Origin of the sequence: Shewanella sp. 10N.286.54.B9, from assembly GCF_041468565.1 — a bacterium.
Classification (GTDB): Bacteria; Pseudomonadota; Gammaproteobacteria; order Enterobacterales; family Shewanellaceae; genus Shewanella.
The window spans coordinates 1-42097 of record NZ_JBFRIY010000056.1 but is presented as its reverse complement, the minus strand read 5'-3'; the positions used below and the strand labels follow the sequence as shown (position 1 = coordinate 42097).

Genomic DNA, 42097 nt, shown 5'->3' with positions numbered 1-42097 from the left:
TGCCAACTCATCTCTAGCCTACGCCTCATATGATGTTCTTGTTCATCAGCTCGCACTCTTTACGGTTAGAAGGCTAGCGGCTTGACCACCAAGGACGGTGGAAATGCAGATATTGCAGGAGCAAAATATCTGCCCTCCAGACCAATCCTCGCGGATAAGCCCTTGCCATTCGCTAGTAGTTAACGTTTAATAACAGCATGTTAATAAACGGTGACCTTCCTACAGAGGACTTTCACCTCATTAGTTCATGCCCATGCTGGGCGTACACAAGTCATTAAAGCAGGACAAAAAACAGTTGGTTTTTGCTCGTGCCTCGCTTATTTTAACCAACTATTTTATTGCCTCTTAATGAGGCGTTAGCTACCCATGGAAGAGTATGTGCTTTTTAAAAATTCACAGTAAAAATCACACTTTCAAGAAGTTTTGTGAAACAACAAAAGTTCCTGTTTATAGTGTCTTTGATAAAGATGAATATAGAAACAAAAGTAAAACTAGGAAAAGCGATTCTTTTGTTGTTTCCTTTGACGTTTCTGATGCTGAATGGGACGATTTCCCTTCTCAAGTTAATGACGCTATAAAATTCTTAACTGCAAACTTTTCCGAATTGGATAAGCTAATTGGTGAAATCCCAGACGCTGATGGTTATTTGGATTTCCCTTTATATTCTAGGTTAAACGAGGAAGTGGTTAATCAAAATGATCACCTTCCCAAAGAACTAATTCGCCTAGCTGGAAAGTTAGGTTTAGGTATAGAAATGGCTATCTATTCTCAAGAGGCATTTGAGTAAAGGGTAGCTAACAAGTTACTCAAAAGGACGCAAAACGCTTGGCTTGTGCTCCTTCGTCGCTAATTTTAGCCAAGCATTTGTGCGCCCATTAGTAAGGCGTTATAACTCACTATGAAATTACACATAACTTTATTTATTTTAGCAACATTGGGATGTTCTTTTGGTTCATACTTTTTTGGATATAAAGTTGGTGCCGAAGACGGGGCTAAGCATACAGTTCAGACGTTTGCCAGTGACTCTATATCTCAAATGAACAAACACACACTAATTTTGGAAGCTTTTAAGCAGAATCGGTTGGACTTAGCTAGGGAAGGTGTTGAGTTACTTGTCAAAAATGATAATGAACACAGGAAAAACATTGAGTCAATCGTAGCTAAGGAGTCATTTGACTTTTGCAAGTTATAACAAGCTGCCAAATCAAGATTCACCAAGGCTGTCATGCCATTTTCTGTGCAAATCGCCCGCCAGTACTTGGTTCACTTATTAGCAGGGCGATATATTTTCGGAGTGACCATGAAGTATGTTCTTATCTTGCTAGGAGCGCTTACTGCCATTTTGCTTCATAGCTCACTGATGATATTGCAGGCACCATTTTGGATAGATGCGGCAAGTACATTTGAAAAAATCACTTAAATTCTGTAGATGAATTTCACAAATTGTTTTTCATTGTGTGGTTTACCACGCCGAAAGTTGCTCTTCTAGCAACAGTATGTGGTGTGATGTTGAGCTATACATCAAAGGTAAGGTTTTTTATGTACCCAGTGGTCATAACCACCATATTTACTTTTTATGTGCTTCCAAAGTTACCTATATTGTCCACTCTGTTCTCAAATGCACCAAGTGAGCTAGGACACTACTTGAGAAGTGTCGCCTTCGTTTATTCAAATGCTCACAGTAGTAACTAAACTCTTGCAATGTGCCTACAGGACCATGAAACAGTTGGCCAAATTCAGTGGCCATTAACCATGGCTGTCTCAATGTTTTTTGTTGCTAGCACGTGGCCTAAAAAGCTAGCTGTTAATCCGAAGGTGAACACAAAAAAGCTCCGTAAAAACGGAGCTTTATTTTTGAATATATGAAGGGATCAGTCTATTAGGTCCAGCAGCTCAAGTCTTTCTTTCGCTAGAATATATCTTGCGCGAACATCATCAATTTGCTGTTGAGTTAATGCCTTACCAAAGGTACGAAGACCTCCAGTAGCATCATTATGGTGAATACCAAAAGCAAACTTAAGGTATTCCATAAGCAACGGCTGTGCATCAAGATATGATATGGAATTCATAGCCTGAGAAATTTTATTTGCCTCAGCCCATTCGCCATTATTAACATACTCCTGCATAGTGACACTCGCTTTCGGGAATATACAACCTACACCTGTAATTCCACCGCATGCTCCAGCAAGTCCGGCATGTACAGTTACAGTGTCAACACCTGCTAAGATTTTTAACTCTTTGTTCTCTAACATCAGCGTTTCAATAGTAGAAACATCTGTAGTCGAAATTTTGAGAGCCGTTACTTCAGGTAGAGCAGAAAGTCTTCTAAGAATATCTGTTGAAAGTGCGTGATATCCGGCGGCATCAGGGTTGTTATAAGGCATAATGGTTACGCCAGCCTCTTTTGCTGCTATGGCAGAAAGCTCATAGTACGCATACATCTCTTCGTCAGAAGGAACGTCCTTAGTTTTTGGTGGCATCACCATTACGGTATCCACTCCAACCGTCGCTAGTTCTCTAACGATAACAGCAAGCTCTTCTTTAGTTTCTGCCGCTGCGCCACTGATCAACGGGACATTGTATTCTTTAGCAACTTCAGAAAGGGCTTTAAGTGCAGAAAGACGCTGCTCTGAGCTTAGGTAGCTATTCTCACCTAGCGTACCAGAGCCAACAAGTCCACCCATTCGGCTTCCGCCTTTACCTTGAACTTTTAAAATATCTGCAGCGTATTTTTTTGTTGTATCAAAGTCAATTTCAAGAGCACCGGATTCTGACTCTTTTAGCCATGTAAACACGGCCGGCATAACGGTGTATCGCCAATCTGAACTATTCGTTTCCATCATATTACCTTTTACTTAAAAATTATTTTGCATACATTATACATGACGTATTATACCAGTTAAATAACTTTGGGAAAAGCGGGAGATTTATTGGGTTGCGCCGCCAAAGACTAAAGTTAACGCTCTAAGCGGATTACACGGCAAACTTCAGTTGTTCTCTGAACTCAGAGGCCTACACATTAGCCTCCGATTATTAATCAACAAAGCGATTTCAGCTGTAAATTCACATTTAGCTGCTATGCTTTATCTCGATGGAATAGAGCGCTACTCTACATTGTTAGCTAAACATACAGGAGTTAATTTTATGCTGAATATTGAGATTGATGTACCAAACGCTATTGCCACACTTTCCCCAGATTCAAGCCTATCAGAAGCTGACTTTAAAAGGGTAACTGCAGTCATTGACCCCTTCATTGAGCAACACGGTAAGCTAAACGGGTTAATCATCTCTGTAGAGAGCTTTCCTGGTTGGGACTCTTTTGGCGGCCTTTTATCCCACTTAACTTTTGTAAAAAATCACCATAAAGAGATCAAAAATATCGCCCTAGTGACCGACTCTTCCCTTAGCTCATTTGCTGAAGATATCGCGAGTCATTTCATATCTGCAAAGGTAAAAGCTTTTAAGTGCCATGAGTTCGATTTAGCCAAAACTTGGATCGTTTCAAATAACGATGAGTAACGTATTGCTTTATCGCGTATACGAGTTAGATAAGCCTGTTGTCATTGAGAGCCTAAGAAAAGCTATCGCTGACGACTGACAATAATGGATCACAATGGGTAGGCGCCCTCTCCCTGCCCGTTTTTACTCAACGCCCCCATATTTCATAACAAATAATGACCGAAAAACATGCAGCTTCTCGGCAATTTTATAACCCGAATGTAGCCTAACTGAACAGCAGTTTACCGAAGCGCTCAAGTTAGGCTGTTGCGCTTTTTCCTGCTTAGCTTGCATGCTACACTCAGCCTCACTTTTATGAATTTATAATTGATATTATCCTATGAAACAGTTGCTCGACTTTTTGCCTCTGGTTATCTTTTTTGCCGTCTATAAATTTTTCGACATCTACATCGCCAGCGGCGCCTTAATTGCCGCCACCGCATTGCAGCTAATGATTAGCTACATGCTGTATAAAAAATTAGAAAAGATGCACCTCATTACCTTTGCAATGGTCACTGTATTTGGCTCATTAACCCTTATTTTGCATGATGATTCCTTTATCAAGTGGAAGGTCACTATCGTTTACGCCTTGTTTGCTATTGCATTAGCTGTCAGTCAGTTTATGAACAAGCCGATTTTAAAAAGCATGCTGGGCAAAGAGCTGGTTGTAGAGGACAAAATTTGGGCGCATGTCACTTGGTATTGGGTACTGTTTTTTGTCGTCTGTGGCTTAGTTAATATCTATGTAGCCTTTAGCCTGTCGCAAGAGACTTGGGTTAACTTTAAAGTATTTGGCCTAACCGCCCTAACCCTCATCAATACCGTGCTCACTGTATTTTATCTATTTAAAAACATGTCTGAAGAAGATAAGAAGGAACTCAAATAATGTGGTACATGATTTCGTCACAAGATATTGAAAATAGCTTAGAAAAACGCCTATCTGTTCGTGCAGATCACCTTGCTCGTCTACAGTTATTAGCCGATGAAGGCAAGTTGTTGATTGCTGGCCCACACCCAGCGATTGATAGCGAGAACCCAGGCGAAGCAGGCTTTACTGGCTCTTTGGTAGTTGCTGATTTCCCATCTCTTGAAGATGCGCAGCGCTGGGCTGATGCCGACCCTTATATTGCCGCTGGCGTTTACCAAAGTGTTATCGTAAAACCATACAAGTTAGTGTTGCCGTAAATAAAAGGACTCAATAGTGAAGATTGTTTCATTTAATATCAATGGATTACGTGCAAGATTGCATCAACTGCAAGCCTTAATCGATAGCCAACAGCCAGATGTGATTGGTTTACAGGAAACTAAAGTACACGATGAGGCTTTTCCGCTCGCCGATGTAGAAGCCATGGGCTATAAAGTGCATTACCACGGCGGTAAAGCGCATTATGGTGTGGCAATGCTGTCTAAAGCGGAACCATTAAAGGTTCAAAAGGGCTTTCCGACGGATGAAGAAGATGCTCAACGCCGGATGATTATGGGCACCTTTATGCAGGAAAATGGCCGTCCACTAACTGTGCTAAATGGCTACTTCCCTCAAGGTGACAATATAAGCCATGAAACAAAGTACCCGGCTAAGCGTAAGTTCTATAAAGACCTAATGGTTTATTTGAATGAACATCATAGCGCTGATGAAGATATTGCCATTATTGGTGATATCAATATCTCTCCAGTCGATTTAGACATTGGCATTGGTGAACCTAATGCTAAACGCTGGTTGAAAACGGGGAAATGTAGCTTTCAACCTGAAGAACGTGAATGGCTTAAAACACTGATGGATTGGGGCTTGATTGACACCTTCCGTCAGCTGCATCCAACTCGCAGTGAGCGCTATTCGTGGTTTGATTACCGCAGTAAGGGTTTTGTTGATAACCGTGGCCTACGTATTGATGTGGTTTTAGCAACCAAATCATTGGCTGAGCGTCTTGTCGAGTCAGATGTCGATTACGATCTACGTGGCATTGAAAAGCCATCAGATCATGCGCCGATTTGGAGCAGTTTCAGCTAGCTGAAATATGGTTTAAACTAACAATGCCAGCGTTACTGCTGGCATTTTTGTATCTGTTGTTAAGCCAACTAAAAATAGTAGCGGCTAGCCAGTTGCCACTGCTGCTCTAGCAACTCGGCACTCGCCCCCTGCGCCGCCCGTGCTGGACGATCTGAATCGATAAGGTTGTATTCCCCCTGCAAGAACCAGCCTTTCCGTAGCTGATAAGCATATGAAACGCTATAAGCTTGACCATTTTCACTGTTGTTATCATCAAGGGTACTATCGTTATCTTTTACTGCGAAATCTTCTAACCTCACAGTTAATCGATGGGCTTGCCAGCGCTTGCTAAACAGCAAATAAGCACTGTGGTAGTCATTATCAACCACAACCATGCCATATGGAGACCGCATCATGGTATCGCCCTGCAGGTATTGGCCGATAAAATCAATCCCGTTCGGTAAGCGCCACTTGGAGCCCACATAGGCAAAGCGGGTTAACCATGCATATTGCCCCTGCTTTACCACGCGGGTATCGGCATTATTGTTGTAGTAACCGGCGTTGACTTTTCCTTTGCCTCGCCACTGCCAATTGCCACTGATGTGATACCCTAGCCGGTTATCGAGTTCAATAAACGGATCAGACTCTGCAGCTTGTCCTGCTAACATACCGCCGTTGTTACGCGCAGGGATAGCGCTTAACGGGATCTGTTCTTGCCAGAGCGTCTGCCTAGAACTTAGCGTCCAGCCATGCCACGCTAGCATTGCTCCAGTGGTGTCGTTATTGATAAAAGTCTCAACATTGAAACCAAAGTCATGCTCTGATTGGGAGAATTTACCAAGGTGTTGCAAACCGATATTTGCGCCGATATGCCGAACCTCTTCGGCAAACCAACTATTGATAGATGAGTAACTCAAGGTATAGGGAGATGACCACGCCGTGGCGACGTTTTCCAGCGAAATGTGCGGGTAAATAATGCCCGTTTTTGCGGTCACTCTAAAGCCATTGTCCCAAGGTAAACTTTTATAACTGATGTACGCCTCAGTGATCCCTACATTGTTTTTCACCCCATCCCAATAGGCATTAGCAACAACATGTGCCCCGATGCCATTTTCCCAAGTGGCTCGATAACTTAATCCACCTTGAGCGAGTGAAAAATGAGCATCAGGATTAAACCTGAATTTTCCAAGGCCGCCGTCAACAAAGGAACGCAGCCCATCGGTATAAGTGGCGCGTACATCTACGACGCCTGATACCTTTTGCTCAACGGCGTAAACGTCTTGAGTTAAACATAAGCTTAATACTACGAGTATCCTTACTGTTGTATTCATCTGTTCTTCTTATTAGTGAGTTGGAAATTCAACAAGCCACTGGCTGAGTGCGTCAGCATCTATTGGCCGTGATAAATAATAACCTTGTGCCATTTCGCAACCTCGCTGTTTCAACCAAGATAAAGTCGCCTTATCCTCTATTCCTTCAGCGACAACCGTTAAGCCTAAGCTGTGGGCTAGCTGCAAAGTAGAATTGACGATGGTTCTATCATCACCATTGATCATCAGCTGCTGAATAAAAGAGCGATCTATTTTGAGTTCGTCGACCGGCAACTGTTTAAGCTGCGCAAGTGATGAATAGCCAGTGCCATAATCATCAATTGATAACTTAAGGCCGTATTGGCGCAATACACTTAACTGTTTGATGGCTGTTGCAGGATCGGCGACCACTGCATCTTCAGTGATCTCTAACGTCAACGCTTCAATAGGCATATTCTGGTCGGATATAATGTCTAGCACCCATTGGCAGAAAGTCTCATCTTTTAGGTTTTCAGCGGAAATATTTATCGCGATTGACAGTTCAATCCCTTGACGTTTCCAGCGATGATATTGCGCTATCGCTTCGACCATAACCCAGCGAGTTAAGGCATTCATTTGACCTGTTTTCTCCGCGATGGGAATAAATGTATCGGGCGGAATTAAACCTCTAACGGGATGCAACCAACGTACAAGGGCTTCAACGTGAGTGACTTTATCTAAAGCGAGATCGAGCTTAGGTTGGTAGAAAAGAACCAACTCATCATGCTCAATGGCCGATTTTAACTCATTGATCAGCTGTAAGCGCTCTAAGGTATTAATGTCAATTCGTGAGTCATAAACTTGGTCGTCAAGCTTGTGCTTTTTAGCATGATGTAATGCAGTATCTGCTTGTCTAAGTAGGGTGACTAAATCCGCTGGCGGGTAATAAAATGCGGTGCCAACGGTGACTTGCAGATGCAAGTTGATATCTTGATAAAGGTACTCTCGCTCAATATTGGTTTGTAGCTGCGCAAGGACGTCTTTAAGCGACTTGGCATCAAGATTTTTAAAAGCTAACACATATTCATCAGCCGATAAGCGACACACTAAATCGATACCAGTCATGGCAGTTAGTCGGCGCCCTACCTCTTTAATCACTTCATCACCAACGACATGGCCTAAGGTGACATTGACTTCGGTAATACGGCGAATATTTATCAGGCAGATAGCCACGTTCTGCTGCGACTCAAACCAGCCCGCGGTGACCCGCTCCAGTTCATTACGATTGGCAAGATTTGTTAAAGGGTCATGGTAGGCTTGAAAAGCAATTTTGCTTTCTCGACTCAGGATCGCTTGCTGCATCACGGTAAACTCTTCGGCGAGTTGCATCATCTCGACACTCGTGCCGACTGAGACTTTGCTATGATAATTACCTTTAGCAATATACCTCGCCTGCTCCACCAGTTTTTTTATCGGTTTAGTGACGCTGCCGGAGATCATAAAGGCCAGTAACATCGATAAAGGCAGCATCAATAGAATGAGTCCAAGCTGCCATAACCACTGTTTTTGAAAGGATTGTAAAAGATCAGACCTAGGTTGATACATGTAAGCATGTAGATGCTGCTCAGCCATGCTACCAAGGTATTGCTGCCACAACAGGTATTCAGTATTGTCTAAGTCGCTTTCGACAAACCGTAACACTGCAGCGCTATCTTTTGCTGCCATAGTCGACTCACCACTGACTAAGAATCGGCTTGGTGTACCTTCCTCAGTCAATAAGAAACCCGTATGGAGTCCAGTCAATTGCTGCAAGGTACCCGCAAGGGCTTCATCAATGACAAAACCAAAGCCGACCCAACCAATCACAGTGTTACCACCACTGGTTAGCGGTGCAAACTTAATTTGGTAAACTCTGTTATCTAACGCGTACAGCGAGTCTATTTGCTGAAAAGCACTGTCTAGCGCATAACGAAAGGTTTGGTTTTGCTCTGGACCTAAGCGCACCTTTTTCACACCCGCTTTGTTGTATTGGTTTATCAACTGTCCAATAACTTTGCCATCAGCCGAAACCGCTATGGCCAAGTCAGCGTTAATGCGTTTGCGGTGGTTATTGAGTGCGACTAGAAAACTACGACTATCGCCATCAATAAATATATCTTTTAAGCCAAAGTCTTTGGCCGCGGTTTCAGCGAAAGCTGATAAATAGTAGTTACGATTGTCGTATTCTGACTTAAAGACTAATTGCGCCACTTCTAGCTGGTTTGTAAGCTGCTGTGCGGCTAGACGTTGATTATTGTTGTAGGTGATCACAAACGAAATCATTTGCACCGCGAATAACAGCAACATAAAAAAAGCGAAAATACGGATCTGCAATCGATTCATTTGCCTAAAGAATCCGTTTTTCATTCGTAGCCTTCCAAAAACTCAAAGTCATCAAGGCTTTTTTGCTCCGGGATTTGCCCCATTTCAGCATTGAGCGTTGCAGTAAAAACTAACGGCTTATCATTTTTGTGGATCGTAAAGACTTGACGATGATTTGGACTATTGAGCTGCGGGTGCCACACAATCAGTTCGTACTCTCCAGCAGGAATACCATTAAGCTCTGTAGTGCCGTCTACGCCTGTTGCGGAGAAATATGGCGTATCGACCACCAAGATATGACCGCTCATCCAATCGTGGATATTACACCCCATCGAGATCTGGCCTATTTTGTCAAAAACCATGGTTTTAGTGGCATCATCTTGGCGTAGTTTAAACGAAAAGCGCTTGGGGCCAATTGCAGAATAAATATGGTGGGTTATATCATCATCGTTAACAAACTGTAGCTCGTGGCCTTTTTGAACCACGGTAATGTATGGGGTGAACTGTTTATCTTTTTGATGGACTTCAACTGGAATTGCCAATTCTTGTGCAGCTTTCTGTGTCTTATCAGCGCTACTGGCATCATCTATGCTTTTTGCTTGCAGATAAACAACCATGTTATCCATAGCGCGCGCGTTGGCATCGACTACCTTGATATGCACTTTTGTGCTTAACGCCACATCGGCAGGTTCTGCAGCAAATACCCGTGTTGAAGTTTGCATTAACAGCGCACCTAAAGAGCACAATGCAAACAGCGCTACTGCGAAAATTCTAGTGATGACATCCATATTGTTTCTATTCCATTTCAAGCGATAGTGATAAATAAGCTGATCTGGAAAAGAGAAAGGCAAAGCAACAAAAATATTACAAATTATTTTAGAAAAAGAATAGCTTGAACAAATTTCTACCACAAAAAAGCAGAGCCTTATACCAATCAGTATAAGAAGTTGATCTACTCAGAGCGGCTTTGATGCAGCGTTAATGAAATTGAACGTAGAATAACTATGTCCTTCATTCATTATAAACCACATGGCCTAGCATGTTCCTGACATGCTTAAGGCATTCCCTCCATCCTTGGAGGTCAGATGTGGTGAATGTCATTAATGCACGACTATATGGATATAGGAGGTACGAGACCAAGGATGGTCGAAGGTAGAATAATGCAGGAGCAATTATCGAGAGTAACGCAGGAGCAGTTACCGAGGAGCATTTAATGACCTTACCTCAAAGCCGCTAAACTCTCGCTGAGCGATCAAATCTTTATACTGATTGGTATAACTTTATGCTGAATTTTAGACATAAAAAAACCGAGGTCGTTAACTTAACTACCTCGGCTATTTGAACGCTTATCACTAATCTGCTTTTTTATACTCAGTGTAAGCTTCACCCGCTTTAAGCCACTCAGGTGCTGGTTTACCTTTTAAGTAGTGATCAAAATATTCCATCATACGAATACTGTAATCTAGCTTATTAGGGTACTTTTTAAGGTGATGAGGTTCATCCTGATATTGCAGGAACACCACATCTTTACCAGTACGGCGCATCGCCAAATACAGTTCAACCCCTTGCTCCCACGGCACTGCGTCATCTTTGTCACCAAACATGATCATCATTGGCGTGTTAATTCTTTCAACATAGAATACTGGCGAGTTCTCGATATATTTTTGCGGTGATTTGAATAAGCTTTCACCTATGCGGCTTTGACCAGTTTCATACTGAAACTGCCTTGCTAAACCACTGCCATGACGTATGCCACTGTATGCACTTGTCATATTAGACACTGGTGCACCTGTCACTGCGGCTTTAAATATATTGGTTTTAGTCACCGCAAAAGCAGTTTGGTAACCCGCCCATGAATGTCCTTGGATCCCAACGCCTTGTGGGTCGGCAATACCGATATCAATTAGATGTTGCACCCCAGAAGTTAACGCTTGAACAGAGCTATCTCCAGGGTAACCGACTTCAAAGCGGATATCTGGTAGAAAGACCGCGTAACCATTGTCAGCGAACCAAGCAAAGTTCGGACGATGATTAAGTTTCATTTGCGGGAACGAATGTAACCTGTCACTCATAAAGCGATAGTAATAAACGAGCACAGGGTAACGCTGACCCTCAACGTAGTTAGTCGGCTTAATCAGTACACCATCAAGCGGCTTACCATCGCCATTGGTCCATTGTACTAACTCAGACTTACCCCAGTTAAATGCCCGTCTTTGTTTATCAAAGTCTGTCTGACGGGTTGCGTTCTGTGGTGATAAATAGTCCGCGGTATACAGATCAGGGAAGAGATCATATTGCTCTTTAGAGAACACCACTGTTTCCGCGTCTTTACTGCGAGCTAGAAGCTTTAACTTGTAGTCACCGCCTACAAGTTTAGTCACGCCTGCAGTGCCTATTTGCGCTTGATAAAAACCATCACCTTTGGTGATATCGCTATAACCTTGGAGCAGCACCTGTTGGTTATTGCTCAATACACTCGGACTGTCTTTATCGTCAACCAGTCCAGTTACCCGATATTGCACTCCCTCTTTACGTCCCAGACCTGCGGTCAGGTTAAAGGTCTCATGAGAAAGTGTATTTAACTGCCAGATGTCGAACTTGTCGTAAATAAGCAGCCCAGAGTCATCAGCAAGCCACGGTCCGAAACCATAGCCTGGTGCATTCGATGGATAATCGTGGTCTTCGTCTGCAAAGGATACATCTAAGCTCTTAGTAACATTAATTTTCCTATCATTAGCTATTTCGTATAGGAATGCGTTTCCTTGCAGGTAATAAGCAACAAACTTTTCATTGGGCGAAAGAACAGGCTCTGAGGCACTACTCTGTTGACTCAACACCGGGATTTTACGCCCGGTATTGATGTCTACTAAATAAAAATCACGATAAAAACCAGCCCAAGTGATCATTTTTCTATAGGGCAGATCAGAACTAGCCAGCGCATATCGCTGTTGTTGCTGAATCTCGACATCAGGAACTTGTAAATCTGCAAGTTGCACCAGATTATTACCAGTAACATGCAGCACAGCTAGATAAGTACGTTTAAGCTCTTTCTTATACTGTTTGACTTCATGAGGCTTTATACGAGGATCTTCACCATGCCAAACACGCAGCGCTCGCTGACCGGTAATGATACTTTGATCATACAAGTCCGCTTCTTTTTCTACTTTTGCTAATTCGATTTGTTGGCTAACCTGCGGCACTCGTCCGAAAAACAAGCGTTGGCTATCATCAGAGAAGCGTAATGCAGCGTAACGATTTAACGTCCACTCTTTTGACGTTGGCGCTGAACTAATCTGACCGGACTCAATATTGTACAAAGATAATGAATATTCGCGTCCGAATGGTGCTTGTTTATCATCCCCGAAAGTAAACCCTAAGTACTTACCATCATCGCTTAATGCCAACGAGCCCAGCTGCTGCTGTTTTAAACTATGAACGATCTTAGCGCTATTGTTAGCTAAATTGACTAACCTAAGTTCATGTTTATCAGTCGCGACATTATTTATCGCAAGCGCAAAATGCTTACCAGTCTTGTCAAAATTAAATGCGGTAACATCTTTAAAGGTAACTGATTTCAATTCATTAAGTGCAACAAGCTCGACGGTTGAACCTTGGTCGTCATCATCAACTTTAATATCTTTTTTACTTGTTTCAGCGTTATCTTTAGCTTTAGCCTCTTTTTTCTTGTCTTCAGCTTCATACCAAATAGCAATATGTGAGCCGGTTTCGTTAAATTCAAACGACTTAACCCGCTCATAACGCAGCTCTTTGCCAGTGTTAGTATCGACTAACACCATACCTGACTTAAGCTTCTTCTTTTCTTTCTTTGACGCCATCTCAGTCGTCAACAAAGTCTGTTTGTCAACAAAGGCAACATATCGACCGTCATAGCTTACCTTCGGCTTACTGCCACCTTCCACACTAAACTCTTTTTTGGTCACTAGGTTTTTAACTAAACCGTGACTATCGCCCCTGTCCGGTGAAACCTCTACCGCCAGAGTTTTCCCAGTGTCCGAAATCACAGGTTTGCTGAGTGATTCGAATCGCATGATATCATCTGGGGTAATTGCGGATGTCGCCGCAAGGAGACTTGCGGGCAATAAGCTGGCTGTAAATAACAGCAATGATTTACTAGGTAATGACTTCAAGGTCTTCCTCATTATTATATAGTTATTAGACTAAAGTAGACTTTTTTAACCTTTAACGATCAATCATCGTCATAAGCACCAATTTTTGCAAGTTACCCTACAGAAAAAAACGTGAGATTGCTCACCTTTTCCTGTGAAAAGTGTTTAAAAGTGTTTAAAATACGTCGCACAAAACGAAAATAATACTAAGGGATGTTGCTACTCCTTTAATGGAAGCTGTTGCCCTTGAATAAATGCTGATATGACTCAAGTGTTTACATGTCAGGTATGGCATGAAACACAAATGACACCAGTATTTCTTCAAGTGCAGCATGATTAGCAACAAACCTTTAATCACTTGCTATGTCTTTAAGACATGGTTAGACAATTGCAGTAACGCCTCAGCGCGGTAGGATTATCCATGACAAAAAGAACTATAACCGTAATTCCTGGTGATGGAATTGGCCCAAGCATTATCGACTCAGCAATAAAAATTCTCGATAAAGCAGGTTGTGATTTTGAGTATGAATTTGCAGATGCAGGTCTCGTTGCACTCGAAAAGCACGGTGAATTATTACCTCAGCGCACACTAGATTTAATTGAAAAAAACCGTATTACCCTTAAAGGCCCACTAACCACGCCAGTTGGTGAAGGTTTTACCTCTATTAACGTGAGCCTACGTAAACAATTTAGCCTTTACGCTAACGTACGTCCTGTATTGTCTTTTAAAGGCACTCAAGCTCGTTACGACAATATCGATATCATCACAGTTCGTGAAAATACCGAAGGCATGTATTCAGGCCTAGGCCAAACGGTTTCTGACGACGGCGCAACTGCCGAAGCCACCAGTATTATTACTCGCCAAGGTGCCGAGCAGATTACCACTTTTGCTTATGAACTTGCCCGTAAAGAGGGTCGTAAAAAGGTTACTATCGTTCATAAAGCTAACATCATGAAGTCAACTTCAGGTCTGTTCTTAAAAGTCGCGCGCGAAGTCAGCCTGCGTTACCCAGACATCGAAACTGAAGAGATGATTGTAGATGCAACTTGCATGAAACTAGTCATGAGCCCAGAGATTTTTGACGTGATTGTTACCACCAACTTGTTTGGTGATATTTTGTCAGATCTTTGTGCTGGCCTTGTGGGCGGACTTGGTATGGCACCAGGTGCAAACATTGGTAGCGACGCTGCAATTTTCGAAGCAGTACATGGCAGTGCGCCTGATATTGCAGGCAAAAACCTTGCTAACCCAACATCAGTAGTTCTGGCGTCAATTCAAATGCTTGAATACCTAGGCATGAGCGACAAAGCAGAACTTATTCGTAGTGCAATCACTGCAGTGATTGAAGAAGGTGACCGTACAACTCGCGATCTAGGTGGTACTCATGGTACAACTGATTTCACACAAGCAGTTATCGACCGTCTTTCATAAATAAGTCGTCGTACACAAAATATTAAAAAGGCCCCGTATGCTATGCATGCGGGGCCTTTTTATTCTGCGACTTAGGCTTCTACCAAGGTTGAGAAGGCCTTAAGCACAAATGCACGGTCACTTCGTCGCGATCGTGATAAAGATGCTTTGCTGCTATGCTGAAATCATTCACATCGTTCTCTTTTAAGATCTCTTCCATCGTTGCCAGTATGGTCGACACCTCTTTATAGCGAGCCTTCATCGGCAGCTTCAAGTTAAAGATAGCTTCTTTAAACCAACCGTTAATCGCCCATGCTTCCACTAATTCAGCCACACGAGATGGCTTCTCAATCATGTCACACACTAACCATGTAATGTTCTTTCGTGGAGGTTCAAAGCGGAAACCATCGGCTTGATAATGTTTTACCTGACCCGTTTCCATTAACTTTTCATCCATAGGACCATTATCAACCGCAGCGACAAACATACCACGCCTTACCAATTGATATGTCCAACCGCCAGGACAAGCACCAAGATCCACCGCTCTCATACCACTACTAAGACGAGTCTCTTGCTCTTCTTTCGGTATAAAATGAATAAATGCCTCATCTAACTTCAGCGTTGAACGACTCGGTGCATCAGCGGAAATCTTGAGACGAGGGATCCCCATAAAATAGGGAGAGCTATTGCTGCTTAATGAGAAGCCAACGTAAGCTTGACCCGGTGCAACAAAACATACGTGAATTATCGGCCGCTTTGGATTCTCTTTCTCTAGTAAGTTACCCGACTTTCTCAACGCCTGTCTTAGCGGTACGGTAAACTTGCGGCAGAAATTAGACAGCTCTTTTGCTTCATTAGTATCAGGGGTTTCAACTCGTAATTCACCCGCCTTATGAATATCTGCCAAAGCCTCTACAATTGGAGAGATACGATCTTGTTCAGGTAATCCCTTTAATAGTGCTTTAGCGGCAAACATCTGCCTAGCGAAGATCAATGAATCAAGACTGATCTTCTTTGCTAAGACCTCAGCATCTCCCGCTTGGAAACACTGAAATATGACATATGCATCATTGGTGTTTGTCTTTACAAATCCACCAATGTCGAGCTCAGCGGCACGCACTTGGATCTCTGCCGCGCAATCTTTCTCATAGCCAGCACGGCAAAATAAAAATAGGTTTATCATTGAATTTCCTGAAGATAACAAATAAAAATAGCGACCAACAAAACTGCTGCCCGCTATTTTACACTTTTACAGCCCAGTAGGGTACTGCCAGTATATTGCTGTACTGTTTAATCGAGCTCTTTAACTCGGTTTCTCCACACTGCGACCGCAATAAACAACCAGCCGAGAAGAAAACATACACCGCCCAATGGCGTGACAGGGCCAGTCCATTTAGTACCAAGTAGAGCATATAAATAGAGAGAACCCGAAAACAGCACAATACCTAACATAAACAGATAGCCAGCCCAATCCAATAGGCGAGATTTAAGCCAATGACCAGCGAATGCAACCACAATCAATGCAAAGGTATGGTAGAACTGATATTCAACCCCAAGGTTAAAGATGGCGATCATCTCAGCAGAGGCAACATTCTTAAGCCCGTGTGCACCAAATGCCCCAAGGGCAACCGCCATAAAACCGCTTAACGCTGCCAACAATAAAAAACCACTACGCATTTCGCCTCCTGAACCTCACCAGCTTTACACTGTGAGTTAGATAAAGTTTACGCTAGCTCTACACTACGGCGCCTAAGCACTATGAGCCTATGAATGCCTGTATATGTGAAATAGCTTGCGCTAGATTAGTCTCAAACGTGGTACCTGACGACTTTCTTGGTTTAAAACTATGATCGCCATCGGTTAACCAGTGCAATTTCACTTTGTCCATTACCGACCATGTTTCAACTAAGCCTTTATGGCCAAATTTATCGCGCTCGCCTTGAATAACCATAAGCGGTGCTTTGCACTTCTCAATTGGTTCAAGCCGAGGCTCACCACCTTTTAGCGGGATAAAGGGATAACCGAGGCACACAACACCGTCAACTGACAAGCTTTCAGCCAGAATGGCAGACATACGCCCTCCCATCGACTTACCGACGAGGAATATTCTTTGTGGCCTAAAATGCTGCTTTAAGATGCTTAGTTGCAAGGCATAATCTGCTATCAATTTAGGTGCTCGGTCTGGCGGGCGTCGTTTACCATCGATAGCATTGGCGCGCATATAAGGAAAATTGAAACGCACAACTTGAACACCATCTTGCGCAAGGCCACTCGCTAACGAGGCCATAAACTCATGCTGCATATTTGCACCAGCGCCATGAGCCAGAATAATTAACGTATCGCAGTTTTGCTCACCATTAACAGCCAGAGGTGTTAAAAGGTATTCATTTGCATCATAGGCTAGCTCGTCTGCACTGAGCTGCTCCACAGCAGTTGAAATCGCACCATCGAGGTAAGCTTGCTTCAATTTATCCGGTAAGGAGTTCACTGCGAGTCTCCTCTTCAAACATATCAAGCATCCACTCTCTAAAGGCTGCAACCTTACCAATGTCAGCATGGTTTTGCTGACAAACTAAATAATATGCATTTTTACTGACTAGAACCTCAGGAAATGGGCATACCAAACGACCAGCTTTAATATCGGGCCTAGCGAGTACACTGTAGCCTAACGCCACACCTTGCCCGTGAGCAGCAGCTTGTAACACTAAAGAGGAGTGACTAAATATGGGACCTTGGTTCACATTAATATCCGTAATCCCACATTGTCTAAACCAAGCTTGCCAAGCTTGACGGCTAGAATCATGTAATAGAGTGTGATTTTTAAGATCGCTTGGTTTCTCTAATGGCTTAGGGCCACTTAACAACATCGGTGAACAAACTGGAATAAGCACTTCATTACGCAGTTTATCAGCTCGCATTCCACTCCAGTTCCCAAGGCCATAATAGATGGCAACATCGACGTCATCAGTCAACGAACCATCCTCATCATCTACTGCTTTAATTCGTACATCAATATCTGGATTTTTTTCACTAAACTTGGCGAGACGAGGTACTAACCACTGAATAGCAAAACTTGGTGAAGTCGCTACAGTTAAGGAACCAATGGCACTTCTTGCGAGCAATCTATCGGTCGCATCAGCGAGTTGTGTAAAGATATCTTTGATATCAAGAAAGTAACTTTGTCCCTCTTCTGTTAATAAAAGAGAGCGGTTTTTACGCCTGAATAACTTTAGCCCTAAATATTCTTCAAGCGCCTTAATTTGATGACTCACTGCCGCTTGAGTCACAAATAGTTCCTCCGCCGCCCGCGTAAAGCTCAAATGCCTTGCAGCAGCCTCAAATGCTTTCACGGCATTAAGGGGGGGTAGTCGTCTGGCCATAGTGATCGAGATCCCGTTTTTTAATTAGTTTTTCTAATGAGTATTGTTACATTTTATCGTTTGTAAAGGCCAGTATTTTTGGTTAAATTTTGCGCCAACAAAATGATACTAGTTGGACAGCCTCTACGACGTAATTGGGGAGTGTCTAACAACCCAAAATTTCAGCCTGGAGGCTATTGAACATGTTAAACCTTAAAACTGTATTTGTTATCGCACTTCTATCAGCTTCTACCACTGTTAGCGCAGATGAAATTGCTGTTGATACCACTGATCTTGAAGCAACACTAACTGCTAACTTAGCAGAAAGCATGGAGTTAATGCAGGTGCAATTAACTGAAGAGCTAAACACAGTGCTTGTTGCTGAAGAGCAGCAAGAAGACAAAGCGACTAAAACAGTTCAGCTTGCAGACTAATCACTTAACAAGTATTAATACAGTAGAGACGCTCTCAGGCACTTTAATCGACTGATAAAAGTTAAGCCATAGATGGGAAACCATCCCAGTCTCGTTATTAAAGCCACCTATGACGGGTGGCTTTTTCGTGTCTATTGAAAAATATTCCACTTTAACACCACAAAAAAAGCGACCTCCTGGTCGCTTTTTCATCAAAGTAAATAGCCGCTACTTTTTAAGGACGGTAAACCTTAACATTACTGTAACCCTGTTCCTGCAAATAAAGCGCCTGTAGCTTACTCATCACACCGCGGTCGCAATACAATAAGTAAGTCTTGTCTTTTTCTAAGTCTGCGAATTGAGTCGCCAACTTGTAAAAAGGAATCGTCTTGATTTCGATCCCTTCGATTGCTAGCGGATCTTTCTCTTCTTCTTCAGGCGCACGCACATCAATAATCACTTCATCAGCACTGATTGCAGCTACAGTTTCAGCTTCAGTAATTTTGGTGTCCATCTGAATGGCAATCTCTTTGATGTCAATAATGACAGCGTCTTGGATCACTCGATCAATCAAATCGTCAGAGAACTTAGCTTCTTCTGCTTCTACTTTTGCCAGTACCGCTTTCACTGTTGGTTTCTGTGAAATCACCCCACAGTATTCAGGAATAGACTTAGCAAAGTCTTCCGTGCCTATTTCGCGGCTTATATTGATAATATCTTGCTTATCCATCGCGATTAACGGCCGCAGTATAAGCTGCTCTGTACAACGATCGATAACATTTAGATTAGTCAAGGTTTGGCTAGAGACTTGCCCCATCGCTTCACCGGTGACTAATGCTTGAATCCCCATTTTGTCAGCAACACGTGCCGCAGCTCGCATCATCATACGCTTAAGTACAACGCCCATCTGGCCATTGTCGACTCGTTCTAAAATCTCCTGCACAACAGGATCAAACGGCACTGAGATAAACTTTACCTTATGCGACTCACCGTATTTCTGCCACAAATGGTAGGCAACCTGCTTAACGCCAATTTCGTGCTGGTCGCCACCTAAATTAAAGAAACAGTAGTGGGTACGCGAACCACGCTTGATAAACTGATAGCTTGAGACACCTGAGTCGAAACCGCCTGATATAAGTGACAACACATCTTCTTGGGTAGCCATAGGGAAACCACCAAGACCAGGAATACGTTTATCAACCAAATAAAGCTGTTCGTTATCTATCTCTAGATTTACCGTCATGTCAGGATTTTTAAGGCGTACGCCTGCAGCTTCAGTAAACTGGTTTAAACCGCCACCAACATAACGTTCAACTTCAATCGAGTTAAAGTCGTGTTTACCTGCTCGCTTAACCCGCACACAAAATGTCTTGCCTGCTAGCTGGTCTTTATACACGGCTAACGTTTGCTGATAGATATCATCAACAGACTCAAAAGTGCTGACATTCACTTGCAACACATGGGCAATACCTGGAATACAACTTAAGCGCTCGCCAAATGCTTCAATCAAATCAGGTCTATCATCTGGCACCATCACCATGATTTTGTCCCATTGACGTTGCACTTTTGCAGACTCATCGACTTTTTTAAGTACATTACGAATATTGGTTTCAAGCATTTTGGTAAAGCGCATTCTTACCGGCTTGCTTTTCATCATGATTTCAGGGAACAGTTTTACGATAAATTTCATTGGTCTTCCGCGGGGGCAAATTTAAACAGCAATGGGTGGATTATAACAATATCCCGACACGTTTGCGTATATCTGATCTGTCATTATCAGCGAATATTCGTCTTTGCAACCATGAAAGTGGCATATAAAGCAGAGGAAAACCTAAATGGAGTGCAAATAGCAACGGACGCTGCTATCTGCTCGAGAGGCTAGTTTAACTATTTTGAGACTTGGATCTCGTCAGACTCTTTGGCCTTGCCCTGTTCAATAGCGATTTCGACACGGCGATTGCGCGCTCTATTAGCTGGCGAGTTGTTCTCGACCAATGGCGCCGATGAAGCCATCCCCACGACCTTAAGCCGCTGCTGATCAAATCCTTTCACTCTGATCATTTCATGGGCGACCGCAACCGCACGTTTGCTCGAAAGATCCCAGTTCGAGCTATATAGTTCATTAGAGATATTCCAGTCATCGGTATGCCCAGAAACGGTAACAATACCTGGAACATCCTTTAAAAGTTCACCGACTCGTCTAACAATTGGCTTGAAACGTGGCTGTAGAAAACCTGAACCCGATGCAAAAGCACCTTTTTCACGAATACGAATAATGATCTGCTGCCCGAGAGATTCTATTTCAATCGCGCCATCAATAATCTCCTTATTGAGCTCCTGCGCCATTTTCTTAACTTGCTGATTAATTTGTTCCTGCGCAGCAGCTTCTGCTTTTGAGGCTTCACTTTTAGACTCAGAAGTTGACTTGGCTAATGCCTGTGCATCTTCTTGCTCTTGGGCTGTCGACGATGACTCGCCACCACGTTGCTCACCACGTTGCTGCTGCACGCCACCAGCACTGTCATCTTCACCCGCCTGAAACTCTAACATAGGCTCAGTCATTTCGTTGGTTTGCTGATTGATGATTTCAATCGGAGTAGACTCCGGCCTGCCAGGCCTAAATTCCAATGCTATGACCGAGGTTCCCTTAGGAATATCTTTCACTTCTACCTTATTTTGCACCCCAAATGCATACTTCATTGAGCCAGCAATCTGCTTAAACTTCATCACATCCATTTCTGAGAATGCGAGTAAAAGTACAAAAAAGCACATCAATAACGACATCAAATCAGCAAAAGTTGCCAACCACAAAGGAGCACCTGGTGGTGGGCAGTCACATTTGACTTTCTTAGCCATGGAGCTAAGCCCCGTCCAAGGTATCTATAGTGCGAGATTTTTCAGAAAGGTAATTTTTGAGGAAGCCCTCAATCACACGAGGATTCTGGCCATCTTGAATCGCCAATACCGCATCCATAATCAGGTTACGATTAAGCATCTCTTCGTTCATGCGCAGTGACAATTTATCCGCAATCGGCAGCGCAACCATGTTGGCTACAACGGCGCCGTATAGTGTCGTAAGCAGTGCAACCGCCATTGCAGGTCCGATCGATTTAGGGTCGTCCATATTCGATAGCATGCCAACCAAGCCGATCAGCGTACCAATCATGCCCATCGCTGGCGCTACATCGCCGATAGACTTAAAAATTCCAACGCCAGTTTTATGCCGCTCTTCAGTCAAAGCGATATCTTTTTCAAGCGCATCTCGCACCACATCCCCATCATGACCATCAACGAGCATGTCGACTGCTTTTTGCATAAAGCTGTTGCTAATTTCAGCCTCTTCCAACGCTAAAAAACCGCCTTTGCGAGCAGCGTCAGCCATGGTAATTGATTGTTCAATTAGATCTTCAGGTTTATCTATTTTAAAGATAAACGCTTTAGCAGCGATTTTGGCAGAACCTAGGAATTGTTTAAGGTTATATTTCATCATCACGACGAACAGTGAACCAATCATCACAATTAAGATTGAGGGCACATTAATGAAGATCCCGATCCCACCGCCACTTGCCATCGCCATAATAACGAAGCCAAAAGCACCAATCAGTCCTATTAGGGTTGCTAAATCCAAAATCGCTCCTCAAATACCAATATAATCACGCTGCTAATGCAATCGAATGCCCACAATAATAACTAAAAACGCTAGCGTCGATAAAATCCATAAGCGACAATATTACGCTTACAGCGTGACAGCAAGCACCACGTAAATAAACGGCTAAATAGCACGCACATTTTCAATGTTGCACCTAATATAACGACCAAAGTTAAGATCTCTTGAGTGATATTTCCCGCATTTGTTACGCTAAATCCGTTAAAATAGATCCCAAATGTATATTTCACGTATTCACTCAATAGGCTATTACCAAAAGCAGCTGATAGAATTGACTAACGAAATATGCTTTAAGTGGATGGTTTATGCGCGAAAACGTGCTTTTGTGCAAATAGTCAACGGCTTAATTTGACCCTTGTGGCTTGCTGATATACTTTGTGTATCGCTTAATTCTAGGAATGATCATCGTGGCAAAAAAACCAGAAAACCTCTCTTTTGAAGAATCGCTTTCCGAACTAGAAAAAATAGTCGCTGACCTAGAGCACGGTGATGTCTCCCTCGATGACGCGTTAAAGCAATTTGAGCGTGGGATTAAGCTTGTTCGTAATAGCCAAGGTAAATTAGAAAATGCACAGCAAAAAGTTGCTGTGCTCATGCAAGAAGAGGGTGTCGACTCTCTAAAGCCTTATGATATTGAGGGTGAGTAATTGTTAACAGAGTCACTAGGTACATACCAACAACGTATAAACCTTCAACTCGCTGCTCGTATTGATGCGCTTGACGATATCGATCCAAAGCTAAAAGCAGCAATGAAACATGGCGCCTTAATTGGCGGTAAGCGGATTCGTCCCTTTTTGGTGTATGCCATCGGCGAGATGTTAAACGTTAAACTCGAAACATTAGATTCTTGCGCCGCGGCAATAGAGTGTATTCATGCGTATTCACTTATCCATGACGATCTTCCCGCAATGGATGATGATGCCCTGCGCCGCGGTCAGCCGACTGTACACATCGCTTTTGATGAAGCCACTGCGATTCTAGCAGGTGATGCCTTGCAAGCTCTGGCATTTGAAATTATCAGTGAGCCGATAGACAGCATTACGCCATCACAGAATTTAGCCATGGTTAAAGCCTTAGCAAATGCCTCTGGTTACAGTGGTATGTGCGGCGGCCAAGCAATGGACTTAAGTGCTACAGATAAGCAGATAGAATTAGCAACCCTTATCCAGCTGCATAAACTAAAAACTGGCGCACTCATCCGCTGCGCAGTTGAGTTTGCCATTATTGCTGCAAAGATTAACGATGACGAACGACAAGCTTTACTCGACTTTGCTGATGCCATAGGGCTAGCATTTCAGGTACAAGACGACGTTTTAGACATTATCGCCAGTACCGAAGAGCTTGGAAAACCTCAAGGTTCTGACACAGATTCAAATAAAAGCACTTATCCGAAGTTGCTTGGTTTAGAAGGTGCTCAACAAACTGCTGCAAGTTTGGTTGAGGACGCACTATCAGCGCTGGCTAAATTACCATACAATAGCCAGTTAATTGCCGAATTCGCCCGTTATATCATTGAGCGAAGAGTATAAATAAGAGACAAAGAATCTCGATATGAGTTTTGATATTTCTCAATTTCCTGTGTTAGCACAGGCAAATACCCCAGATGAGCTGAGACAGCTCCCTCAAGCCGTTCTGCCACAATTGGCTGACGAACTTAGAGGTTTCCTTTTGAAGTCAGTGGGTAAATCAAGTGGCCATTTTGCATCAGGCCTTGGCACTGTCGAGCTGACAGTGGCGATCCACTATGTCTACAACACACCATTTGATCGACTCATTTGGGATGTTGGTCATCAAGCCTATCCACATAAGATCCTTACAGGTCGCCGCGATAGAATGCACACTATTCGCCAAAAAGGTGGGGTTCACCCTTTCCCATGGCGTGAAGAAAGTGAATACGACACCTTTAGTGTTGGCCACTCAGGAACTTCTGTGAGCGCTGCGCTGGCAATGGCGGTTGCCGCTGAAAAAGAGCAAGCCGGTCGTAAAGTCGTTTCCGTTATTGGCGACGGCGCGATGACTGGCGGCATGGTGTTTGAAGCCATGAATCACGCAGGCGATCTGCATAACGATATGCTGGTGATCCTCAACGACAATGAGATGTCTATTTCTGAGAACGTAGGCGCGCTCAACAACCACCTTGCTCAGCTTATGTCAGGACGTTTCTACACCACGATTCGTGAGAACAGTAAGAAAGTGCTTAAAGGTATGCCGGTTATCAAAGAGATGGCTAAGCGCACTGAAGAGCACCTTAAAGGCATGGTTGTGCCTGGTACTATGTTTGAAGAGCTTGGTTTTAACTATATTGGCCCTATCGATGGCCATGATGTAGATGCCTTGGTTGAGACCTTACGCAATATGCGTAACCTCAGCGGACCACAGATTTTACATATCATGACTAAAAAAGGTCGTGGTTATGAGCCTGCTGAAAAAGATCCTATCGGCTGGCATGCTGTGCCTAAGTTTGACCCGTCAACCTTTGAAAAACCGGCTAGCAAGCCAAGTGACCCAACCTTTTCACAGGTATTTGGTAAGTGGCTGTGTGATGTCGCCGAAAAAGATGAAAAGCTTCTGGCTATTACGCCTGCAATGCGCGAAGGCTCAGGCATGGTCGAGTTTTCACAGCGTTTTCCTAAGCAGTATTTTGATGCGGCCATTGCCGAGCAACACGCTGTCACCTTAGGGGCAGGTTTTGCCTGTGAAGGTTATACGCCTGTGGTTGCTATCTACTCGACCTTCCTCCAACGTGGTTATGATCAACTGATCCACGATGTAGCGTTGCAGAAACTACCAGTGGTGTTTGCTATCGATCGCGGTGGTATTGTTGGCGCAGATGGTCCAACTCACCAAGGGGCATTCGATTTAAGTTTCATGCGTACCGTGCCGAATATGGTGATCATGGCACCGTCTGATGAAAACGAGTGTCGTCAGATGCTTTATACCGGTTATTGCTACAAAGAGGGGCCAACAGCTGTACGCTACCCTCGTGGCAGTGCAACTGGCGCTAAACAAGTTGAAACCATGACGGCAATGCCAATTGGTAAAGGTTTAATAAAGCGCACAGGGCAAAAGGTTGCCATCCTAAACTTTGGTACCACGCTGGCAAATAGTTTAGTTGCCGCAGAAGCGCTTGATGCCACCGTTGCCGATATGCGCTTTGTAAAGCCACTTGATGTTGAGTTGGTTAAACAGCTAGCTAACAGTCATGACGTGCTAGTTACCGTTGAAGAGAACGCCATTATGGGCGGCGCAGGCTCAGGGGTACTTGAGCTACTGCAAACTTTGAAACTGCCAAAGCCAGTGCTGCAAATTGGCTTACCCGATGAGTTTATTAAGCACGGCGCACCTGATGAAATTATCAGTGAACTTGGGCTTGATGCTGCAGGTATCCAACAGCAGATTGAAGAGTATTTAGCTTAAACTCATTTAGTCAATATCAGATATAAAAAAGGACTGCATTCGCAGTCCTTTTTTATTTAAAGCGTGTCTAGCAGCTAAAAGTTAGCCTTGAGATACCATTACCATTGCAGGGCGCAATAGACGCTCGTTAAGAGTGTAACCTTTCTGCATAACCATCATCACGGTATTAGCAGGGAAATCAGCGCTAGGCTGCATGCCAATTGCTTGGTGAAGCTCAGGGTTAAACGTTTCGCCTTGCGGGTCAACTTGCGTTAGACCAAACTTTTCAACGGCACTAACAAAACTCTTAGCCGTTAACTCAACACCTTCATAAATCGCTTTAGTCGCTTCAGCTTCTGCATCGGTTCCCTGAAGCGCTCGCTCCATGTTATCCAGTACAGGTAGCAGTTCGTTGGCAAACTTCTCAAGCGCAAACTTACGCGCCTTCTCAACATCAATCGCGGCGCGGCGACGGATGTTGTCTACTTCAGCTGCCGCTCGGATCACTGAGTCTTTTTGTGAATCCACGGTTGACTGTGCTTCTTGCAAAGCTTTTTCTAGCTCTTCTACACGAAAGTTAGCTTGAGTTAGTTCGTCCATTAAAGAGGCTTCATCGCTACCTTCTGTCAGTAACTCGCCCTCTACAATTGATTCAACTTGCTCATCAATTTGGTTATCTTGTGCTTTATTTGTTTCGTTGCTCATTTCTGCTCCAGCTAAAAATGCTTTGTTTCTGCATGCTCTGGGCATATTATGGGGATCAATTTTGAGGTTTCAAGGCCTAAAGCCGGATCTGACACAAATATGAGCAATACCTTTCACACTATTGGACTTATTGGCAAACCTAACCATGAAGGAACCAATCTCACCCTAAAGAGATTGCATCATTGGTTAACCATGCAGGGCTACAGCGTCTTGGTTGAGGAGCGCGTTGCCGCCGATGTCGGCTCACATACTTATTCGGTCGACCTATTAGAGATTGGCGCGAAATGCGACTTAGCAATAGTTGTCGGCGGCGACGGAAATATGCTGGGTGCTGCACGCGTATTGGCTAGATTTGATATCGCCGTTATTGGGGTTAACCGTGGTAACTTGGGCTTTTTAACCGACCTGCCACCTGACTCCTTTGAAGAAGCTTTGTCAAAAGTACTTGAAGGTGAATTTGATACCGAGCACCGTTTCTTACTTGAAGCTGAAGTGCACCGTCATGGTGAGCTTAAATCGAGTAATACCGCAGTCAACGAAGCCGTACTTCACCCGGGTAAGATTGCCCATATGATTGAGTTTGAAGTCTATATAGATGATAAATTCATGTATAGCCAACGTGCCGATGGCATGATTGTGTCAACGCCTACGGGTTCTACCGCCTATTCACTATCCGCTGGCGGTGCAATTCTGACTCCCAATCTTGAAGCGATGATTTTGGTACCTATGTTCCCTCATACTCTTTCTTGTCGGCCTATCGTGGTCGATGCTTGCAGTATTATTAAACTGGTGGTGTCGCCACACAATGGTGACAACTTAGAGGTGAGCTGTGATGGCCACGTCAACTTGTCAGTGCTACCAGGTGATGAAATCATCGTAAAACGTAGCGCAGATACTCTCAGGCTTATTCATCCTAAAGGGCACAACTATTTCCACGTACTAAGAACGAAACTAGGCTGGGGAAGTAAACTGTTTTAAGTCGCGATGAAGAGTCAGTAATGATACTACTGACTCGCATATTTCAGAGGAGCAGACAACGTATCAAAACCACAACAATGCAATAACAATTACGATATTAAAGAGTGGTCGCAAAGATTAAAGACGTTATTTAGCACACTTATTGGTTAGATTATCACAGCCCCAAAGCTCTTTACTCTCGGCTACGCCATCTCAATGAGAATAACGATAAAATATAATGTCGTTATTTTTAAACAAGTTAATTAGATAATTCTGCTGATAAGTATTAACCCTAACCAAGAGTGTGACCCATATCACAATCTAGTTTTGTTGTTTCAACCAAAGCCAATAGCAAAACCCGAAAGTATTAGATCAAACATTACGGAAAATTTACATTTTTTAATTGTTTTATCTAAAAAACAATCAAAAAAACACCCTCAATAGTTTTTTGTATCACTCCCTATTGCTTTCACAGTAATATTCGCGTGATCCAGATCACATCTGAAAAACCTAGCGAACGCGGGTGCATCTCACTACTAGCATTCTCAACCACAATTAAGGTACAAACTGATCTAGATCATATTAGGGTTAGCCTAATTAACGTCTAGTACACACCTCAACCCGTCGATATCAATAATTAAACATAAGTCGGGTACTAACAATTGAAGTTCGCCACCCAATAATCAACGAGGCAAGCATGACCTTTATTCAACTTCTCGCAAGCTTAACGCCGATAATCAGTGTAATGCTGTTTTTGGTGCTTTTACGGATGCCAGCATCAAGAGCAATGCCCATATCCATGGTTTTTACAGGACTAGCCGCTGTCTTTGTTTGGCAAATGGATACCACTTTTCTGGCAGCGTCTGTAGTCGAAGGTCTACTATCAGCACTCACACCATTAACCATTATTTTTGGTGCCGTGTTCCTGCTTAATACGCTTAAATACTCCGGCGCTATGGATACCATTCGTGCAGGGTTTACCAACATTAGTGCCGATGCCCGGGTACAGGTGATTATTATCTGTTGGCTATTTGGCTCGTTCATTGAAGGTTCAGCAGGCTTTGGGACACCAGCTGCTATTGGTGCACCATTATTAGTGTTATTGGGCATTCCACCTATCGCTGCCGCTGTGGTTGCGCTTATCGCCGATTCCACTTCGGTGTCATTTGGTGCAATTGGCCTACCGGTTCTGTTCGGAATGGACCAAGGCCTTACCCAGGGCGGCGTCAACATGGCCGCCGAGCAAATTGCCCAGCATGGTGGCAGCTTTGCTGATTACGCCCAGTTTATTGCGATGCACATGATCACTATCGACTTGATCACCGGTACCCTTATTCCATTAACTATGGTTGCAATTCTGACAGGTTTCTTCGGCCGTAATAAGTCCTTCAAAGAGGGCTTAGCGATATGGAAGTTCGCTTTATTTGCCGGCCTTTCATTCACCATTCCAGCTTGGTTGATTAACTACTTTGCCGGCCCTGAGTTCCCATCAGTCATTGGCGCACTTGTCGGTATGGCAATTGTGATTCCTGTCGCTAAGAAGGGATACCTGCTACCCAAAGAACCTTGGAATGATTTTGCTGAAAACGATGGCCAAGAGCGTAAAGAAGTGGCGACCAAAACTCAATTATCCCAAGTTGCCGCATGGTCACCATACATCATCATGGCTGCACTACTGGTGCTATCTCGAACTGTAGAGCCGCTTAAAGCTTGGTTAACGAGCTTTAATATCAGCTGGACCGGTTTACTCGGTACGGAGCTCAAAGCCGGTTTTGCAACGCTTTACGCACCTGGTGCCTTCTTTGTGCTGGTATGTATCTTAGGTTTCTTTCTGTTTAGAATGAAATCACCAGCGATTAAAGAATCAATCTCTGTTTCTTGTAAATCTATGGTGCCAACTATTATTTCATTAGGTGCATCGGTACCTATGGTGAAAATCTTCCTTAACTCAGGTGAAAATGCTTCAGGGCTTGCTTCTATGCCAGTAGCACTGGCAGATACTTTAGCAGGCAGCATGGGCGCAGTTTGGGCTTGGGTGTCGCCTATTGTGGGGATCTTCGGCGCCTTCCTGTCAGGTTCAGCCACCTTCTCTAACATGATGTTCTCAGGGCTTCAATACAGTGTTGCCGATAATATTGGCGCTAACCATGCGTTAATTCTCGCCATGCAAGGCATTGGTGCTAACGCCGGCAACATGATGTGTGTGATGAATGTTGTCGCCGCTGCAACCGTTGTCGGTATGGCTGGACGCGAATCTGAAATTATCCGTAAAACCATGCCTGTTGCACTAGGCTATGCTTTAGTAGCAGGTACGATTGCCGCGCTATGGGGCGGCTTCTAGTTCAAAGCTATAAAACTAATAACAATAATAATTGAGAGAGCCGCAAAGAGCGGTTCTCACCCACGATTATAAAAGTGTGTAGAGATAGAATCGATGTCAATTAATTATGAAGCTGTATTAAGAGATCTACGTAAGCAAGTTGGTGAAGACGCCGCCACCAACGATCCAGTACGCCGCTTTGCTTGGTCGACTGATGCCAGCTACTTCAGAATCGTACCAGAAATTGTTGTCCATGCTGACAGCTTAGAGCAAGCCAAACGAACACTCGCTATTGCTCGCACTTATGGTGCACCAGTCACCTTCAGAGCCGCAGGTACCAGCCTTTCAGGTCAAGCCATTGGCGAAGGTATCTTACTTATTTTAGGTCACGATGGCTTTAGAACATTGTTAGTAAGCGATGATGCCAACCAAATCACTTTAGGCACTGCCGTTATTGGCGCAGATGCTAACACCGCGCTAAAACCATTAAACAAAAAGATTGGCCCAGATCCAGCAACACTCGCATCGGCTAAAATTGGTGGCATTGTGTCAAACAATGCTTCTGGCATGTGTTGTGGTACTGCGCAAAACAGCTATCAGACTATCGCATCAGCCAAGTTACTTTTTGCAGATGGCAGCGAACTTGATACTGGCTGCGACGCCTCAAAAGCAGCCTTCACTAAGTCACATCCAGAGCTGATAAAGTCACTGCTCGATTTAGCAGAGATGACGCTAAGCAATCAAACGCTGGCAGACAGAATTCGTAAAAAATTCTCTATTAAGAACACCACAGGTTATAGCCTTAACGCACTCGTGGATTTTAGCGATCCATTTGAGCTTATCAACCATCTTATTGTGGGCGCTGAAGGTACCTTAGCCTTTGTCGAAGAGGTGACCTACAACACCGTTGATGAAGCACGTTTTAAAGCCTCGGCGATGGCAGTATTTTTCAATATGGAAGATGCCGCAATGGCGATTCCACCATTAGTCGGTGATAGCGTTGCCGCAGCCGAACTGCTTGACTGGGCATCGATAAAGTCTGTTACAGGTAAAGAAGGTATGCCGCTTTGGCTGTCTGAGCTACCTGAAGGCGCATCAATTCTACTTATTGAATCCCGTGCTAACGATAAAGAGACGCTTGAAAGCTACACCCAAGATGTTATTACCAAACTGGCGCATATTGATACAGAGCGCCCTATTACCTTTAGTGACGACCCAGCAGTATTTGGTCAATACTGGGCGATGCGCTCAGGACTGTTCCCTATTATTGGCGGCGAGCGACCAAAAGGGACTTCTGTCATTATTGAAGATGTCGCCTTTGAGCTAGAGCACCTTGCTGCTGCAGCTAATGATTTAACTGAACTATTCCATAAGCATAATTACCCAGAGGGCGTTATCTATGGTCATGCATTAGCTGGAAATTTCCACTTCATCATTACGCCAACTTTCAACTCTCAGGCTGATATTGAACGTTTCCACGCGTTTATGCAGGATGTTGCCGAGATGGTGATCAACAAATATGACGGCTCGATGAAAGCCGAGCACGGCACAGGCCGTGCTGTCGCTCCATTTGTAGAGATGGAATGGGGTAGCGATGCATATACCTTAATGAAACGGATTAAACAGATCTTTGACCCACAAGGCCTATTAAATCCAGGTGTTATTCTTAACGACGATAGCCAAATTCACGTTAAGAATATTAAACCCTGCCCTGTGGTAGATGATCTCGTCGACAAGTGTATTGAGTGTGGTTTCTGCGAAAAGACCTGTCCAACCTCAGCACTTAATATGTCACCGCGACAACGTATCGCCACTTTGCGTGAAATTGAGCGTCTTGAGCAATCGGGTGATAAGCAAGCCGCCAGCGAGATGCGCGCTGCCGCTAAATACGATGTGGTTGATACCTGCACTGCTTGTCAGCTTTGTACAATTGCCTGCCCTGTCGATAACAGCATGGGTCAGCTAGTACGTAAACTGAGAACGCCTTACATCAGTACTACAGAGCAAAAAGTACTCGATTTCCAAGCTAAGCATTTTGGCGCGGTCAATCAAGTGATCAGCACAGGTTTTAATGTGTTAGGCAGCATCCATAAAATCACTGGTAGCGCTGTTACTGGTGCGATAATGAAAGCCGGTCGTGTAGTGACTAAAGAGGTTCCCTACTGGAATCCTGACTTCCCTAAAGGCGGTAAGCTACCAAAACTTGCCGCGCCAATTCCAGGGCAAGAAACCGTGGTTTACTTCCCCGCTTGCGGTGGTCGTACATTTGGTCCAACACCGAAAGACCCTGACAATAGAACCTTGCCAGAAGTGGTTGTGACTCTGCTAGAGCGCTCCGGTTACAACGTTATCACTCCAGAGAAAACCCGAGATCTATGCTGTGGTCAAATGTGGGAGTCAAAGGGTGATTTTAAAAATGCGGACGCAAAACGCAAAGAGCTAATTGAAGCAGTAGCCGCTATGACTCAAGGCGGCAAATTACCAGTCATTATCGATGCGCTATCTTGTACTTACCGCACACTGGCTGGAGACGATTCATTAACCGACAAGGTTGAGATTGTTGATATGGTCGACTTTATCCATGACAAATTACTGGATAAATTAACCATAACCGCCAAGAAACCTGCGGTAGCGCTGCACCTAGGCTGTAGTGCACGTAAGATGAAGATTGAGCCAAAAATGGAAGCGATCGTTGATGCTTGTAGTACACAAACCATTCGACCTGCAGGTATAGATTGCTGCGGTTATGCCGGTGAGAAAGGACTTTATAAGCCTGAAATCAATGCCAGCGCGCTGCGAAACATCAAAAAGCTCATCCCTGTTGATGTCAAAGAGGGCTATTACGCTAACCGTATGTGTGAAGTGGGCTTAACTCAACACAGCGGCGTGTCATACCGACACTTAGCTTACTTGCTAGAAGAGTGTACTCGATAGTTGCAGCATTAATTGGCCTGCATAGGTTTTCCTGTTAGAGACAACAGAACGTACTTTAGTTTAGCAAGTCTGAGATGAAGAATTAGAGGCTACATTAGCCTCTAATTCTTTTTGCTTTTCATTAACATATCTAGTTTCCCGCCTTAGTCACTTTTAAAAAGTATCAACTCAAACTTTAGAGTATTAACTCAATATAACCATACTAAACAGTTACCTAGCTTATTTTCATTTTTGCAAAAGTCTTGTGTTTTATTTACTAAATTAGCACTACTTTTTATAAGGTTATGCGCCTATATTAATCGGGTGAGGAAATCTAAAGCGAATATCGAGCTAAATTAAAGTCCGCTTGTTGCAGACTTTTTGCGGCTCTTAAATCGCATAATAATGTCTGCAAATAGAAGAGAAAGCACAATGAAGATAGCACTTTTCATTCCGTGTCTAGTGAACCAAATGGTTCCCGAAGTTGGGATCGCGACACTTGAACTACTAGAAAAACTCGGTCATCAAGTCATACTGCCCGCAGGCCAAACCTGCTGCGGCCAACCAATGACAAACTCAGGCTGTTTTAACGAAGCCAAAAAAACCACATTAAAACTGCTCAACGCCTTCAAAGGTGTAGAGTGTGATGCCATCGTATGCCCAGCCGCTTCTTGCTTAGTGGCGGCGAAAGAGAACTTTCACGAATTCGATGACAGCCCTGAAGCACAAGCCGTTATCGCAAAGCTTTATGAGTTAACTGAGTTTTTGCACGATGTCGCGCCGATCCCTGCATTTAGCAAACCCTTCCCCCACAAGATTAGCCTACAGATGAGCTGTCATGGTATTCGCATGCTTGACTTGGCCACACCGAGTGAGCAGATGGGGCCGCGCATGAACAAGTTCGAAGCGGTGCTTGCTGCAATCCCTGAAATAGACATTGTTTACCCCGATAGACGTGACGAATGCTGCGGTTTTGGTGGAACATTTGCGGTTGATGAGGGCGCTGTTTCTGCCAAAATGGGCAAAGATAAAGCCCAAGCTCACGCGGCAACGGGCGCTAAATACGCCGTTGGCTTCGACCCTTCTTGCCTACTGCATATTGACGGCATGGTAAGACGTCAGAAATTACCGATTGAGACGCGCCACATCGCTCAAATCATTAACGCAGCGCTATAGGAGCAGACATGTCGACTTCAAAATCAAACGTCCATGCCCATAAAGCAGAGATTTTCTGTAAAGATGAGTCTCGGGTAGACTGGCACTCAAAAGCCCTTTGGACGCTGCGAGAAAAACGCGATAGAGCCGCTGGTAGCTTGCCTGAATGGGAGCTGTTACGCCAAATTGGTTCTGAGATGAAGCTGCACACGCTAACACATTTAGCCCAATATTTAGAAGAATTTGAGCAAAACTGTACTGCCAATAATATTAAAGTACATTGGGCAAAAGATGGTGCTGAGCACAACAAAATCGTCCACCAAATATTAGCTAAGCACCAAGTCAAAAAAGTGGTTAAGTCTAAATCGATGCTCACCGAAGAGTGCCACATGAATCCCTATTTGGAAGACCGTGGTATTGAGGTTATCGACACTGATTTAGGTGAACGCATTATTCAGCTTGCTGAAATGCCACCATCACATATCGTGGTGCCCGCTATCCATATGAAGAAAGAGGAAGTGGGCGATCTTTTCCATGAAAAATTGGGCACGAATGCTGGCGCTTCCGATCCTCTTTATCTGACCCGTGCAGCACGTAGCCATCTGCGTGAGCAGTTTTTATCAGCCGATGCGGCAATGACTGGCGTTAACATGGCAGTCGCAGATACTGGCGCAGTGGTTGTTTGTACCAATGAAGGTAATGCCGATATGGGCGCTAACTTACCTAAATTACAACTGCACTCTATGGGTATCGATAAAGTCGTACCTGATCTTGATAGCGCTGCAGTGCTGCTACGAACACTAGCAAGAAATGCCACAGGTCAACCGATCACCACTTATAGCTCTTTCTACCGCGGTCCACAGGAAGGCGGAGAGATGCACGTCATTATCGTCGATAATGGCCGCACGGATATGCTTAAGGATAAGATTTTAGCTGAATCGCTGAAGTGTATTCGCTGCGGTGGCTGTCTAAATACCTGCCCGGTTTACCGTCGTTCTGGTGGTTACAGCTATAACTACACCATTCCCGGTCCGATTGGTATCGCTGTTGGTGCGCAAAATGATGATACCAACTCTATACCTTGGGCGTGTACATTATGTGGCAGTTGCACCTATGTATGTCCAACCAAAGTACCGCTGGACAAGATCATTCACCACCATAGACGGCTTAAAGCAGAAGCTGGAAAGCTGCCTTATGGAAAGTCGAGTTACATGCCATTAGTGGGTAAGTTTATGGCCAGTGAAACCGCACTTAACTGCTCGATGGGCATCGCCCGCACGGCACTTAAGATACTTCCTGGCAGTGTGCTTAAGCCATTCTCAGGAGCATGGGGAAAATATCGCGAATTGCCAGTGGCACCAAACTCAAGCTTTGAAGCTTGGTTTAAGAAAAACAGAGGTTAACAACATGTCGAGCAAACAGGAAATTTTCAATGCACTTAAAAGTGCCGCGATTACCCCGCAAGCAATGCCATGTATTGATGTCGCACCGCGTATCGATGACTTAGTCGGTCAATTTGAAACAAGCTTAAATACTGTTGCTGGAACTCTACACCGTGACGGCGGCTTAGCAGCACTGCAAACAACGGTGGATGAGCATATAGCAAAAGGGTTGCAGATCATCTCTTTGGTTGACGGCATTAATGGCAACCGTACTGTGAGCGACACAGCACATGAGCTTCGAGATATCGACTATGCGGTAATTCCAGGTGATTTAGGCGTTGCTGAAAATGGTGCTATCTGGGTTAATAATAAAAGTCTTGGCCATAGAGTTACGCCTTTTATCTGTGAGAACCTATTGTTGGTGATTGAAGCTAAAAGCATTGTAGCCAATATGCATCAAGCGGCAAAGCTGATGACTTTAGCACCTGGTGAATTTGGTACTTATATCGCAGGCCCTTCTAAAACCGCTGATATTGAGCAGGCTTTAGTCGTTGGTGCCCATGGTGCCTGTAGTTTGAATGTCTATCTGACTTAATCTGTACTTTAAACTAGTTGCCACTAATAAAATGAGGTGCTCATATCGAGTCACCTCATTTTTATAACGGCCAAGCAATAGCGATTGCAGCAAGCAACTCTAATACTTAGACAAAGTATAATCTAAACGTACTGTTGATTTTGCTTCAGTCGCTTTTCCATCCACAAACTTAGGGGCATAGCGCCAAGATTTTATTGCCTTCAAAGATTCCTTTTCAAATCTAGAACCCCCATCAGATTCTATGATTACAGGCTCAACAACAAAGCCCATTTCATCGACGGTAAAATCAATAATTGTCCAACCTTCTCTACCTGCTCTAGCTGCAGAAATGGGATACATCGGCTCTTTGCGAAACAAAGGTGATTGTTCTTGCTCAGGGCTCCATGGCTGCATACTACCAATAGCGATGCAATGCTGAGTAGATTTATCGCTCTCACCTTGTCGCTCATAAAGCTCCACCAATTTCGCGTGCGCTGCCAGTTCATAAGGGTGATCAAACTCCAGCGCTTCAAATTGCTCAATCACATACAACAATGCAGTTTCTGCTTTATCGTAATGTTTCTCGGCATATTCAATTGAACCGACTGTATAAGCCGCTAATACTCGCTTCATTGAATTTTCCGGCAGTAGCTGCTGATAAGTTTGATAAGCATCAAGCATATAATCACGTACTTTGCGGGTGTAATACTGACTATTAGAGAGCATTTCAAAATAGGCTTTTTGCGTATCGGCCAGCAGCATTGGATTTTCAGAGTCTGCTGCAATGTCTAATGCGTCATTCAAGTATTCTCGGGCTTCTTTTTTACTACTGGAATCTGCCAAGCCCATTAATGGATCGATTAACTCAACCGCGTCAGCACCATACTCTTTTTTATAGTTATCCAGTGCGACTTTATACAGTGCAAACGCTTGCTCTTTTAGGGCATCTGCTTTCGCTTTATTTTCTTCTGTATAGGGATTAGCCGGCATATTTTGAATTGATGCATCGCCAGCATTAAGGGCTAACATGGCAAGATCTAAGCTGTCACCAGCAAACTTTTGGGTGCCAAGCTTATACGCTTGCAGAGCATAATTCTCAATATCGGTATTGTTTTTTGCCACTACAGCCGCTTTGTAAGCCTTATAGGCATCACTAAACTCAGAGGCTGATAATGAGCTTACCATCAACATTGAGGTGGACAGTGCTGCCACTAAGATAGTTTTGGGGAATAACTTCATGTTTAACATCCTGTTTTATAACTCATATTGAAAACTTAAGCCCTGCATACAGGCCTACAATTTCGCAATAACAACGATTCCTTGTGACACTTTACTTCTTTATAAATTACTAATGCAACTCATACTTATGAATGGCTGAATGAACTTCTGTTCATGTTCAGAGATGTCCCGATAGCCCCAGTCTTTTACTCGTAGCAATTAACGCTGATTCAAGCTGTTCACGATTGATGTCCGCCATCGACAATATCTCTATTCTTGAGTCCATCGCATCATCAAGTTCAACAATTGACAGTTCAGACTCGACGCCATTAAAGCCTGCTATGCCTTCATCGGTGATCATCACCGCCTTTAGGCGAATAACATCGAGACCTTTGACAAATTCAAGCAGCTTATCAAAATCAAACTCGTAGCTTACATCGAATACCCAACCACAACTGTAAAATCCATCAACTTGTTTGGTCTTACATACTAACCCATGCTCATCAAATTCAAGTTGCTGCGCACTGGTATCTGCAGAGAACAGCGGACTGTAGTTTATATCTAACAGGCGTGCTTTAGGTTGAATAGTCACAGCTTGCACGGCTCGGACATTTGTCGCAGTTGACAGCTTATGAGGCAAGTTGATTGATGCTAAAATCGCAGGCAGTAACGCTTCATTCTGGGTATAACGCCAAGGTTCGACCGTCATGGTTTGCCCCTTTTCTATAGTGTTATCTTTAAGATATTGCTGCAATTCACCAATGAGTTTTTCGTCATAAGTATCAGCTTTACTGGCTAGCACAAGATCCGCCACCTGCAACTGCTGGTTAAAAATCTCATGTTGGGTATAACGGCTATCGCTAAGTTTTCGCGCATCAACTAGGGTGATACAGGACTTCATTGATAACACTTGCTGGTAATGGGCTTGGGTCAACACTTTTAGCACTTCATGTGGATGACCAAGCCCTGTGGGTTCAATGAGTAAACGATCGGGTTTAGCCTTGGCAATCAACTGATTGATTGCCACCTGCATGGGCAGGCCCGCAGCGCAGCACATACAGCCACCAGCCACTTCTTTTATCTGTATTTGGTCCGTTTCACTGCCTAATAGACCGGCATCAATGCCTATCTCACCAAATTCATTGACCAGTACCGCCCACACTTCACCCGCAGGTTTTTGGCTTAATAACGTTTTAATGAATGACGTCTTCCCCACACCGAGAAAACCGGTAATGACGTTGGTCGGGATTATTTTTTGGATCATGATGACAGCTCTGTGACGCAAGGTATTCAAGATTTTAATCGGGAACAGAGGTCAATGTCACGACTGATATGGTAATCAGAACTCCAAATAGCTCCAATACCAATGGCATTCAGTAATTGACCCGTTCAGAGCCCCTCAGTTTTTTCAATTCAAAGCGCATTGGTAAAGAAATGGTTATTCCCTTTTAAGCCAATGCAAAGCAGAAGTGGAAAGCCTGAAGGGCTCACGTAGTGCGGCTGAGGTTAAAATAATTGGCAAAACGCTGAATGGTCAAACTTTTAATGCCATTGGTATAACCCAGGTACTTCGATGAGAAACACCTGCAAAATGTGTAGCTTCTGCTAGGTTTTATAGGTAACAAATCAAAAACTTGCCGATGGAGTGTGACATTTCTATGCTACCTAAACAGCTCATGCTATGGCTGACATTTGTTGCAGCGTCATTGCTACCCAGTTGTCTTTTCGCAAATTGGTCTTCCTTTGAGGCGCCCGAATTAACAAAGCAAAGTCAGTCTATCGCCCAAAGAACCAAGGCACTCCCTGAGCAGCACATTGCGACAAGTCGCGATCAAAGCCATGCAACGAGCATACTCATCGACACGTTTGGCCAGCAGCAATCTCATGCGAAATCCCTTAATCAACAGCTGCAACAGTTTAGAAAATCTAGCACTGATAAAAATTGGTTCAGCATTGAACAAACGAGACTTTCACTTGATAGTCTGAGCCAAAACAAAGCATATCTTTTAGCTTATGTGCCGCCTAGTGTTAATGAACGCTTTACTGGATTTGGCCCCGATGGGGTCAGGCAGCTAATGTTAGAGATTCAAGTCACTGAAGCCATCATCAACTATCAGCTCCTATTCCAGCTACGAAGCTTAGCCACATTCATCGCGGATCTTAAAGTCTCCCCCTTCCCGCTGGTAGTATTGGTTTTCAAGCTCGCTTTAATCGCAATGCTACTGTCATGGTGGCTAAAACATGCACCTACATTAATTGTGACTCAACTTGAAAACACTAAAAGTAAACCGTTAGCTCACGAGCCCATTAGTCACTCGTTTTGGCGTTACCTTAATAAAATACAGGCACCACTAGCTTGGTTTATCACCCTTTCGGTGGTGCTAAACACCTTAGTCAGTTTACCAGGCCTTGATAGCATCAATTATCTCAGCGTGGTCATTAACTGGAGCTTTGCCGCTGTCATTGTTATTCGCTTAATCACCGAGTTTGCTTCACACCATAGCCATTACAATAATCAATCAGAGATTGTTGAGCTAAGAGTGCGCACAGTAAAGCATTGGGTATGGACGATTGTGATTGCCGCTATCGTACTCAAAGCCACGGCAATGAGTGTCTACCAAGGCACGATATACGCTTGGGTTAAAACAGTAATACTGCTTATATTACTGCTTCTACTGATAAAAACATTAAGAGATTGGCGTAACATTGTCTTTAAGCAACTCGGTCAGATTGAGGAGCAACCAGCCTACGTTACATGGGCTATATCAAAGCGCAATAATCTATTTTTAGCACCAATAGCGACATTCATCGGTGTATACCGCCTGTTCTCGCAACGGTTATTCCAAGCACTTTTTAATAAGCTTTCAAAATACGAAAATTTTAAACATGCGCTAGCCTATTTTTTTAGAGTTGAAGTTGCCAAACAAAGTAAAGCTGACAAAGAGAACACCAACATGGTGCGAATTAAGGGCGAAAGAACCTATCAGTTTGTTACTCCTGGCCATGAAGATAGCGAACTGATTGAAGATTATGCCAGTAATGAGCTCAATGAAATCGCGCGCTATGTGTTAGCCCCCTCTCCCGCAATGGCACTGATTTACAGCGAACGCGGGCTCGGGCTAACCACCCTGTTAAAACGAGTCATCTATCGAGCTGATTCAGAAAGTGCGATTTACATCAATTGCCCCCACGCTGGATACAGTGCACTGATAGCACAAATTAACAGCGCGGTAGGCCTAGCTGAAGATGCCGATGAAACTGAGTTAATTAAACTGCTGCGCAATACCGACAAACGCTATGTTTTTTGTGTCGATGATTGCCAACGCATCATAAGCCCTAAAGTCGGCGGATTAAATCACTTAATGAAGCTATCTAAGCTACTACGCCGAGGTCGCAATCAGCACGGCATGTTACTGGGTATTGAACAGTCAGCGTGGCGCTTTGTGGGCCGTGCCCGCGGTGAGCGTTTACTGTTTGATAAAGTCATCGCGATGCCTCGCTGGAATGAGACCCAAATCGCCGCCTTGCTCAGTAGTCGCATGACTAACGATGGCGACAATGTCTTGAGTTTTGCAGGCTTAAAGTTACCCAAGCAATGGGATGAACAGGAACTGTCTGAGATAGAGCGCGCTGAACAAGGGTTTTACCGTATTTTATGGGATTACTCCGACGGCAACCCCAGCGTTGCACTGCGTTTCTTCAGGCAATCTCTGCATCAAGACAAAACCACTGGCGAAGTATTTGTGCGGATCTTCAAGGCACCGGATGCCAAAGAACTCGAAAGCATGCCAAAACCTATGCTCGCGGTGCTTAGAGCCATTGTACAGTTAGAAGTTGCCTCAGCAGAAGAGCTAGCGGCTTGCACCCAATTGGGTTTTGCAGAGGTACTGAATACCCTGCGCTATTTTCAAAACCGAGGCTTTATAGAACTGATTGACGACAAAGCAAAGATATCTTCGCATTGGTTTAGGTACATCACCAATACCTTGCATAATCAACATTTATTGGTGAAGTAAATGAAAATACAAGCATACGCAACACTATTGCTACTGGCGTTATTCTTAAGCTTTCAAGCACAGGCAGAAACGCTATCGCCGAACCTCGACAGTCTTACCGAAATTGCCAGCCTTATCCGCTGGAGCGGTGTATTTATGTCAATATTAGTCCTGTTTGTAGCTTGGTTAATGCTGAAATTCACGCAGAACATCGTTGACTCAATCAGCAGCCAATTTGCCCAACGGCGAATGCTGGCGCAAAAGCTACAATCTTTCTTCCAATTTTTTGTCTATATGACGGCTGGTATTTCAGTATTTATGCTCAGCTTTAGAGTTGACGACAGAGTACTGACGTTAATCGGAGGCACGCTGGCGGTATCGGTTGGCTTTGCAATGAAAGACCTTGCGGCTTCATTTATAGCGGGCTTAACAGTAATGATAGACAGGCCATTTCAAGTCGGAGATAGAGTGACCTTTGAGGGGCATTATGGCGATATTATCGCTATCGGCCTGCGCTCGGTGCGTATGTGCACTTTAACAGACGACATTATCACGATCCCCAACAGTAAGTTTTTAAGTGATGTTGTAGTCAGTGGCAATTATGGCGCACTAGACATGCAAGTGGTGATCCCTTTTCATGTTGCACTAGACCAAGACTTGACACTGGCAACCGATATTATCAGAGAAGCTGCAGCCTCAAGCCGCTATATTCACCTGCCAAAGCCTATCGTGGTGTTAGTGAAACAGGATATTAGCGACAGCTACTTTGCCATTAAGCTCACTTTAAAAGCCTACGTGTTAGATATTAAATATGAGAAGCTATTCGAAACAGATATCACCCTAAAAGTCATGCAAGAGTTTAAAAAGCAGCAAATCTGCCCACCTGCAATCATGCAAAGCACCAAACTCACCCGTTAGGAGATTAATCGGCAAGTCGAGTTGCGAAAAAATACTAGTCGATAAAGTGCTGGTCAATATAAGCGCACCAAAGGTCCGAATCAGCAGCAGGTAAAGATTCATTACCTCTGACACCGAGCTTAAACTCCACCACAGAGCGCCACTCCATAGAGCCTAAATCAGGGCCATGACCTTGACCGTCACCACTAACAACTTGTTTATCAACCTTTGCAAACCATGCTTGATTACACTGGCTTTCAATCAGCTCAAGCTTTGATGCTTTGTTTTCTCGTTCAGCACCATCACATGCAACGGTGAGAACACAAATCACCACAGCTAGAACTTTGTAACTAGTAAATCTGATTTTCATAGAAGGTTTACCTCTTAGCAAACGCTATAATATGTTCAATACTCGCCCTCCTATTAAAATTAAACAAGCTTTAAGCGACAGCATTGTAGTGGTACGGTGAATT

36 protein-coding genes are annotated in these 42097 nt (G+C 43.9%); 19 read left to right on the top strand and 17 right to left on the bottom strand.

From position 1 onward, the window contains the following. The first annotated feature begins 376 nt into the window (after positions 1-376). The gene (locus AB4135_RS18320; RefSeq protein ID WP_371994894.1) at positions 377-787 is read left to right on the top strand and encodes a hypothetical protein; all 411 of its coding nucleotides are present in this window, start codon (positions 377-379) and stop codon (positions 785-787) included. 111 nt (positions 788-898) lie between these two features. Then, positions 899-1192: a hypothetical protein gene (locus AB4135_RS18315; RefSeq protein WP_371994893.1), complete on the top strand. Its 294-nt coding sequence runs from the start codon at positions 899-901 to the stop codon at positions 1190-1192. Positions 1193-1871: 679 nt separating this feature from the next. On the opposite strand, the gene AB4135_RS18310 is transcribed toward AB4135_RS18315, so the two are convergent. Beyond that, positions 1872-2840 (bottom strand): dihydrodipicolinate synthase family protein, encoded by a 969-nt coding sequence (locus AB4135_RS18310; RefSeq protein ID WP_371994892.1) that lies wholly within the window; start codon positions 2838-2840, stop codon positions 1872-1874. 304 nt (positions 2841-3144) lie between these two features. On the opposite strand from AB4135_RS18310, the gene AB4135_RS18305 reads away from it, so the two are divergent. The 4 genes from AB4135_RS18305 (at position 3145) to xthA (ending at position 5506) form a co-directional block, all read left to right on the top strand. Further along, the gene (locus tag AB4135_RS18305) at positions 3145-3519 is read left to right on the top strand and encodes an STAS/SEC14 domain-containing protein (RefSeq protein ID WP_371994891.1); all 375 of its coding nucleotides are present in this window, start codon (positions 3145-3147) and stop codon (positions 3517-3519) included. A 319-nt stretch (positions 3520-3838) separates the two neighbouring features. After that, positions 3839-4384, top strand: a complete 546-nt coding sequence (locus AB4135_RS18300) for a septation protein A (protein WP_371994890.1) — start codon at positions 3839-3841, stop codon at positions 4382-4384. Further along, on the top strand, positions 4384-4683 hold the full coding sequence (locus tag AB4135_RS18295; protein ID WP_220736167.1) for a YciI family protein: 300 nt from the start codon (positions 4384-4386) through the stop codon (positions 4681-4683). Before AB4135_RS18300 ends, AB4135_RS18295 begins: the two co-directional genes overlap by 1 nt. A gap of 16 nt (positions 4684-4699) precedes the next feature. Continuing rightward, entirely contained in the window at positions 4700-5506 is an 807-nt protein-coding gene (xthA, locus tag AB4135_RS18290) for an exodeoxyribonuclease III (RefSeq protein WP_371994889.1), read from the top strand. 68 nt (positions 5507-5574) lie between these two features. Here xthA and AB4135_RS18285 read toward each other — a convergent pair whose 3' ends face one another. From AB4135_RS18285 to AB4135_RS18270, 4 genes are all read right to left on the bottom strand, one after another. Beyond that, positions 5575-6816, bottom strand: coding sequence for a hypothetical protein (locus AB4135_RS18285; RefSeq protein WP_371994888.1), 1242 nt, complete (start codon positions 6814-6816; stop codon positions 5575-5577). A gap of 12 nt (positions 6817-6828) precedes the next feature. Continuing rightward, positions 6829-9180 carry an EAL domain-containing protein gene (locus AB4135_RS18280; RefSeq protein WP_371994887.1) on the bottom strand — a complete coding sequence of 784 codons (2352 nt, stop codon included), beginning with the start codon at positions 9178-9180 and terminating at the stop codon, positions 6829-6831. Continuing rightward, positions 9177-9923: a hypothetical protein gene (locus AB4135_RS18275; RefSeq protein ID WP_371994886.1), complete on the bottom strand. Its 747-nt coding sequence runs from the start codon at positions 9921-9923 to the stop codon at positions 9177-9179. Before AB4135_RS18275 ends, AB4135_RS18280 begins: the two co-directional genes overlap by 4 nt. A gap of 564 nt (positions 9924-10487) precedes the next feature. After that, positions 10488-13283: a prolyl oligopeptidase family serine peptidase gene (locus tag AB4135_RS18270; protein WP_371994885.1), complete on the bottom strand. Its 2796-nt coding sequence runs from the start codon at positions 13281-13283 to the stop codon at positions 10488-10490. A gap of 400 nt (positions 13284-13683) precedes the next feature. Here AB4135_RS18270 and AB4135_RS18265 point away from each other — a divergent pair, with 400 nt between their 5' ends. After that, positions 13684-14694 (top strand): isocitrate dehydrogenase, encoded by a 1011-nt coding sequence (locus AB4135_RS18265; protein WP_371994884.1) that lies wholly within the window; start codon positions 13684-13686, stop codon positions 14692-14694. A gap of 79 nt (positions 14695-14773) precedes the next feature. On the opposite strand, the gene rlmM is transcribed toward AB4135_RS18265, so the two are convergent. The 4 genes from rlmM to AB4135_RS18245 form a co-directional block, all read right to left on the bottom strand. Further along, entirely contained in the window at positions 14774-15856 is a 1083-nt protein-coding gene (rlmM, locus tag AB4135_RS18260; protein WP_371994883.1) for a 23S rRNA (cytidine(2498)-2'-O)-methyltransferase RlmM, read from the bottom strand. 107 nt (positions 15857-15963) lie between these two features. Next, positions 15964-16350: a DUF423 domain-containing protein gene (locus tag AB4135_RS18255; RefSeq protein WP_020913646.1), complete on the bottom strand. Its 387-nt coding sequence runs from the start codon at positions 16348-16350 to the stop codon at positions 15964-15966. A 79-nt stretch (positions 16351-16429) separates the two neighbouring features. Further along, positions 16430-17041: an alpha/beta fold hydrolase gene (locus AB4135_RS18250; protein ID WP_371994895.1), complete on the bottom strand. Its 612-nt coding sequence runs from the start codon at positions 17039-17041 to the stop codon at positions 16430-16432. A gap of 100 nt (positions 17042-17141) precedes the next feature. After that, positions 17142-18053 carry a transcriptional regulator GcvA gene (locus tag AB4135_RS18245; RefSeq protein ID WP_371994882.1) on the bottom strand — a complete coding sequence of 304 codons (912 nt, stop codon included), beginning with the start codon at positions 18051-18053 and terminating at the stop codon, positions 17142-17144. Between the two features lie 182 nt (positions 18054-18235). Here AB4135_RS18245 and AB4135_RS18240 point away from each other — a divergent pair, with 182 nt between their 5' ends. Further along, positions 18236-18466: a hypothetical protein gene (locus AB4135_RS18240; protein WP_371994881.1), complete on the top strand. Its 231-nt coding sequence runs from the start codon at positions 18236-18238 to the stop codon at positions 18464-18466. 214 nt (positions 18467-18680) lie between these two features. Here AB4135_RS18240 and thiI read toward each other — a convergent pair whose 3' ends face one another. From thiI to AB4135_RS18220, 4 genes are all read right to left on the bottom strand, one after another. Then, positions 18681-20135, bottom strand: coding sequence for a tRNA uracil 4-sulfurtransferase ThiI (gene thiI / locus AB4135_RS18235; protein ID WP_371994880.1), 1455 nt, complete (start codon positions 20133-20135; stop codon positions 18681-18683). A gap of 197 nt (positions 20136-20332) precedes the next feature. Next, on the bottom strand, positions 20333-21301 hold the full coding sequence (locus AB4135_RS18230; protein WP_371994879.1) for a flagellar motor protein MotB: 969 nt from the start codon (positions 21299-21301) through the stop codon (positions 20333-20335). Between the two features lie 4 nt (positions 21302-21305). Continuing rightward, complete coding sequence (gene pomA, locus AB4135_RS18225) at positions 21306-22073, bottom strand: flagellar motor protein PomA (protein WP_220737265.1); 768 nt, start codon at positions 22071-22073, stop codon at positions 21306-21308. A gap of 71 nt (positions 22074-22144) precedes the next feature. Beyond that, positions 22145-22342, bottom strand: coding sequence for a hypothetical protein (locus tag AB4135_RS18220; RefSeq protein WP_371994878.1), 198 nt, complete (start codon positions 22340-22342; stop codon positions 22145-22147). 177 nt (positions 22343-22519) lie between these two features. On the opposite strand from AB4135_RS18220, the gene xseB reads away from it, so the two are divergent. Genes xseB through dxs form a run of 3 tightly spaced genes read left to right on the top strand, consistent with a single transcriptional unit; the run spans position 22520 to position 25529 of the window. Continuing rightward, entirely contained in the window at positions 22520-22759 is a 240-nt protein-coding gene (gene xseB, locus AB4135_RS18215) for an exodeoxyribonuclease VII small subunit (protein ID WP_371994877.1), read from the top strand. After that, positions 22760-23641, top strand: a complete 882-nt coding sequence (ispA, locus tag AB4135_RS18210) for a (2E,6E)-farnesyl diphosphate synthase (RefSeq protein WP_371994876.1) — start codon at positions 22760-22762, stop codon at positions 23639-23641. A gap of 22 nt (positions 23642-23663) precedes the next feature. Beyond that, the gene (gene dxs, locus AB4135_RS18205) at positions 23664-25529 is read left to right on the top strand and encodes a 1-deoxy-D-xylulose-5-phosphate synthase (RefSeq protein ID WP_371994875.1); all 1866 of its coding nucleotides are present in this window, start codon (positions 23664-23666) and stop codon (positions 25527-25529) included. Positions 25530-25610: 81 nt separating this feature from the next. Here the strand turns inward: dxs and grpE are convergent, their stop codons facing one another. Then, the gene (grpE, locus tag AB4135_RS18200) at positions 25611-26213 is read right to left on the bottom strand and encodes a nucleotide exchange factor GrpE (RefSeq protein ID WP_371994874.1); all 603 of its coding nucleotides are present in this window, start codon (positions 26211-26213) and stop codon (positions 25611-25613) included. A 99-nt stretch (positions 26214-26312) separates the two neighbouring features. On the opposite strand from grpE, the gene nadK reads away from it, so the two are divergent. The 6 genes from nadK (at position 26313) to AB4135_RS18170 (ending at position 35535) form a co-directional block, all read left to right on the top strand. After that, positions 26313-27191: an NAD(+) kinase gene (nadK, locus tag AB4135_RS18195; protein ID WP_371994873.1), complete on the top strand. Its 879-nt coding sequence runs from the start codon at positions 26313-26315 to the stop codon at positions 27189-27191. A 676-nt stretch (positions 27192-27867) separates the two neighbouring features. Next, complete coding sequence (locus AB4135_RS18190) at positions 27868-29511, top strand: L-lactate permease (protein ID WP_371994872.1); 1644 nt, start codon at positions 27868-27870, stop codon at positions 29509-29511. A gap of 93 nt (positions 29512-29604) precedes the next feature. Then, complete coding sequence (locus AB4135_RS18185) at positions 29605-32424, top strand: FAD-binding and (Fe-S)-binding domain-containing protein (RefSeq protein ID WP_371994871.1); 2820 nt, start codon at positions 29605-29607, stop codon at positions 32422-32424. Between the two features lie 411 nt (positions 32425-32835). Beyond that, positions 32836-33579, top strand: a complete 744-nt coding sequence (locus AB4135_RS18180; RefSeq protein WP_371994870.1) for a (Fe-S)-binding protein — start codon at positions 32836-32838, stop codon at positions 33577-33579. Between the two features lie 8 nt (positions 33580-33587). After that, positions 33588-34961: a lactate utilization protein B gene (locus AB4135_RS18175; RefSeq protein ID WP_371994869.1), complete on the top strand. Its 1374-nt coding sequence runs from the start codon at positions 33588-33590 to the stop codon at positions 34959-34961. A gap of 4 nt (positions 34962-34965) precedes the next feature. Then, a complete protein-coding gene (locus AB4135_RS18170) occupies positions 34966-35535 on the top strand; it encodes a lactate utilization protein C (RefSeq protein ID WP_371994868.1) in 570 nt (189 codons plus the stop codon). 99 nt (positions 35536-35634) lie between these two features. On the opposite strand, the gene AB4135_RS18165 is transcribed toward AB4135_RS18170, so the two are convergent. Both AB4135_RS18165 and AB4135_RS18160 read right to left on the bottom strand, forming a co-directional pair. Beyond that, positions 35635-36753 carry an energy transducer TonB gene (locus tag AB4135_RS18165; protein WP_371994867.1) on the bottom strand — a complete coding sequence of 373 codons (1119 nt, stop codon included), beginning with the start codon at positions 36751-36753 and terminating at the stop codon, positions 35635-35637. A 157-nt stretch (positions 36754-36910) separates the two neighbouring features. Next, positions 36911-37996 (bottom strand): GTP-binding protein, encoded by a 1086-nt coding sequence (locus AB4135_RS18160; protein ID WP_371994866.1) that lies wholly within the window; start codon positions 37994-37996, stop codon positions 36911-36913. A 394-nt stretch (positions 37997-38390) separates the two neighbouring features. On the opposite strand from AB4135_RS18160, the gene AB4135_RS18155 reads away from it, so the two are divergent. Together AB4135_RS18155 and AB4135_RS18150 are read left to right on the top strand one after the other, a co-directional pair. Continuing rightward, positions 38391-40748 carry an AAA family ATPase gene (locus AB4135_RS18155; protein WP_371994865.1) on the top strand — a complete coding sequence of 786 codons (2358 nt, stop codon included), beginning with the start codon at positions 38391-38393 and terminating at the stop codon, positions 40746-40748. Continuing rightward, the gene (locus tag AB4135_RS18150) at positions 40749-41645 is read left to right on the top strand and encodes a mechanosensitive ion channel family protein (RefSeq protein WP_371994864.1); all 897 of its coding nucleotides are present in this window, start codon (positions 40749-40751) and stop codon (positions 41643-41645) included. It abuts the gene before it with no gap. A gap of 34 nt (positions 41646-41679) precedes the next feature. On the opposite strand, the gene AB4135_RS18145 is transcribed toward AB4135_RS18150, so the two are convergent. After that, positions 41680-41994, bottom strand: a complete 315-nt coding sequence (locus AB4135_RS18145; RefSeq protein WP_371994863.1) for a hypothetical protein — start codon at positions 41992-41994, stop codon at positions 41680-41682. Between the last annotated feature and the right edge of the window lie 103 nt (positions 41995-42097).

What these genes read in the sequence shown, in the direction of transcription:
- AB4135_RS18275 (WP_371994886.1), bottom strand. Translation starts at nt 9,923, where the DNA reads ATGGATGTCATCACTAGAATTTTCGCAGTAGCGCTGTTTGCATTGTGC.
- AB4135_RS18180 (WP_371994870.1), top strand. Translation starts at nt 32,836, where the DNA reads ATGAAGATAGCACTTTTCATTCCGTGTCTAGTGAACCAAATGGTTCCC.
- AB4135_RS18300 (WP_371994890.1), top strand. Translation starts at nt 3,839, where the DNA reads ATGAAACAGTTGCTCGACTTTTTGCCTCTGGTTATCTTTTTTGCCGTC.
- nadK (WP_371994873.1), top strand. Translation starts at nt 26,313, where the DNA reads ATGAGCAATACCTTTCACACTATTGGACTTATTGGCAAACCTAACCAT.
- AB4135_RS18175 (WP_371994869.1), top strand. Translation starts at nt 33,588, where the DNA reads ATGTCGACTTCAAAATCAAACGTCCATGCCCATAAAGCAGAGATTTTC.
- AB4135_RS18230 (WP_371994879.1), bottom strand. Translation starts at nt 21,301, where the DNA reads ATGGCTAAGAAAGTCAAATGTGACTGCCCACCACCAGGTGCTCCTTTG.
- AB4135_RS18315 (WP_371994893.1), top strand. Translation starts at nt 899, where the DNA reads ATGAAATTACACATAACTTTATTTATTTTAGCAACATTGGGATGTTCT.
- AB4135_RS18255 (WP_020913646.1), bottom strand. Translation starts at nt 16,350, where the DNA reads ATGCGTAGTGGTTTTTTATTGTTGGCAGCGTTAAGCGGTTTTATGGCG.
- AB4135_RS18285 (WP_371994888.1), bottom strand. Translation starts at nt 6,816, where the DNA reads ATGAATACAACAGTAAGGATACTCGTAGTATTAAGCTTATGTTTAACT.
- AB4135_RS18295 (WP_220736167.1), top strand. Translation starts at nt 4,384, where the DNA reads ATGTGGTACATGATTTCGTCACAAGATATTGAAAATAGCTTAGAAAAA.
- AB4135_RS18280 (WP_371994887.1), bottom strand. Translation starts at nt 9,180, where the DNA reads ATGAAAAACGGATTCTTTAGGCAAATGAATCGATTGCAGATCCGTATT.
- AB4135_RS18170 (WP_371994868.1), top strand. Translation starts at nt 34,966, where the DNA reads ATGTCGAGCAAACAGGAAATTTTCAATGCACTTAAAAGTGCCGCGATT.
- grpE (WP_371994874.1), bottom strand. Translation starts at nt 26,213, where the DNA reads ATGAGCAACGAAACAAATAAAGCACAAGATAACCAAATTGATGAGCAA.
- AB4135_RS18320 (WP_371994894.1), top strand. Translation starts at nt 377, where the DNA reads ATGTGCTTTTTAAAAATTCACAGTAAAAATCACACTTTCAAGAAGTTT.
- AB4135_RS18150 (WP_371994864.1), top strand. Translation starts at nt 40,749, where the DNA reads ATGAAAATACAAGCATACGCAACACTATTGCTACTGGCGTTATTCTTA.
- AB4135_RS18240 (WP_371994881.1), top strand. Translation starts at nt 18,236, where the DNA reads ATGTTAAACCTTAAAACTGTATTTGTTATCGCACTTCTATCAGCTTCT.
- AB4135_RS18265 (WP_371994884.1), top strand. Translation starts at nt 13,684, where the DNA reads ATGACAAAAAGAACTATAACCGTAATTCCTGGTGATGGAATTGGCCCA.
- AB4135_RS18185 (WP_371994871.1), top strand. Translation starts at nt 29,605, where the DNA reads ATGTCAATTAATTATGAAGCTGTATTAAGAGATCTACGTAAGCAAGTT.
- AB4135_RS18160 (WP_371994866.1), bottom strand. Translation starts at nt 37,996, where the DNA reads ATGATCCAAAAAATAATCCCGACCAACGTCATTACCGGTTTTCTCGGT.
- dxs (WP_371994875.1), top strand. Translation starts at nt 23,664, where the DNA reads ATGAGTTTTGATATTTCTCAATTTCCTGTGTTAGCACAGGCAAATACC.
- rlmM (WP_371994883.1), bottom strand. Translation starts at nt 15,856, where the DNA reads ATGATAAACCTATTTTTATTTTGCCGTGCTGGCTATGAGAAAGATTGC.
- AB4135_RS18245 (WP_371994882.1), bottom strand. Translation starts at nt 18,053, where the DNA reads ATGGCCAGACGACTACCCCCCCTTAATGCCGTGAAAGCATTTGAGGCT.
- AB4135_RS18190 (WP_371994872.1), top strand. Translation starts at nt 27,868, where the DNA reads ATGACCTTTATTCAACTTCTCGCAAGCTTAACGCCGATAATCAGTGTA.
- AB4135_RS18305 (WP_371994891.1), top strand. Translation starts at nt 3,145, where the DNA reads ATGCTGAATATTGAGATTGATGTACCAAACGCTATTGCCACACTTTCC.
- AB4135_RS18165 (WP_371994867.1), bottom strand. Translation starts at nt 36,753, where the DNA reads ATGAAGTTATTCCCCAAAACTATCTTAGTGGCAGCACTGTCCACCTCA.
- AB4135_RS18155 (WP_371994865.1), top strand. Translation starts at nt 38,391, where the DNA reads ATGCTACCTAAACAGCTCATGCTATGGCTGACATTTGTTGCAGCGTCA.
- thiI (WP_371994880.1), bottom strand. Translation starts at nt 20,135, where the DNA reads ATGAAATTTATCGTAAAACTGTTCCCTGAAATCATGATGAAAAGCAAG.
- AB4135_RS18310 (WP_371994892.1), bottom strand. Translation starts at nt 2,840, where the DNA reads ATGGAAACGAATAGTTCAGATTGGCGATACACCGTTATGCCGGCCGTG.
- AB4135_RS18145 (WP_371994863.1), bottom strand. Translation starts at nt 41,994, where the DNA reads ATGAAAATCAGATTTACTAGTTACAAAGTTCTAGCTGTGGTGATTTGT.